Here is a 57,671-nt window from a genome sequence, read left to right as displayed (position 1 = left end):
CCTCAAATATTATAATTTCAACCATCTATAAGGGGTAATTTTACAATGAACGTTTCTTTACTATTTACAATCCGGATGTTCTTTTTCGTTAGGAGTTTAAATCGTTGCTCCAGGTTTTTCAACCCAATGCCCTCTGAATTCCCGGCTGTATTAGATCCCGATTTATTGTTTTTTACAACAAGGTAATCATCTTCCATATAAATGGATACAAATAACTTGTTCTTTCGATTTATGATATTGTGCTTTATTGCATTTTCAATGAGTATTTGGCACGACATCGAAACGATAGATTTTGATTCCGGATGGGGAACATTGATATCCAGATGGATCAGATCTTCAAATCGCAATTGATGGATTCTAAAATATTGATTTGCCAGCTCAACATCCGCTTTTAACGATATGATATCAACCTCCTTAAGCTTTAAAATGCTACGGTATAAATCTGATAGCTCTAAGAGAGATTTTGACGCTGCTGCAGTATCCTCCTCGATTATTTCAGCCAAAGAATTTAAACTGTTAAATAGAAAATGTGGATCCAGCTGTGATTTGAGCTGAATTATTTCGGCCCTCGTTCTGGCACTTCGAAGTCTTTCTTTTTCCAGAAGTCTTTTCTCACGGCGTCTAAAGCCATAGAAAACAAGTAATAAAAGCAAGGCAGATGACAACACCAAAAACCAAATGGCTTTCCAAAATGGTTTATTGATTACAAAAGAATATGCTTTAATCAAATTAGGTTCAAACCCGGCATGGGTGCCTGCCGAAACCTGAAACTGGTATTTACCCGAAGGAAGCTTGAAGTATTGAATGCTTTTTTGACCGGTGACATACCAGGTGGAATCCACTCCTAACAAACGATACTTATAATGGTTATTTTCGGGATTATAATAATTATAAAGCTGAAAATTAAATGTAAAGGTGTTCTCGTTAAATTTAAACTCGGATTGCTTGTCCTTTACCTTTTCCTCAAAAAGCAAGGGCTTATCCAGGTTAAAATGCATGTTTCCAAGTTGCGAAAGTTTTGATTTCTCTATTTTGAGAATCCCATTTTCGTAGCCCAGGTAAATTGAAGCGGAATTTTCCGTTACCGAGTTAATATTCATGCCATTCAAACCCAGACCGGGCAATGCGTAGGTGTAATTAAGAGCGTCATCCATATAGAGGTTTTCGTAATCCGTTGCTAATACAATTCCGCTTTCCAGTGGAACAATATTAAGCACCTTATTCGATGTGGAAATCTGTTGTGCCGTGTTGGTCTTTAAACGAATACAGAACACACCGTTTTTTTCTGTCCCTGCAAAAACACGGTCCCCTCTCTGCGCCAGTGTATAAATAGAATGATTATCAAGCAATGAACTTAACTTGCCATTATTGTAGTTCAGGATCCCCTTTCCTGAAGTGCCGATGAAAAAAGTGTTTCTGCTTATTGGCAAACAGTTAAACAAGTAATTGTTCCCTAGTAATTCTTTGAAATCTCTCTCGATGCTTAAATCATCAGGATTAAGTGTTAATAATCCGTTTAAATAGGCCACCCACATGAGTGAATCCCGTTCCTTTAGTTGAATTATATTGTTTTTATTAAAACTTTCTTTCTGTAAAATGTGCTGTAATTGTCTGCCCCCTTTATCAAAAACATATAAACCATCACCCAACGTTCCGGCTATAATGTTTTTATCATCAACCAGTAAGGAAGAAACAAAGACATCTCTTTGCTTTGACTGCAGCATAACCGTTTTAACAGGGATCCCGTTTTTTAAACAAACGATTCTACCCTCCTGACCTGACCATAAAATGCTATCGTTTTCGGCATACAAAGAAAAGTTAGAAAGCCCTTCCGAATGGATTTCCTGTGTAATGTCCTTTCTGCTTAGTTTATTCCCATGAACCAAAAATAGAACATTTTTATGCGTAAGGATGTGATGATACATGCCCTTTGCAACCAGTTTAAAGCTTAAATCAGAGCTCAATTTGTAATATGCCTCCGGGCTTATGCCATAGACATCGTCATTATTTGAAGAAAAGTGCATGTTTGGGTGAACCATTTCCCTGGTTTGGCCCCTATAATGGCCATCATTTTGAATCTTGTACAGTTTTCCAAACTCACCAACTCCTATCACATTATCGCTGGCCTGGAATAGCTTGCTTATTAAAGCAGATAGGTTTGATTTCTGAAACAGGGTAAGGCTGGCTTTATTTAAAAGACTGATGCCATTATCATGTGCAATCCAGATCAGCTGCTCACCTACCAGAATATCATTCACAAATCCTGCGTTCACTGCCGGGATGCTTTTTACAATTCGAGTGTTCAGGTCAAAAGAAAATAAACCTTTCCCCGCTGTCCCTAAAAGCACCGTAGCGCCATGCAATTTGACGCTTGTGATTAATTCAGGCAGTGAATCCAGATACACCTGTTGGTTATTTTCAATGTAAGTAAAGCCGTTTTCGTGCGTCACAAGTAAATTACCTTTTGAGATTGCGATGGAAAAATCGATCGTATACTCACTGGTGTATTGCAAAATTAATGGAGCTTCTCCGGAGAATTCATAGATTTCCTGCTTTGTTTGAATGTACACGATGTCGTTGCTGTCTTTTAAAAGATGATGAATGGGATCTTCTGTAATCAGAACAACCTCACTTGCAAAAACATTGCTTCCAAAGCTTATTAGAAATAGTGATATGAGCCAACCAACGTTATTCATCTGTTTCCGTAAAAACCAAGTTTACACGAACCGATATTTCAGGGGCAATTTTGGATTCCAGGATCCTGGGAACGGTTATGTCAAAATTATACAACAGCACTTTAAAATCGGCAGTAGCATTGATTATGCCATCTTTCCGTTCTATGGATACAGGTACGGTTATTACCCTTGTAATACCATGAAGCTTTAATTTTCCCTTCGCATAAATCGTTTTTTTACAAGGTTCTCCACATTCATCCATCCCGATCATCTTCCCAGAGAATTCTGTTTTGGGATACTTTTTGGTTTCAAGGTAATGTTCGTTAAAGTGCTCCTTTTGAAGCGGACTGTTGAAACCTTCAAAAGATTGAACCGATAAAACAAAAGCAAATGTTTGGTTTTCTAAGTTGAGTAAGCCTCTCAATTGATCGGAACTTGCCTTAATGGTTTCCAGGGGAGCAACCGAAAAAAAATCAACCGTTCCAGTGCCATTATATATTTGTGCTTGAGCTATTTTATGGCCAGCAAAAAAAAGAAGAATTATAACAAATACCTTATTTAAATACATGTTTAATAGATGAAATACTTAATATCAACAAAATAGAAAGTAATTAAGTTTGCTGGTTTAAGAATAAAAATTTATTGATTGTACATCTTCAGCCTAATTCAGACAAATGGGTTTAAAATTTAGTGAGATATTTATAAAATTACACACAAAAAAGTGGATAAAAACATTGATGCTATTTTATGGACTATTAAATCGAGTTATGGGATTACTATTGATGTACAGTGGAGGACTGAAATATTGAAGAAATTAAGAGAATATATGCGATCCTGCCCAGTTTGCAAGCACATTGGCAAAGCCCCACAAACCAACGCCAAGATCATAGCTTTTCCAAAGAGAGTACAAAAGCCGACCTTCTTAACACACAGGGCTTTCCTCCAATGCTCAGAAACATCAAAATAAGTTTGTGCTTCGTTGTGCGTTTGGTGCGTATTTAAGGGTGATTGATATACACGCTGAAACAAATGAACGCCGGCGTGCGATGTGTATAAATCATTTGGCGGGAAGTGCTATGTTTGAAGTCATTAAAATTAAAAAATAGTAGCTTGGGTGGGCGCTGCTTACGGCTTGACAACTTAAACTTTTTTTAACTCGACCGCTTCCGACATCTTGTGCTAACCGTTGTGCAACATTTATGAAATTTCGTAACCATTTTAAGAAAGAATTAAATTTAAGGAATCAGTTTACATCATTAACATATTGGTATAACTCCTCCTTGATCACTGACTCTATTTTTCACTAACTCTATTAGCCGATATTTGTGTTAAAATCAGGTTAAACCTATAACATTATCGTACATTAAAAATCCGTTTGATAAAAATTACTTATTTTTGGCATCGGAGTTCGTGTGCCTGAATCCTATATGTTTAAATATTAATCTGATACTCAGAGACTAAAATGAAGAATCATACATTGCTGAATAACCTGCTTGGTTGGTTATCCTTTGCCATTGCAGCTATAGTTTACACCATAACAATTGAACCTACGACCAGTTTTTGGGATTGTGGCGAATTTATCTCAACCTCCTATAAACTTTTGGTAGGCCATCCTCCGGGAGCGCCGGTATTTATGATTCTTGGTCGCTTTTTTTCACTTTTTGCGTTGGACCCGGGTTCGGTCGCCTACGCTATAAATGTGATGAGTGCCTTGGCCAGTGCGTTCACCATCCTGTTTTTATTTTGGACGATCACGCATCTTGGACGTAGAATTTATATGAACAAGAAAGGTGAAACCTGGAGATCCTGGGCAGTGCTGGGTGCCGGTTTTGTTGGCGCATTGGCTTATACATTTTCCGATACTTTCTGGTTCTCTGCGGTTGAAGGCGAGGTTTATGCCATGTCATCGTTGTTTACGGCCGTGGTTTTTTGGGCCATTTTAAAATGGGAGGACGTGGCCGACCATAAATATGCCAACCGATGGCTGGTTCTGATTGCCTATTTAATGGGGCTTTCCATAGGGGTTCACCTGTTAAACCTATTGGCTATACCTGCCATTGTAATGGTTTATTATTTCAAGAAATTCGAAGTAAACCGAAACGGCATTCTATTGTCTCTGGGAGTCTCCGCCGTACTGCTGGTTGGGATTTTATATGGTATTATCCCTTACACCGTAAAAATAGCCAGTTGGTTTGAACTTATGTTTGTGAATGGCTTTGGCGCGCCCTTCAATACGGGTATTGCTGTTTATTTTACCTTGTTAATAGGAGGATTGATTTTTGGTATCTGGTATACCCAGAAAAATCAAAAGGTGATATTGAATACCATTTTGCTGGGTGTTACCGTAATTATGATCGGATATTCTTCTTTTGCCATGATTGTTATCCGCTCGTATGCTAACCCTACCATGGATCAAAACTCGCCCGAAGATGTTTTCTCCATGATGGGTTACCTGAACCGTGAACAATACGGCGACAGGCCCTTGTTTACCGGCCAGTATTATAATTCCCCGCTCGACAGGCAAAAATCTAATGCGAAAAAGGGAGACCCTGTTCGTATTAAAAAGGACGGAGAATATAAAACAGTGGACCACAAACCCTATTATGTGTTCGATTCCAAAACAACCACCATATTTCCCCGAATGTACAGCCGAGAGGGGCGTCACATTAATCAATACAAATATTGGGCAGGGGGAGAACCCAAGGGTAGAACAGTACAAATAGAAGACCAGGAATCAGGTGAAATGAAGAGTATCACCTTACCAAGCTTTGCTCAAAACCTGAGTTTCTTCTTTAATTATCAGGTTAAGTTTATGTATTTTAGGTATTTCATGTGGAACTTTGCCGGCCGGCAGAACGACATCCAGGGGCATGGAGAAATACACAAAGGAAACTGGATTTCCGGCATTCCTTTTATCGATAACCTGCGTTTGGGCGATCAGTCAAAGCTACCCGATACCTATAAAAACAATCCGGCCCGTAACAAATATTATCTGTTACCGCTCATACTTGGATTACTGGGCTTGTTGTTCCAATACCAATCGGGCCGGCAAGGAAAAGAAGGTTTCTGGATTGTGATGTTGCTTTTCTTCTTAACGGGATTGGCTATTGTACTTTATCTGAACCAAACACCTTTACAGCCTCGCGAACGGGATTATGCTTATGCAGGTTCGTTTTATGCTTTTGCCATTTGGATTGGTTTAGGTGTGTTGGCGGTGGTTGAAGGCATCAAAAAATTCTTGCCGGGCAGCGTTTCGGCAGTACTGGCAACAACCCTTACGTTGATATTGGTGCCCGGTATAATGCTATCGGAAAACTGGGACGACCATAACCGTGCCCACCGCTATGTAGCCCGTGACCTGGCTTTCAATTATCTGGATACCTGCGACGAAAACGCCATTATTTTTACCAATGGCGATAACGATACTTTCCCGTTGTGGTATGCCCAGGAGGTTGAAGGCTATCGTACGGATGTTAGAGTATGTAACCTTAGTTACTTGCAAACCGACTGGTATATCGACCAAATGGGAAGAAAGGCTTACGATTCGGATCCGCTTCCATTTTCATTGACGCACGACCAATATGTAACGGGAACCAGAGATGTGGTACACCTGCTTCCCCGTATTCAAGGCAGGGTGGATATGAAAGAAGCTATTAAATTCCTGGCCAGCGAAAATCCAAAAACCAAGGAAATACCGGGTTATCCGGGAAGAATCGAACATTTACCCTCTAAATCGTTCAGTATTCCGGCCGACAGCCTTAAGGTTTTACAAAAAGGAATAGTAAGCCAGGACGCAGCCGGACTGATAGTGCCTGAAATTAAGATCGATTTAAATAAAGAATATATCCTGAAAAATGAATTGATGATTCTGGATATGTTGTCGAATAACGACTGGGACCGTCCTATTTATTTTGCGGTTACCGTGGGGCAGGACAACTATGCCAGCCTGGAAGATTATTTTCAGTTGGAAGGATTCGCCTACAAAGTGGTACCTATAAAAACCAAAGCCAAAGAAGGACAGTTTGGTAGGGTAGATGCCGATAAAATGTACGATAAGTTCAAGAATAAATTCCGCTGGGGAGGTTTCGACGATGCCCGTGTGTATTTAGATGAGAATCATCAGCGTATGGCCATGAATATTCGTAACAATATGTCGCGTTTGGCCAACACCTTATTGGATGAAGGAAAAGAAGAGCAAGCGGTCGAGATTTTAGATATGGCCTTAACCAAGATGCCGGTTGAAAAAGTTCCCCACAATTATTTCTCCATCTTTTTGGCCGAAGGTTATTACAAAGCCAACCAAATGGAAAAGGGTGACGGTATACTGAAGGATTTTGGGGAAAAGTCGTTCCAGGAAATCAATTTCTTTTCATCGTTGCCGCAATCCAAACAAAACAATGTGGGCGAGGACTTTCAGCGTAGCCTGGCCATTTATACCGAAATAGCAAACATGTCTATCAGATATTATCGTGACGAGGTACGCGAAGAATTAAGCAAATACATGGCAAAATTACCTTTAGGTGTGGTACCGGATAATATGCTTTCCATTTTTGCGGCGGAAGGGCTTTATTTGGATGGCAAACCGCTTGTCGGCGATCAGTTATTGGAAAATATGGCACGCATCAGCGATCAAACCATAAAATATTACATGAGTTTGCCGATGGAGCAGAAAAGCCGATTCGAATACCAATACCGCCAAAGCCTAATGTTTGATCACGAAATTGACAAGCTGTTGGCCAAATATAAGCGCGATGATTTAAGGAAGAAGCTAGGTAAGGAAGAAATGGCACCGGATACGCAAATATTAAATTTTAGTACCAATTAAAATCCAATGGTAAGGCCTCCGTTTATAGCCAAAATATTATTGCGCGGCGCCACATGGCGGCAAGAAAACGCCGGCAACGATGTGTTTGTCACATTCGACGATGGACCAATACCCGGGATCACCCCATGGGTGTTAGATGAGGCTGAGCGGTGGTATGCCAAATTGACTTTTTTTTGTGTGGGGGAAAACGTTCACAAACATGCGGATATTTTTCAGGAGATTATCGATCGGGGACATGGTGTGGGAAACCACACCTACAACCACATGCAAGCGTGGAAAGCAGATAAAAAATCATATTTCGACAATATGGACCAGGCTTCCCATCTTATCAAATCAAGGTTGTTTCGACCTCCTCACGGCCAATTGTACCCCTGGTACATGAAAGATATAAAACGGGAGTTCGACAAGGTGGTGATGTGGGATATATTATGCAAGGATTATGACGCCAAATTATCGCCAACACAGGTTTTTGATAATATAAAAAATAACATTCGTCCAGGTTCAATTATTGTATTTCATGATTCACTTAAAGCCGAAAAAAACATGAAATACGCATTTCCTAAAACTTTGGAAATGATAGCTGAAAAAGGATTAACAACACGAGTAATAAAATAACAAAACTAAAAATGAAGGTACTTTTACTAGGTTCAGGAGGTAGAGAACATGCCTTGGCTTGGAAGTTAAAGCAAAGTCCAAAACTAACCGAATTAATTATTGCTCCGGGCAATGCCGGAACCGCTGAATTGGGAACAAATGTAGCACTTGATCCCAACGATTTTGAAGCGGTAAAAAAGGTTGCGCTCGACAAGCAGGTGGATATGTTGGTGGTGGGTCCGGAAGAACCTCTGGTGCGAGGAATTAAAGATTTCTTTTTAAATGATCCTGAATTAATTCGTATACCCGTGATCGGTCCCGGCAAACGTGGTGCCCGCCTTGAAGGCAGCAAGGAGTTTTCCAAGGACTTTATGTTCCGATATGGAATTCCAACGGCGGAATATAAATCGGTAACGCAGGATAGCCTGGATGAAGGTCTTGCGTTTTTAGATAAGATAAAAGCGCCATATGTTTTAAAGGCCGATGGTTTGGCAGCCGGAAAAGGTGTGCTGATCATCGATAATTTGGAGCAGGCTAAAAATGAACTTAAAACAATGTTGGACGGCAAATTTGGTGAAGCCAGCCAAAAAGTGGTTATCGAGGAGTTTTTAGATGGCATCGAACTTTCGGTATTTGTGTTAACCGATGGTTCGGCTTATGTGGTATTGCCCGAGGCCAAAGATTATAAGCGTATCGGCGAAGCAGATACCGGTTTAAACACGGGCGGTATGGGAGCCATTAGTCCTGTTCCATTTGCCGATAAGGCCTTTATGAAAAAAGTGCACAAAAAGATTATTCAACCCACTATTGCGGGATTGCAATGCGACGAAATTCCGTACAAGGGATTTATATTTATTGGATTAATAAAAATTGGCGATAACCCGTTTGTGATTGAATATAACGTACGAATGGGCGACCCTGAAACCGAAGTGGTTATGCCGCGTATAAAAACGGACTTGTTAGAGCTGCTTGAAGCCGCAGCCGCAAAAGAATTAAAAAAATGCACCATCGAGTTCGAGGAGAACACGGTAAGCACTGTTATGATGGTTTCCGGGGGGTATCCTGAAGCCTACGAAAAAGGCAAGGAAATAGCTGGATTGGATAAGGTATCCGACGCCATCGCCTTTCATGCCGGAACAAAGTTGCAAGATGGCAAAGTGCTCACTAATGGAGGCAGGGTGATTGCCATGAGTGCGTTGGGAAAAAATATGAAGGATGCGCTTGCAAAATCCTATAAAAATGTTGAAGTTGTCAACTTCGATAAAAAGTATTTCCGCAAAGATATTGGTTTCGACCTGCAGTAAATGGCCTAAAATCTATTTTAAATGCTATTAAAACGGATACATAATAATAAGATTGGGACATATGCACTTATGTTGTTTCTTATCATTTTATGCTGGATAAAACCAATCACATTGGGGTATGCGATTAATGCAGAATCCTTTGATAATGCAATGCCGCTATGGAAACTTTTTTCGTTTCTGTCAAAATCAAAGTGGTTAGGTTTTCTTTTCAGCATGATGTCAGCCGTAATCATTACACTTAGCATCAACAGGTTGAATTCCAAACACGGGTTGCTGAGCAAGCAAAGCGCGCTGCCCGGCATTGTTTTCGTCCTTTTAGTGGGTGGTTTTACCATGGCACAGCGCTTCAACCCGATATGGCTGACCACCCTGTTTTTTATTTTGGCGTTCGAATATCTGTTCGAAGCCCATAATCACCGCAGGGTAATGAAAGAGTGTTTTCTTGCGGGTTTCTGGATATCTGCGGCAAGTCTCCTGAGCTATAAGATTGTACTCGTCTTTCCTCTCCTCATCGTAATGATGGGGAATTTGAGGTTGCTAAATTTTAAATCGTTTTTGGCGGCTATAATTGGGTTAATTCTTCCTTGGTTGTTTTTGCTGGGATACGAATTGGTTTGGGGTTCCATTCCCGAATATTTTAAATACCTTGGATTTAGCTGGAGCAAGATATTTGATTCACATTATCACACAACATTTCTATTGATTTACCTGATGGCAATGGCGTTCATTTTTTTAGTGGCATTGTTTTCAGTGATAGGGGCATACGGTACCAAAAAAATATACACCCGAAAGCAATATCAGGTATTTGTATTTTGCGGTTTGTTCTTTTCCGGAGTGATGGGAGCATCGGGGTTAAACTTAGAGTTTCTGATCATGGTAGCCTTACCTTTTTCAATAATCATTGCCCACTTAATCGATAATATACGTTCCTTGTTGTGGCAAAATATTGTGGTGGTTACGATGCTTGCCATCCCTGTTTTCGGACAAATATTTCTGTGATGGATGCCTCAAGACCCACGTTGTCAGTTTATGCCATACAAGATCGTTTAAATTCCGAAACCCCATATTTTGTGCATGACCATTCCTTTACTTTAATGGACCAAGGAAAGGTTATTAAGCATTTGACGTTGGAAAGACTGAGCCGTAAAAAGCACGACAACAAGCTGCATCAATCACTCTATGATATATTAAAAGACGGGAAATTACTGCTCGACGATTTTGACATCGTATTTCCTGATAATGTTGTGGGGCGTTGCATGATTTCTTCTTGTGGCAGGCTTCGGTTTGAGGCTCCGCTCAATAATACACTTTTCTCCCATCCCGAGAAAGGTCGTTGCTGGTGGTTAGATCACGAACGCTCTGCCTATGCCATCAATCACGAGTTAGCGCATATTGGCAGTTGTTTGCCTTTTTATGGTTCGTTTAAAGAAGACAGTTTATTAATTCATTTCGATGGGGGAGGTAGTCTTTCTAATTTTTCTGCCTGGTATTTTAAGGATGGAAGGTTGGTGAATATTGATTTTCACTGGAGGATGAAATACCTTTCTTCGTTTTTTAATGCCAATGCCCTTGTATTTGCAATTCTTGGTGCCAAGTTCGAACACCAAAACTCGGTTCCCGGTAAGATGATGGGATTGGCTTCATACGGTTCGTATTCTGCAGGGATGGAAGAATGGTTGGTTGGGAACAACTATTTTAGTGATTGCTGGGGGAAGAAAAGCGAATTTTATCGAAAAGCCAAAGATAAATTCAATTGGAGTGCCAATCAATTAACCACTGGCGATGCGTTTCTGCAAGACATAGTGGCAACTCTGCAGCATATTTTTATAAGGGATTTTCTTTATGAATTGACAAAATTACAGAAGCAAACCAACACGAAAAACCTTTATTATACCGGAGGTTCTGCTCTTAATATTGTGGCTAACAAGGCAATTGTTGATTCCGGTTTGTTCCAGGATGTATTTATACCGCCTTGTACCGAGGATAGCGGACTTTCTTTGGGAGGAGCAGCTTTTGTGGAATGGGAAAAACATGGTAAAGTGGATATTCATTCTCCATATTTAAACAATTTTAAGCTTACCAACAAGGTTGAAGTGGATCACAAAGAAGTGGGGCATGTGGCCCAACTGGTTTTCGAAGGCAAAGTGTTAGGAATTTGTAATGGCTTTGGCGAGATTGGCCCCCGGGCTCTGGGTAACAGAAGTATTATTGCAAAATCCGGGGATCAAAAAATAGCAGATAGAGTAAGTATGCAACACAAGGGGCGCGAATGGTACAGGCCCGTGGCACCTATTATGTTGGAAAAGAATGCAACGTATTTTACCGGCCTTTCCGATATTCATAGGCTTTCCGATTTTATGCTGCTCGATTTCGATATTACTGATAACCGAAAAGAAGAAATAGAAGGCGTAGTTCATGTGGATGGTACCGCGCGTATTCAAACTATTCGTGACAGATCGCAAAACCCGTTTATGCATGACCTTTTAAATGTGTTGGATCAGAAATATGATATTAAGGCCTTGATTAATACCTCCTTCAATAAAAGGGGTGAGCCTATTGTACATACCCCGGAAGATGCGGTTAGGTCTGCCAAAGGGATGCAACTGGATGGCGTGGTAACAAACGGGAAGTTGACGCTGTTTTCCTGGTAATTTTTAATGTTTTATAGGATAAACCAAATACCCATTGCGCCATAAATCATTCCCTGGTTATTTGGCGCTTTTTTCTTACAAAAAACGTCTGTTTGCTGTATATGTTGCGATTTTTTATACACGCGCTAAAAACTTCACTACTCGTCGCGCGCGCTCAATTCGCTGCTCTCCGCCGTGTACATTGCGACTGGCCTGGCATTGACCAAAGTCTGCTAACGAATGACCAATTCACCTAAGCATTACCTTCCAGCCGTGCTTCATCTGGTGCTTTATTTTGTTGTCGGGGAATATCAGTTTTAACGATAAGTTGGTAACCAGGCCAGCACCGGTCGAGTACAATAATTGTTGGGTGCTTGTTAAGTTGTCCCCATTATTTCGGATCGTATAATAAGTTCCAAGGGTTGCCCCTACGGTAAGCGCTGTTTTTAACAGCATTGAACCTGCCGATACTTTTCGGAACCCCCTTATATCTTCAATACGGATTTTTTTCTTGTTTACGGGTTCGGAGAAGAGCCTGGGTTTACCAATGGTTACCGTGCTATCATTTATATCCAGAACATAATTAGATTCCAGCTCCATTTGTTTCAGATAGCCCTGATACATTAATACAACCAATCCCCCTTTAGTAACTTGAATTGCTTCCACCTTATCCTGGTTATAAAATACCAGTACACGCTTTTGTGATTGTGCACATAGCGAGATAAATAAAATCAGAATAGTAAGACAAACCCTCATTTTCTTTTTTCGTAAAAATAGCAGAAAAATCAAAGCACCAAAACAAACGTCGTTAAGTCGGTTTCAAGAACAATCAACTTATGAACTGAGTTTTGTTAAAAACCCGCACCAACCTTTAAGGCCATGTGCTCAAAAGCCGTGTCGTAATTTATTTCATTAAAAAACATATCATAATTGGTAGCTATACTTAAATCAATGCCTATTTCGCCATCGGATGCTTCTGCAGTAAATCCCAGATCTGCGCTAGGTCCATCATATTTAATCTTCATATGAGAATAATTTAGAGTGGCAAGACTATAAAATCCAAATACGACCTCTTCCTAAAAAGTGTAATGTGCATCCGCTTTTAACTGCCAGGTCGTTAGCTTCATATCTCCTTCCGAGCTTGGGGAAAACAAAGTTAAAACCGGGAGCAACAGACCAATCTTCGTTTAACCCGCAATATGCATTAGAAATTCTATTACACATTGAGATTACTTTAAAACAAGACACTTCGTTGCATCACTTCAACTCACCAGAACGATGCTATGCCTTGTTTCAGTAATGCCTTGTTTTATTGTTCATTACGTACCTCTAATGCATAATTAAATTTTCGTTTCGGGCAAATGACAATGACGTTAGCATTGGCGACAAAAAACGGCTAATCGTATTTGTTTCATTGTTGGTTTTTTAGGTTGCCTATTTTAATAAATAGATATGGACGCACATTGGAAGAACCTATATAATAGATAGCATATGGTCCTGCAAGGGATGTAGTTGTTTTGTAATCCTCTAACTCTTCGTGTTCCTGCGCAAAAGACAATCCTATGGCAAAATTATGTACAGAAAAGTACCCTATTGTTGGACTATAGTTGAATTTTTTTTGAGACTTCATCGCCTATTTTTTACCCACAGGCAAAAACTCCAATCGATAATTTGATTTAGGATCTAAAGATGAGGGGCCAGCTACCAACATGGCTATTGAACCTTTTAACTGTCTTTCGTTTATCCAATCTCGTGCAAAATCACTCCAGTTTTCCGGGGTTTCGTTTAGGTGTACAGGATAAACCCCATATGAGAAAGCCAATCCCTGACAGACCGTTTTAGATTGACTGAGCGCTACGATCCATACTTCTGGAGAAAAGCGCGATATCATACGTGCTGTTTTGCCTGTTCTGGTGGGTATAAATACACTTACGCATGACACCGTTCGCAGGGCATTCTCAACAATCGTGGAGAGTGCTTCGGCGGCTTTAATTGGCTTATTGTCATCTCCAATTTCATAAAAACCTTTAAGGTTGTTTGGAGGTCGGTGAGCTTCCGTATGGTTGGCAATGTCGGCCAGCATGGTCACTGCTTCTTCAGGGAATTTACCCATAGCTGATTCCCCGGAAAGCATAATGCAATCTGTTCCATCAATAATCGCATTGGCTACATCAGTGGCTTCTGCTCTGGTAGGTAGTCGATTTTCAGTCATCGATTCCAGCATCTGGGTTGCGGTAATAACCGGCTTGCCAGCCATTCTGCTTTTGTAGATAAGTTGTTTTTGAAGGATTGCCATTTCATGAATCGGTACTTCTACACCAAGATCGCCACGGGCAACCATTATGCCATCAGTTACCTTCAAAATCTCATCTATGTTTATTAGCGCATCTGCCCGTTCTATTTTTGCTATAATAAAAGGTTGTTTACCCATGCCATTAGCTGCCGCTCTAACATTTATAATGTCATCAGCAGTTTCAACAAACGATTGACTGATAGCATCCACACCATTTTGCAAAGCAAATTCGAGACAGGAGCGATCATGATCGGTAAAGACATCAATCCCTAGTTTAATACCTGGTAGATTAAGTCCTTTTCTGGAGCGTAATTCACCTCCAATAGCTACTTTGCAATGTACATCAGAGTCTGTTATTTTTTCGACGATAAGCTGCACTAATCCATCGTTTAAAAAGAGTCTGTCACCTGATTTCACTACTTTACCCAGTTGTTTAAAACTCATTGACACCCGTTGTCGGTCGCCAATAATATCATCACTGGTTAATATAAAGCGGTCTCCGGTTAACAATTGAATAGGCTCTGCGGCAATTTTACCCAAACGCATTTTAGGACCCGGTAGGTCTGCCATAATAGCCACTCGCATCCCAGTTGTTTTCTCGGCAGCACGTATACGTGTAATGCGGCTGGCATGGTCAGAAAAGTCTCCATGCGAGAAATTAAGTCGTGCGATATTCATTCCGGCCCGAATAAGCCTTTCGAGCATCTCTGGGGAGTCGGAGGCCGGTCCAATGGTGGCGACTATTTTGGTTTTATGTTTTGAAAGTGTTGTATTGGCCATCATATATTTCTAAAGTATTGTGAAGGTTCTAAACCTGTTATTCCCGAATTGATTCGATTATTCAAATTTAATGGACTGCCCCGTCGAAGCTAATGTCCCATTCCAAATCATACTGTTTGGATCCATGAGTTTTTTTCGGCCGGAAAGCAGTTCAACTGGCACATGAACGAATTGATCGTGCATATAACCGATGACAACACCTGTTTTTCCAGCCATTGCGGCATGAACTGCATTTCGGGCAAAGAGATCGCATAGAATGGAATCCTCTGCATTAGCCGGGCTGCTTCGCACAATGTAACTAGGGTCCATATAACGCATCACTATTGGAATCTGCTCTTTCTTAAAATATTTTATGATGCTTTCACTGAGGTAAAGGCCTATATCTTTGGATTTGATATTTCCTGAAGCGTCTATTTCCGGGTGGGTATTTTCTATCAAATCCTGTCCTGCTCCCTCAGCGACTACGATAAGTGCATGCGCTCGATTTTGTATGCGTTTTTTTAGTGCTGCTAAAAAACCCTTCGGACCTTCCATTTTAAAGGGCACTTCGGGTACCAAGGCAAAATTAACATCCTGACTAGCCATGGTGGCGCCAGCAGTTATGAACCCGGCATGTCGACCCATGAGTTTAACAAGCGAGATTCCATTTTCTACGCTGCGTGCCTCAGTGTGGGCGCGGTCAAGTACCTTGGAAGCTTCTTCAATAGCTGTGTTGTAGCCAAATGTTTGCGAAACAAAAGGTACATCGTTATCAATTGTTTTTGGAACGCCTACAACCGATAAAGGATAGCCTCTTTTTTTGGCCTCTTTAAGTAGTTCATAGGCTCCACGCTGAGTGCCATCTCCACCCACAACAAAGAGTATGTTTATTTTTCGCTTAATCAGGTTGTTCACAGCCAGCGCTATGTCGACCGGTCCGCGCGATGTGCCTAAAAAGGTTCCTCCTTTTTTGTGAATCCCGTCTACCAGTTCGGTAGTCAGGATATAGGGTTCTTTTCCGAGTACAGGATCTAACCCTTTGTATCCGCCGCGAAAGCCAATGACATCCATCACTCCGTAGGCATGGTGTAATTCAAGAAATAAGGAACGAATCACATCGTTTAATCCAGGACATAAGCCACCACAAGTAACAATTCCGGCCTTTGTCGTTTGGGGATCAAAGTAAATTTTTTCCCTTGGACCGGCTATCTCAAAAAGCAATTCTCCTTCTAGAGGAGCATTTACTCCTCGAATAATATTTTCGGGTAAACGAAGGTCATCATTTACAAAGTGTCGAACGGGAGAATTGAAGCGTGGTTGACCTAGAAGCATTATATTCATTTACAACAATGTATTTGTATAAATTTAATTACCATTCGGTTAATAACAAAGGAATTTACCAATTGTTTTGCATGAAAAAGTATCTCATTACAATTGTAATGTACAAAAAGGATGGGATTGAGATTAAGCATTCGTTTTGCATTTTAGTAAAGCATAAACGGACAAGTTGTAGTTGATGTTTGGTTAGAACAAAAGCGGCATAAGTAATTTGGGTCGTTCCTATCTACGCTTCAGCAGCAAAATTAAAAGTATTTCCTAGTTCTACTTTCGATTTTATTCTTTCTCTTTGTTGTAATGTGCGAAATCAATATCCTTCCTACGTTTCCTATGTCGTATTAGCATTTGCATGGCTCTGCGTTTCAGTTCAACCTGTGTTGCACAGATGTTAGAAACTATTGATATTCGTGCATCTCTTAAACTTAGCAGGGGAACATCTTCTGTTTACGATCAGCTGTTCTGTAATGTGTAACAAAGCCATCATTGCAATTGTATAGTGGGTCTGCTATGATTGCCATTTCCTTATTTGATAATCAGATATCCCCAGTTCGCTCTTTGCATTATCCAAAGATCTTTCCATCCCAATATCACTGACTCACAAAATAGGCATATTCTTTATGCGTATAGGCATCAGGCTCACCGCTGCTGACACTGTATTTTATCTTTGGCTTTGCGTCTGTTGTTTTGGTAATTATCAGAATTCTTTTTTTTTTGCTTTTTCACTTTTCCCGTCCCAGCTCCAAATAGTTCTTTTGTGGAACCAAAGGCACAACTTGTCCTGAACGGTTTCTCTGATCTCTTTCTTTTGCGAAAGCTCCGGGGAAATTGATTTTGTTAGATTGTCCAACCGCACAGACTTGGTGTCCGGCTGTATTTTTGATGGCTTACGACCTTTGTTGGTTTTGGTCTCGGGTACTGAAAATGCCGGTTCCAGAAGGAACACTTTCCCGGCTTTGTGAACATCAAAACATAGAAGAGTCCCATTGCCTCCAGTCCGTTACAAAACTTTGTGTTGAGTCCGTACAGTCCATCCCCACCTATCCAGTCAAAAACAACACCCCTTTCGACATCCTGTTTTATCAAGGACAAAGCCAGTTTCGGCTTGGTTTTAAATTGACGACATCCTTCGTCCGGTATTTTTGCCTGGTTACACCTTTCTTTGTTATCCATGATTTAGGCAAGAAGATGCGTTCAATTATCAACGAGGCCGATGTCCCATTCACCGGCGAAGCATAAACTCCGACCTGACAATTGACGACTTTTCCGATCACTTCGGCATACTGTCGACCAGCACCCACAGAAAAAAAAAGGAGTGTTTCCGTTGAAACGCTCCTTTTTAAACTTAAACCCTAATCTATGAAAAAAAACTTAAACTCTTCAATTTTTATGTGGTTTAAAAAATAATCGAGACATCGAGTGATGCCTCGATTACCAAACTTAAACCCTAACCTAATCTATGAAAAACTTAATTGCTCTTCGGTAGAATAATCAACAATGTTCGTGCCATAAAATTGTTGTTTTGTCAAATTAACAGACGTTAACTTAGGTGTTAAAATCATTCAAATTGACTATAAAATACCCGTTGCACCGTATGCCCTTTTTGTATATTTTTAGGCAGTTTTAAAATTCATTAAATTACCGATTGTTAAATGTGTTTGGTATTGAGTGTGACCTGTATCTAAATGCTTTTCATTTAATTATTGGCCTGCCATCAGGCAGGTATTTGTATACATCCCGCTATGCGCGGATACACGACTGATTCTTTTTATAAATGTATAACATGATTGATAAATTAAAATCTTCCTTACCCTACGTTGGTACCGTATTGTTATTTATTGTTCTGAGCTTCGCTTACTTTAGTCCCGTGCTGAAAAATAAAACCTTAATGCAAATGGACGACAGCCATGCAATTGGTATGGCCCAGGAGCTAAGGGAGTTTGAAAAGGAAACAGGAAACAAGTCGCAATGGACCAACAGTGCCTTTAGCGGCATGCCGGCGTATCAAATTAAAGGAGACGCTTCCAAAAATATATTTTCGTATATCAACAGAACTTCAAGGATGGGTATGCCATATCATACCGTAGCCATCCTATTTTTATATTTGTTGGGATTCTATATTTTCCTACTGAGTTTAAAAATGGATTGGCGTTTTAGTCTCATAGGGGCATTGGCTTTTGGTTTTGGCTCGTACAATCTCATTATTATAGTCGCCGGCCATATAACACAAGCCTACACTGTTGCATTAATGGCTCCGGTAATTGCGGGAATTATATATACGTATAATCGTAATATGTGGGTTGGAGGATTGTTTACCACCATCGCTTTGGGGGTTCAGATAGCCTATAACCATATGCAAATAACTTATTATTTGGCTATGTTGGTTATGATATTGGTTATTTCGCGACTGGCATACGCTGTTGTTCACAAAAGCTTGAATCAATTTGCTAAGGCATCCGGGGTGTTGGTTGCGGCCGCTCTTCTGGCCGTATTGCCCAATATCACAAACTTATGGACTACCTATGAATATGGCAAATACAGTATCCGCGGTAAATCAGAATTAGCCCCGGAAGATGGGAAAAAACAGCATAGCGGTTTGGATAAGGATTATGCGCATGCCTGGAGCCTGGAGCCTCAGGGTACATGGACTTTAATAGTTCCGAATGCGGTGGGAGGGGCTTCCGAAGCGATTTCCAATAATAAGTCGGCGTTGGATAACGTCGACAGTCAGTTTAAAGAAGCGGTAGGTGGTCAAAGCCAATATTGGGGTGGGCGACCGTTTACGTCCGGGCCTGTTTACGCGGGCGCTGTGGTTTGTTTTTTGTTTATGCTGGGAATGTTCTTCTACCGGGGACCCGATAAATGGTGGCTGGTAGCAGCTACTGTTTTTTCCTTCTTTTTAGCCTGGGGACGTCACTTTCCGGCATTTACCGACTTTATGTTTTATAATTTTCCGCTATACAATAAGTTCCGTACGGTGGAGATGGCTATGGTGATTGCTTCATTTACGATTCCTGCACTTGGGTTTTTAGGGTTAAGAGAGGTTTTTAATAAGCCACAACTCATTAGGGAGACCAATTGGAAATTCTTTGCCGCATTCGGATTAACGGGTGGTATCAGTTTGCTTTTTTATCTGTTTCCCCATGCCTTTTTTAGTTTTATTAGTGATGCCGAATTAAATGCTATTGTACAGCAAAAGCAACAGGCCATGCAGCAGAATGCAGCTCAGGCAGCACAGGTTTCTGCCTATTTCGATGGGATATTGGCCAACCTTAAAATTGCCCGCGTATACTTGTTAAAATCAGATGCTTTTAGATCGTTTGCCTTTATACTGATCGCTTCTGCATCAGTTTGGTTTTTTGCCACCCAAAAATTATCGGGCAAGTATCTGATTTGGGGTCTGGGCTTATTGATCCTTATTGATCATTGGGGAGTTGACAAACGTTACTTAAATAACGATCATTTTCAGAGCAAGCGAAAAGTAGGTCAGGAATTTGCGATAAGCAAGGCCGATAAAGCCATCAACAAACAGAAAAAGGATGGAGAAAGAGTCTTTTCGATATACAGAGATCCATTTAAAGAAGTGGTTACATCATACCACCACGAGTCGATAGGAGGTTATCACGGAGCCAAGCTGCGCAGGTACCAGGATTTGATTGACAGATATTTAATGAGCGATTGGAGATCGGTGATTTCGGTATTGCAAAACCAAGGTGATGAACAAGAGATCCAGGATAAGTTAGCCGATATGCATGTGTTGAATATGCTTAATGCTAAATATATTGTGTACAGCCCTAATGCTGGTCCGATTGTAAATAATAATGCAATGGGCGATGCCTGGTTTGTTAAGGAGGTATATCCGGTTCAGGCCCCTGATGGGGCTATTGATGCTTTAAATCATGTTCCTTTAAGCGAAAAAGCGGTAGTTAATATATCGGAATTCAAAGATCTGGAATCGTATCAAGTAGATTCAGTGTCGGGTTCCTTAAGCATTCAAAAATATGAGCCAAACCATATTGTTTACGACTATTCGATCAAGCAAGAACAGTTAGCGGTATTCTCGCAGATTTACTATCCCAAAGGTTGGAATGCTTATGTGGATGGAGAGAAGATTGATATCAAAAGAGCCAACTACATATTAAGAGCGGTAATGTTGCCGGAAGGTCAACATAAACTCGAATTTAAATTTGAACCTGTATCTTTTAAATTGGGGCAGCTGATTTCGTTGATAAGCTCACTGTTAATACTCGCGTTGATATTATTTGCGATATATAAATCGGTTAAAAGACAAAACTAACGACAGTGATAAAACATAAAAAAGGAGCAGATAGCTCCTTTTTTATTTGAATTCCAGACCCGTAACGGAGATGTCGTCAAACACTGAGCCTCTTTCGAGCTGTACCTGAATCAGCTCCTTGAGGGCTTCCATATTTGTTTCAATATTGTTGCTGTCCGAAATAATATCCTCAATGGGTTTCATGCCCGATTCTATCTGATCGCCATTCTCCAATTCCACCAAACCGTCAGTAAAGGCCAAAAACTTGGAATTTCGCGGAATTCGTACACTGCCAACTTCAATAGAAGGTATCTCATCGAGCATGCCTAAACCTATACACCCTTTGTCGAGGTGAATCAGATGCTTCTTTTTTGGGTCAAACAGCATGGGCGGCAAATGGCCCGCATTGATATAGGTTAATTTTCGGGTAATGGTATTGTACTTTCCCAAAAACATGGTGATGAATTTCTCGTTGTTGGCACTCATGTTCACCTTTCTGTTCAGCCCATGGGCCAGTCTTTTTAGGTTTATGCTGGGTGTATAAAGGGTACGGAAAACTGCTTGAAAGTTCGACATCAATATGGCCGCAGAAATCCCTTTCCCGGAAACATCAGCAATACAAAAGCCAAGTACGTTTTTCGAAAGCCGGATAAAGTCGTAGTAATCCCCCCCGACTTCGAACTGGGGGTGGTAAAAGGTATGGATTGTGTATTTAGTGCTAACGGGAAGGTGGTCGTCTGCGGGAACAAGTTTCGATTGGATGCGGGAAGCCAGCTCCATCTCTTTTCGCATAGCCTCTTGCTCAAGCAATTCATTCTGCATCCGTTTGTTTTCGATAAAAACGATGATCAGATTGGAGATGATCTGAATCAGTTTTAGATGCTTGATCGTGGGGCTTATACCTGTTTGTTCTTCGTCCACATCACCAATTAACACAAAGCCAATCGATTTGTATCGGTGAAATAATGGAATTACGGCATCAAACCCTTTGAGCTGTGGAGGGTGTGATATGGTAATGTTTTCTATATTCCGATATTGTGCAAGGTCCCGTTCAACATCTATATTGGCAACTTCTTCTTTGGTGACACCGGAGTTTAACAGGTTTTCCCATTTTCCATCTCCAAAAGTAAAAACCAGTATCTTGCCCACTTCAAGTTCCTCGCGCAAAAGCACTTCAAACTCCGACAGTAAGTCGTCTATGCTGTGGTCCTCATTGATCGTTTGAGCAATGTCTAACAGAATATTCAACCTGTCTTTAAAAAGCCGGAGTCTTTTTTTTTGAAGCTGCGTTACCATAGAATTTTTTAAACCTTTTGGAATGGTAAGATATTAAATTTTTTCGACCTAAAGAAAATGTATTTTCTTGAATCCCGTAAAAAGGCCCCTGTAGTTCAGGTAATATCAAAAAGCCCTGAAATGTGCCAGGCTCGATTTTGTGGTCTGATAGAATTATTTTTTAACTCGTTCAACGTACGAACGGTCACGCGTGTCCACCTTGATCCAATCTTCCGTGTTTACAAACAATGGAACCATTATTTGGGCCCCTGTATCAATGGTAGCCGGTTTTAGTGAGTTGGTAGATGAAGTGTCCCCTCTTACGCCCGGTTCGGTGTAGGTAACCTCAAACTCAATATGCATCGGAAGATCTACTAAAAGAGGTGTCTCGGTATCGGCGTGGTAAACTACTTCACAAGTCAAGCCATCTTTCAATAAGTCGTGATTTTCAATTAGCTTTTCTTCAATTGTAACTTGCTCATAGGTTTCGTTGTTCATAAAAACGTAACCCATGTCATCTTTATATAAATACTGGTATGAACGGCGCTCAACGCGTTGCTCGTTGATTTTATGTCCGGCCGAGAAAGTATTGTCAATTACTTTTCCTGTAGAAATGTTCTTCAGTTTGGTACGTACAAAAGCCGGACCTTTACCCGGTTTTACATGCTGAAACTGCACTATTGAATACAAGTCGTTCTTGAATTCAATACACATCCCGTTTCTGATATCAGCTGTAGTTGCCATAGTGTTCTTAATTAAATCTTTGTATAAACTGTTTTTGTGCTGCAAAAATAAATCAAATACTTGGAATAGCTAATAATTATGTATATTAATTAGCAAGTGGGAGATTAATTGGCATATTCATATCTAAATATTTCCATGGTATGGAGAAAAATGTATGCCGTTGTAAAACAATAGAAAGACTCCCGGCATACTTGCCATTACAATTCAGGCTTCAGTTTTGCGGGATTGGCTTATTGCTTGCCAAGTGCATTTTTTAATCCCGTATGCTCGATAAGCTCGCAGGTGAATGATCCAACTTTTAAGTTGACCTTTGCCTTAATCGGTATTTTGTTTTTATCCCGTGTCACCCATATTTTCATATCCTCTTCCGTTTCAAACATCCTGCCAACCTCAGTCACAGGGTGGAATAGATAACATTCGCTTTTCCCGAACTTAGTTCTGACCATTTGGTTACCCACATATTTTATTTTCAAAGGGAATATCTCATCGCTGAAATAAGTCGTGAATTCCAATATATCGCCCACTTTCATTTGATCGTTAAATTTGTACCTGCGGGCAAAGTAAAACGCCGATACAATATCATGAATATGGGGGGGGACCCTCACGCTGCCGGATTTCTTGCTCTGAATGGTGATGGAATCTTCCCTTAAGGTATGGTAGTCGTAAACCACCTCGTTATAGTATTCATATCTTCCTTCCCTGATATCCCGAACAGATTTTAAGGGTTGATCCGAGGTTGGGTCAATGTAACTGGCATATTTGTCCCGTACTTTAAATAAGACATCTACCATACCCGAAGTTTTGGCAAAAAGCTCCAGTTCGTGCGTGTTGATTCCGTTCCATAGTGTATCTTTAACGGTGAACGAAATGTAACCTCCTTTTATAAAGCCGTATTTAAGACTGTATTTTAATTTTTCTCCCGGCTGATAGGTATGGTTGCCATCTGCGCCTGGATTGTTTTTAGCAGAAGCAATGTGATTGCCAAGCAGCATTATGACCAGAAAGATCGTGAGTATATGTTTATGCATAGTAATCGATTTATTTGATGCTGTCAGGGTTAAATCCTAACAAAGAAGATCATCATAGTAGTGTTTAGCTGTTTGGCTTAACCAGATGATTTTCTTTCTTCAAATTATGCATTTATATTTTTAAATGCACAATACGGGTTCAACAATTACCAGACCAAATTTATAAGACCTTCTTTTTTGGGGTGGTTGCCACAAAGTCTTTTAAATAAAACGGTTCAAAATAAGCAACGTCTTCGAAATCCGAATTTTCAAACTTTTTGTGGGCAATATTTACCATGTTTGATGCCAACGGGGATTGGCCATCCAAAAACAGGGCGTTGGAATGTACTATGGTATCCTTACATTTTTCGGCTCCATCCCCTAAAAAAACCATGGGGTGTTTATCTAAGATTTCTTTGTAACTATCCTCATCAATGATTCGGGCACTAATTTTCTCTACCAACTTCATGTCTGCATTAAATAATGCCGTATATACCTCCATCCTGCGTGCATCAATCATCGGGCAAAATAAGGTGTCTTTGCTGGTTTTACCCTTCAATGCTGAATGGTTAATAACTGCCTGTGCCAGGCACTCCAACGATGTAATTGCAATCAGGGGTTTATGAAGTGCATAGCATATTCCCTTGGCAACCGAAACGCCAATCCGTAAGCCGGTATAGGAACCCGGGCCACTGCTTACCGCTACTGCATCGATATCGTTGATGCTCAAGTCCGGTAAATCGTTAAATAAATCCTGGATAAAAACGGTAAGGTGGGTGGCATGCGAGTTTGCCTCAAAGAGTTCCTTTTTAGCAACTATGGTATGGTTGTTTGATAAACATACCGAACATACTTTTGTAGATGTTTCCAGTGAAAGAATTATAGCCATAAATACTTGTGTTATAAGATTGCAAAAATAATATTTTTTGCTCTTAACTCGCATATTCCATATCTTTTTCAGAAGACGAATGCTCAGGCAGGTTAATCCTCTGTATTCCAAGTGACTACTCTGACGTTCGGGCGAAAGTGTATCGCTTGCCGAAAGATTGTCCTTTTTCGGCGACAGTCATTGCTCGCCGGAACAATGGTGGGTTAATGGTACTTTTGGGTATGAAATAAAAAAGGTCGTTCTTTCGGAACGACCCTTTTTCACTTAACCTAAACCTTAATCTATGAAAAAAAACTTACTCTTATCTTCTGGTACGGAGAAAATCGTTTGGTGTTACAGCCATTTGACTTAAAATCCTCCTTTTGAATTGTTTTTTTATGGTTAATTTTCTTCTATGTCAATAAGCAAAGGCTGTGCCGAATATTCGCCATATTTTCGATTTAACATTAATTAACGCATTGGGCTGAAATTATTTTATTTGGTTTTCAGAAGTTTTCCTTGAACAGTATCTTCATCAGAAATCACTTTATAAAATAATATTCTTTCTTTACTATCTCCTCCTGTTATTTTAAACGTATATTTAATTTCGGATTTTAACTCCCCGTTATAAACACTCTCTACTTTATTGCCACTGATATCATACACCTCAATATTAACATTCGTGTTGCTTTCTGTCACAATTGTTAATTGAGCTATGTCTTTAAATGGGTTTGGGAAAACGGATACAGTGAGTCCGGCTTTTAAGTTTTGTTGCATTTTTATATTGACCAATTGCAGCGTATAAGCATTGGCGCTTTTGTAGGCAACGGTAATTGTTTCCGGGAAATAATCGGGTATTTCATTATTATAAAAGCATGCTTCAAATGTAATTTTAAACCGATCGTATCCATTTTGGCCAAAACCGGAAATATCGTCTATTTTAAAGCCATAAATGCCGGTTTTGGGATCGGTGGAATTCATTTCCATTTTCCAGTCTCTGGAATTTTCAAGCCAGTTAACTGTAGCATTATCCAAACCTACGGATAGGTGCGAAAGCTCATGCTCGCAATGGCCATTGGTATAAACCATCATCTCAAATTGATAACAGTTATCTCCAATTGGAGTAATTTTGCTGATCTCTGAAAAGAAGCAATCGTCGGCAAAAACGATATTAGGAATTGAATCGCCTGGGTTGTTTCCTCCTGAACCATCATCTTCGTTTGTGCAATTTAGTTGAATTGTATCCGAAGCAAAACATCCTTCGGCGTTTAAAACGGAATAGGTAACAGTAACCGCTCCGATTCCTGCATGATAAACCAATTCGTTTTTCGAACTTGTTTCGATATACCAGGTGTCGTTACCAATAAACTCCCAGGTATAAGTATCCGCACCGGATGAATTGGAATATAACATGTTGTTATCCGATTCGCACTTGACCAAAGTAGGTGGTATGATAGAAGCCGAAACATTGGAAACGCTATCAATGACTGCTTCGGTTGTGGCTGAACATCCGTCGGAATCAACAGCTTCGATTTGGTAAATGCCTGGCTGAATATTGTTCCTTTCTTTTCCGGTATAACCGTCGGACCAACTAAAAACATATGGTGCTGTTCCTCCACTTGTTATCAATTGGGCATTCCCGGTTAAATTGCCTCCACAAGCTGGGTGATCAATATCTGCACTAACACTAAAATCGCTATTTACTGAATTAATGGAGATTTCCTGGCTCGCTTCGCACCCAAAGGCATCAATTACAGTATATGAAGATGTTCCTTCTGACCATAAGGTAACAGGAATAGAAACTTCAGTTTCATCTTTGTAATAAATAAAGTTTGGGGTTCCTCCTGTGGCTGAGAGATAGAGTTCAACTTCAGTACTGTCGGATGAGCAGTCCGATCTCGAAATAGAATAACTCAATTCGAGTTGTCTCCGGTCGGCCAGATTTATAGTTCGGTTTATTGTGCACCCATATGCGTCAGTTACCGTAACCTGGTACCTTCCGCTGCTAATATCGTTAAGTGACGAAGAGGTATCTCCGGTATTCCACAAATAATTATAAGGTTCGTTTCCGTAGCGTACATCGGTAATGCTAATTTTTCCGTCATCGTATCCAAAACAACTTGGGTTTGTTACCGCTGTGCTTAACGACATTTTTTTGATACCAACATATGTTGTACTGGTGGCCGTGCAACCATTGGAATCGGTAACCGTTAAGGAATAGCTGCCAGAATTAACCTGACTCAAATTTTCCGAGGTTTCGTCGTTGGACCATAAGTACGCATAAGGCTGCTGACCGCCGGCTACCTTGCTTTCAACGGTGCCTTCACCTTCCTGGAAACACTCCAGGTAGTTAGGTTTTAAACTGATTGCTATATCTGTTTCCGCACTTAACGCTATCGTTTCATATTTGCTGCAGCCCATACTATCCGTCACTTGAATTGTAAATGTTCCGTCATTTAAATTTACGAGAGAATCGCTGGATGACCCATCGTTCCAAGAGTAGATATATGGTTCTGTTCCTCCTGACACAGATAGTTTTATGGCTCCATCGTTTTGACCACATGAAGGAAATGAAATATCCTTGGTAATATTAATCGGAAATTCAGGTTGTAAAATAGTAGTTGAGAGCTCAATGGTAGCACCTGTACTATCAGTTACCGATACAAAATATTCGCCACTATGTAAGCCATCAATGCTTTGCGAAGTACTTTCCGTATTCCACAAAAAGGTAAAAGGTGCCACGCCTTCTACAATTTCAATACTTGCAAATCCATTATTGCCTTCGTAACAAGTAACATCGCCTTTGGATATGATGGCAGAAAGTTGATTTGCAATTTTTATTTCTTCATAAAAAATACAATTGCCGGCTTTGTATGCTAACTTTATTCCTTCTTTTATTTTTGTAATGCATTGGGCATCATACAAACACACGGTATAACCTATGTTAAAGGTGCCGGCATTATTATCTTCTCCAAATCCATGGATGTTATCTATTTTAAAACCGGTTATTCCTGTTGTTGGATCATTGCTTGGATTTTCTATTTCCCAATCCCCCGAGTTTGTAACATTGGAAATGCTCCCGCAAGGCACTTCGATAGTTAAATGCGACAATGCGGAACTGCAAATTGCAGATGCGTTTATTTCAAGTTCTACGGTTACGCAATTAGAATCCTCTTCGAAAGTTACTAATTCGGCAGAAAAGCAGTTTTCACATTCTTTTGTAAGGTCATTTATTGCAGCATTTGCATTGGTGAAAATGGATGCGAAAACAATTAATGTCGCGACTAATTTAGAACTCTTTTTATAGAGCCCCTTAGAGTGTAAATTGTGTTTCATTTTGTGTGTTGTGTGTGGGTGTTCGGATTTTTTACGTTAAAAAAAATCAAAAGGTTCGTTTTACCTAAAAATACATATCTATATTCAGCGTGTTTTAATTTATTAACTGATGTTTTCGGCTAACATATTTTGTTATTTTTGTGCATCGATTTTTTATTGAGCAAGAATTTATAAATGAACGAAAAAGATTTGCCAACGAAAGAGAAACAACTTCTGTTGGATAAAAGATATTTGAGAATGGCTCATGTGTGGGCCGAGAATTCGTATTGCAACAGAAGGCAGGTTGGTGCATTACTGGTAAAGGGAAAGATGATTATTAGCGACGGTTACAATGGCACACCATCCGGATTTGAGAATAACTGTGAGGACGGGAACAATATTACCAAACCCTATGTTTTACATGCGGAGGCCAATGCTATTACTAAAGTGGCACGTTCCAATAATAGTTCAGAGGGTGCTACGTTATATGTAACTTGTTCTCCTTGTATCGAATGTGCCAAACTCATCATTCAGGCAGGAATTGTAAGGGTAGTTTACAATCAGAGATATCGGGTGGAAGACGGAATAATCTTGTTAAACCGGGCTAATATTGAAACCATGCATATCGAGATGTAAGGTATACTGGAAAAGAAAATTGAAAATTTATGAGTTACAATAATTCTAAAAGACAAATATTTCAGCCTGTTTTGCTGGCTTTGATTTTAATAGCCGGTATTTTTATTGGCTATGTAATTTTGCCGGGGAAAATGGGCAAAAAGAATCCGTTGGTCATTTATCCCCAGACCAATAAAATGGAGGCAATTCTAAATCTGATTGAAGAGGAATATGTGGATACCGTCAACACCGACAAGCTGCAAGAGGAAATGATACCGGAGTTGTTGAAGAAATTGGATCCTCATACAGTTTATATTCCAGCCAAGGATCTGAAAAATGTGAACGAAGAGCTTTCGAGCGGCTTTGGAGGTATTGGCGTACAGTTTAATATCCATAAAGACACGGTTATGGTGGTTGCCGTAGTGTCGGGTGGCCCTTCCGAAAAAGTGGGTATCTTGCCCGGAGACAGAATAGTAACGGTAAACGATTCATTGATAGCGGGCAACGGGATTAATAACTCAGTGGTGTTAAACCTTCTTCGTGGCGAAATGGGCACCCAAGTAAAGGTAGGTATTATCCGTAGAAACCTGAAAAAACCGATTCGGTTCGACATTACACGGGGTAAGATTCCGATGTACAGTGTGGATGTTTCGTACATGGTAACGGATGAGATAGGTTATATTAAGGTAAGCAGGTTTGCAGCTAATACGTACAGTGAATTCTTAACGGCGCTTGCCAAGCTGAAGGCCAACAGCTGTAAAAAAGTCATTATCGATTTCCGCGGAAATTCAGGGGGGTACCTCGAAGTAGCAAACAACCTTTGTAATGAGTTCTTGGCGAGAGGGGATATGATCGTTTATACCGAAGGTAAATCAAACCCCAGATATGAGTTCCGCGCTAACGGGAAAGGTACCTGTCAGGAAATAGAGGTTGCCGTCCTGGTGGATGAGTTTTCTGCTTCGGCCAGCGAGATATTTGCAGGAGCCATCCAGGACAATGACAGGGGTATCGTTGTAGGGCGCAGAACTTTTGGGAAAGGTTTGGTTCAAAGCCAAATTCCCTTGCCGGATGGATCAGCTTTGCGCTTGACTATTTCGAGATATTATACCCCTGCAGGAAGGTGTATCCAGAAACCTTACGAAAATGGAAACGAAGAGTATTACAAAGATATTCTAGCCCGTTTTGAACATGGAGAATTTTTTAACCAGGACAGCATCAATGTTAATGATTCATTAGCATATAAAACAAAAAAAGGCCGTACCGTATATGGAGGGGGTGGGATAATGCCCGACTACTTTGTGCCACGTGACACTACAAAACTGACCGAATATTTTTACAAGGTTAGAGAGAATGGTTTGATCTATCGCTTTGCACTGGAATATACCGATATTAATCGTTCTAAAATAGACCAGTTTACTAAGGTTGAAGAGGTGAAAGCTTACTTGGATAAGCAACCTATTATCAATGAATTCAAGTCCTTCGCATCAAAAGAAGGGGTGAAAATGAACCGAAAACAATTTAAAGTTTCGGAACATTTGATCGATACGGAAATTAAAGCATATATCGCCAGAAACATTATAGATAATGATGGGTTCTATCCGATTTTAGGCGAGATTGATGAGGTTCTCCAAAATGCGGTCTCAAGGCTGGAATAAACTAAATTTTAAAATCATATTTAGCAGAAAGTCTATTGAAAAATAGGCTTTCTTTGGTTATAGCTATATATTCGAATCAAGGCTGTATGCTTGCATAAACATACAGCTCTTGATTCGCATTATATATAAAATTGTATCTGCCGTAAGATTCAAGTTAATTGAGATGACAATTTGGCACTGCTTTCAATTGGCACAATAACTGTAACCTGGTTATGCGCACAGGACATCATGTCGATGGAAAATATTATCTTTACAGAAAGAATTAAGTTATGGGATTACTGAGGACGATAGTAATATTGGTCGTTTTTTATTATTTGTTTCGTTTTATTGGAAGGGTAATTATGCCTTTTTTGTTAGCAAAGGGTGTAAACAAGATGAATAACCAATATCAAAAACAGCAGAATTTTAAAGAACAAAAAAAACGTGAAGAGGGAAAAGTAACCATCCAGAAAAACCAGAAGAATAATAAGATTGCCGATCCTGATTTGGGTGAGTATACTGACTTTGAAGAAGTAAAATAGTTGTTACTTTCTAATTTAAATGATTTTGCATGGCTCTACTTCATAACTATGGCACAACTCATTAAGTACAACTCAAACTTCAATCCGGATATTAGACTTCCAAAGTCATGTACTAAACATACAGGGAAGAGTTTATGTACGGTTTATCGTGAATAAAGATGGAAAGGTTGAAAATATTTCAATAGGCAGAGGTGTTGACCCTCATTTGGATAGTATAGCTAGGTGGGTTGTTCCGGGAAAGCCAGGTTGGATTACAGGAGAAAGCCAGGGAAAGAAAGTAAATGCTTCATAAGCTGTTCCCATTCACCTTGCTTGGCAATTAAGTCTTTCATTTTTCAAACAAATTAGTTCAATTGTTGTTGGTTGTTATCGGTTAAATGATTATATTTTGCTTTGATTTGCTAACAACCCACAAGTATGGACTTTCCTTTATTTCACCTCGACTTCATGGGTAATCGCATGTTGGTTGCTGTGATTGCCATTATTCATGTTCTGATTAACCACGCCATCGCAGTTGGTTTTATCCCTCTGGTTACTCTGATGGAGTATTTGGGTTACAAATCAGAAACAACAGATCCCGATAAAAGTGCCTATTGGGATAAATTCTCCTATAAACTTCTGTTTGTGTCGTTTGTAATAACCACTACGGTTGGCGCACTCACAGGTGTTGGCATTTGGTTTGCGGCAGCTTTGGTTAACCCCGCATCCATTGCCAGTTTAATCCGTGTTTTCTACATGGCCTGGTTTACTGAATGGATCGTGTTTGTGACCGAGGTTGGCATGATCATGCTGTACTTCCTTACCTGGAAGCGCGCAAGCAAAAGCCGGAAGGCCAAAAAGCAACATATTATTTTTGGTGCATCCTTAGCCATATTTTCGTGGTTAACCATGGCCATAATCGTTGCCATACTTGGCTTTATGATGGATCCGGGCAATTGGAACACCGAAAATACGTTCTGGTCTGGAGTGCTTAATCCACTGTACATGCCCCAACTGGTCTTCCGTACTGGATTAGCCATGATGATGGGAGGTGTGTTCGCCTTATTTCTATCTTCATTTTTTATAAAAAAGAATGATCCCATAAAAATTCCTGCCACCAGAACCATGAGTCTTTGGACACTTTTCTGGACACCCATTGCATTACTAGGCGCCTTTATTTATTATATTAAGATACCCACATTTATGGTCGGTAACCTTCCTGTTGCCCTGGGAACTCAGGAATACCAAGACTGGTACGGATCGCTCAAATATATAATCGTTGGCGGAGTAGGGTTGGCAGTAGTGGTAAGCCTGCTGTTACTTTGGAAACCCAGCAAGTTCCCCAAAGGTTGGCTCTGGGTGCCTCTGGTTATGTTGTTTGCGTTTTTGGGAACCTTTGAAAGACTGCGCGAATTTATTCGTAAGCCTTATGTAATAGCTGATTACATGTATGCCAATGGTTTGTTAAAACAAGACTATCCGCTATATAAACGCGACGGTGTATTAGCGCACTCATCTTTTACAAGTACACCAAAAGTGACAGAACGTAACACGTTAGAGGCCGGTCAGAATGTATTTCTCATAGCTTGTACCAGATGTCACACTACCCATGGCATAAACTCCATCGTTACTAACTTCGAAAAAATGTACGGCACCGACAAACCTCTGGATGTAGTTGCCATGAAAGCATACATCGAGGGCATGCACAATGTAAAAACATATATGCCTCCATTCCCCGGGAATACGGCCGAACTGGATGCGCTGGCGGCTTATATTAAGTCACAGCAGGAGTATCCAAGTAAGTTGGAGGGTGCTCAGATAAAAGGTACAGCTACCAATCCCTATAATTTAAGCCCGATGAATAAATAGTTTCCAACTTGCCTTTGCTTTTAAACTTGTTCTAACCTAATAAAAAATAGTTTCGCATATGTTTGCTCAATTACAACTTGTACCTAAGGATATTCCACTCCCATTACCGTTACCCGAAGGTGTATTGATTACCTTATTGGTTTTTTCGTTTCTTCTGCATATTTTATTTGTGAATTTAATGGTAGGCGGTTCCGTTCTTACACTTTGGTTCGAGGTAAAAGGATTGAAAAATAAAAAGTATGATGCATTGGCTTATCAGATTGCACAGACCATCACCGTCAATAAGAGTTTGGCTGTGGTGTTAGGTGTGGCGCCTTTACTTTCCATCAACGTGCTATATACCATTTACTTTTATTCGGCCAATGCGCTAACCGGTAAGTATTGGATTATGCTTGTTCCGCTGGTGGCTTTTGTGTTTTTGTTGTTATACGCACATAAATATAGCTGGAAAATATTGGCTAACAATAAACCTTTGCACATTTCAATATTGGTTTTAGCGGTGGCTTGTTTTCTTTTTATCCCATTTGTATTTTTGGCCAATATAAACCTGATGCTTTTTCCGGAAAAGTGGAGTGAAGTTAAGGGATTCTTCTCCTCCTTGGCATTGCCAAATGTGTTGCCACGATACTTTCATTTTCTGATGGCCTCAATGGCAATTACCGGCTTGTTTTTGTTTTATTATTTCAGCCGCAAGGGCTTTGAATTTAAAGAGAGTCTTGGAGAATTTACCAAATATGATTTGCAAAAAAAATTTTACTCATTGGCCTTTGGTGCAACTACTTCGCAATTTTTATTTGGATCGTTAGTGTTCTTAACCCTGCCATCTAAAGGAGTCGATTGGAACCTGTTTTGGGTGATTTTACTGGGCGTCTGTTTTGGGATAGCCGCCATGATACTGATGTGGTTTGAGATTACCGGGCCGCAGGAAAAAATAGGACGACATTTTGTTAGGGTAGTATCCTTGATAACCATTACTGTTGTTTTTATGGGTACCGGACGCCATATTTACAGAGCAAATGCTTTGGAGCCACATCAAAGACTAATGGCCCAACGTTCGGCCCAACATGCTGAAATGGTACAGCAGGCAACCTGGGAGGCACAACAGGGTATGAGTGCCCAAGCTGATTTGCCTCCGGGCGAAGCTTTGTTTAAACAATATTGCACCGTTTGCCATAAAATTACCGAACGCCTCGTTGGGCCGCCGGTAATCGAAATGATTGAGGTATATGCCAATGATTTTTCAGGATTTAAAAAGTGGGTGCGCACTCCGGGCCGCAAACGAATGGATTATCCTGCCATGACAGGTTTCCCGCAAATGACTGACCAGGAACTATCGGATTTGGGTGATTATATTTTTGAGCAATAGCATGACTTGGATTTTAAGCTGCCATAATTGCTTATGTAAGCTTTGGGTGAAATGGATAAAATATGACAATACATAAAAATATTATTGTTTGTTTGGCTATTTTTGGTTTGCAGATATGCTACAGTCAATCCCCACTTCAATCTGGGCCTATGCTTGGGTATACCGATATGAAAGAGACTGCCATCTGGATTCAAACCAGGCAGGAGGCTGAGGTTTCTATCCGGTATTGGATCAAAGGAAACAAGGGAGAATTCTATACTACATCGAAAGTTCAAACATTGCAAAATACTGCCTGCACGGCAACATTAATTGCCAATAAAGTTGAACCCGGAAACGTGTATCAATATCAAGTGGTTGTAGATGGTACGGAGGTTGATATAAAATATCCAACTGAATTCCGGACGCAACCCATTTGGAAATGGAGAACAGAACCGCCAAATTTCACCTTTGCGACGGGGAGTTGTGCCTATGTCAACGAAGAAAGCCACGACAGGCCGGGAGCTCCATATGGCGAAGGCTATGAAATATTCGAAGCCATTTATAAATCAAAGCCTGACCTAATGGTTTGGTTGGGAGATAACACCTACCTGCGCGAACCCGACTGGCACACGTGGACAGGTATTCTTCATCGATGGACACATACACGCTCCCTTCCCGAACTTCAACCGATGCTGGCATCAGTTCATCATTATGCCATATGGGACGATCACGATTACGGCCCCGATAATAGCGACCGTGGGTGGTGGAACAAGAATAAGACTTTTGAAGCATTCAAATTGTTTTGGGCCAATCCTTCATACGGTGTAGGCGATACTAAAGGAGTATTCACCCATTTTCAATGGAATGATGTTGACTTTTTTCTTTTGGATAATCGATTTTATCGTTCTCCAAATAATTTAATTGCGGACAACAAGTCCATCTTAGGAGAAGAACAAAAGCAGTGGTTAAAAGATGCGTTGGTTTACAGCGAGGCCAACTTTAAAGTAGTGGCCATTGGAGGACAATTCTTAAACACGGCTGCTAAATTCGAGACGTATGCAAATTATGGCTTTGGTAAAGAACGTCAGGAAATAATAGATTTTATTGATAAACAAAAAATAAAAAACGTGGTATTTGTTACCGGCGATAGACACCATAGTGAATTAAGTGTGTTTAAAGAAGATAACAAGCCGAGAATAATAGATGTTACGGTATCACCTTTTACATCTGGGTTAGGAAAAGCCAAAGATGAAGGGAACACACTTCGTGTAGAAGGAACCTATGTTGAAGTGCGCAATTATGCGCTAATCAGCTTTTCCGGAACAAGCAAAAAACGCATGATGAATATCCAAATTCGCGATCAAAAAGGAAAAATGATTTGGGAAAAGAAGTTTGAGAAGGAATAGTAATTCAAAAACGAATGTTATTGGGGTTAGGGTACAAGTGACAGTTTATTGGGAGACACAAAAATAACTATGTATTGACATGTTAAGGTAATAAATGTATCGGGGCATTGGTATTTTTTGAACTCCAAAACGTACATTCATCCACAAATATTTTGTTAATTTAATTGGCGATGTTCCCAACATTTTTGTAGCTTGTGAGGATTAAAGAAACGTATAACCTTCACAAGCATTCCCCTATGCAAACCAAAAACATACTAAGCCTAATCGTCCTGATTATTTCTCTGATTTTAGCAGGATGCAAACAGAAACCCAAAGAAGTCCAACAACTTTCCGAAGTTAAATACAACAAAAGAGTATCTGCCTTTACTTCAGGTATGGTATCTAACCAAACCGAGATTATGGTGCGGTTCTCTAAAAATGTACCCGGAGCTGAACCGGGTAGTCCGGCTTCATCGAGCATCTTGGAAATGACACCTGACGTCAAAGGTGAATTCTATTGGCTCGATAACCAGTCGTTAGCATTTAAGGCAGCCGATAAAATGGAATCGGCCACCGTTTACAAGGTGAAGGTAAAACTAGGGCAGGTATTTAAAGATGCCAAAGAAGATTTTGAATTTTCGTTTCAAACCATCACCCAAAATTTTAGGGTTGAGATGGGCGAAGTTTCGCCTTACGAAAAAACCAACCTATCGGATAATAAACTCAGTGGGAAACTGATTTTATCAGACTTTGCCGAATTGGACAAGGTGCACCAAATGGTTGTTGCCGACCAAAAGGGAGATCCATTGGAAATTGAATGGCTATCCTCTGCAACAGAAAATCATTATCCTTTTTTGATTCACCATATCAGCAGGGGCACCTCATCAGATAATATCAAGATTAGAATTAAAGGTAGGCCCATAGGTGTTGACAAAGAAGACAGTAAGAAAATTGAGATCCCTTCCGTTGATGATTTTGAGTTGATTAGTTGTAAGGCGGTTTTTCTGCCACGTCAGGCTATCGAAATTTCTTTTACCGATCCTTTAAATCCCGGACAAGAGTTGGCAGGATTGATAGAGCTGGAAAACAAAACAGCCTTCTCCACCGAAATTGAAGACAATATCATTAAGATACTTCCAGGCAATTCGTTAAGTGGAAGCATTAGAGTGACTGTTCATCCTGGAATAGAAAACATATTAGGCGCGATAAGTGATGAAAAGGAATCTTATCATGTCACTTTTACCAGCTCAAAACCCCAGGTGGAATTTATTGGGAAAGGTACCATTTTACCCGAGTCATCAGGCTTGACCCTTCCTTTTAAGGCGGTGAGTTTGAAAGAGGTCCAGGTGCGAGTGATCAAGATATTTGAGAATAACATCGCCTCATTTTTACAGGTTAACCGACTGGACGGAAACTACCAACTGAAACGGGCTGGCCGGCTGGTTCTTAAGAAAACTATTCCGCTGAATACAGATAGAACACTGGACTTAAATAAGTGGAATACTTTTTCCATCGATTTGGACCAATTGGTTACGGTGGACCGGGGAGCGATTTACAGGGTTGAACTGCGGTTTGACCGAAGAAATGCCATCTATCCTTGTGCCAGTGAAGACGAAAGTTCACATGCTAACCAGGAATCTGACCCGGATGAAATTACCGAACGTGAAATAGCTTATTACGACACGCCCGAAGGAGGTTACAGCTATTACGATAACGATTATTATTACGGCAGTTGGCGCGACAGGGATGATCCATGTAAACGAGCCTATTATCACAGCAATCGTTTTGCCAGCAGAAATATTCTGGCTTCAAATATTGGAATTATTGCAAAAAAAGGAGCCGACAAGGAGATGGTGGTAGCGGTTACCGACTTGCGAACTACCGAACCATTGGCGAATGTGGACGTCGAAATTTATAATTATCAGAATCAGCAGATTGCTTCATCAAAAAGTAATGGAAATGGGTTGGTTAGGGTTGATGTTACTAAAAGACCGTTCCTGTTGGTGGCCAAACAGGAGAACCAACGTGGTTATCTGCGATTGGATGCAGGTTCTTCACTCTCCTTAAGTCGCTTTGATGTAGCCGGACAAACCATCAATAATGGACTAAAAGGATATATTTATGGCGAACGTGGTGTATGGCGACCGGGAGATACCCTGTTCGTTTCGTTTATTTTAGAGGATAGAGATAAAAGTCTGCCCGAGGAACACCCTGTGGTTTTTGAGTTGAGCAATCCTCATGGTCAGTTGGTAAAAAGAATAGCCAGTACCGATGGAGTTAACAACATGTATTTGTTTAAGGTGGATACGGATGAAGATGCACCAACCGGTAACTGGCAGGCTCGTATTCATGTAGGGGGTACCTCCTTTAATAAAACACTAAAAGTAGAAACGGTTAAGCCGAACCGCCTGAAAATAAAAATGGATTTTGGGGTAGATATGATATCGGTTGCCAAGCCATATATCAGTGTCGATATGGAAGTGAAATGGCTTCATGGCGCTGTGGCGAAAAACCTGAAAGCCGACGTAACCGCTACTTTAACCTCCAGCCCAACTAAATTTAAAAGGTTCAATGATTTTACTTTCGATGATCCCTCGCGTTCCTTTACCAGCGAAGAAGTCACCTTTTTTGAAGGAAAAACCAATGCCGAAGGAGTAGCCAATATGCAAGGTAATTTAGAGGTGAGCGACCAAGCACCCGGAATGCTGAAGGCTTCTTTCCGCACACGTGTTTTCGAGGAAAGTGGTGATTTTAGTATTGATAGGTTCTCCATTCCTTACAGTCCTTACAAATCGTACGTGGGCGTTAAAACCCCTACAGGCGATAAACGTGGAATGTTACTGACCGATAAAGACCATACTATTGAAGTAGCCACTGTAGATAGCGAGGGAAACCCGATCTCGAAAAATCGATTGAAATATGTTGTGTACAAAGTAAATTGGCGTTGGTGGTGGGAGAGTGGCGCCGATAACCTGGCTCGTTACGTTTCTTCGTCCTCGCAAGATATCGTCCAGAAAGGTTATCTGAACACTGAAAATGGAACTGGCTCATTTGACTTTAAGATAAAATACCCGGCCTGGGGACGTTATTTGGTGCGGGTGTTCGACCCAGTTAGTGGTCACGTTTGCGGAAAAACGGTTTATGTGGATTGGCCGGGATATGCAGCCAAACCTATGAGCGACAATCCCGAGGCTGCTTCTATGCTAACTTTATCAACCGAGGAAGATAAATATAACGTAGGACAAAAAGCCCAGGTAAACTTTGCCTCATCGGAAGGTGGCAGGGCGCTGGTAACCATCGAAAACGGAACCCGCATCATCCGCGAATATTGGGTTCGTACGCAAAAAGAATTTACCTCGTTTAACTTTGAGGTCACCAAAGAGATGACACCCAATATTTATGTTCATGTTACTTTGTTGCAACCACATGCCCAAACTGCGAACAATCTCCCTATTCGTATGTATGGTGTAACCCCGTTATTGGTTGAGGATGCCGAAACGCATTTGACACCGGTGATTGATATGCCGGAATCTTTGATGCCGGAACAAATGGTAAAAATTAAGGTAAGTGAAGAGAATGGCAAACCCATGACCTATACCTTGGCTATGGTTGAGGAAGGATTATTGGATTTAACACGATTCAAAACACCTAAACCCTGGAATCATTTTTATGCCCGTGAAGCATTAGGCGTGCGTACCTGGGATATATACAACCAGGTGATTGGTGCCTATGGCGGACAAATTGAAAAAGTATTTAGCATAGGTGGTGACGGCGATTTGGCCAAAGTGCAAAAAGATCCGAATGCCAACCGTTTTAAACCCGTGGTAAAAGTTTTTGGCCCGTTTGAATTGAAACCAGGCAAAAGAAAAACGCACGAGTTTAAGATGCCGCAATATATTGGTTCGGTACGCACTATGGTAGTGGCCTGTAACGAGCGCATGTACGGAAACACAGAAAAAACAACTCCGGTTAAAAAACCATTGATGGTGCTGGCTACCCTGCCTCGGGTATTGGGACCGGGCGAAGCAGTGATATTACCAGTCACAGTGTTTGCCATGCGCAACGATATAAATAAAGTGGATTTGACGGTGGAGACCAACGACCTGTTCAACGTGGTGGAGGGAAATAAACGTACCATCACATTTGATAAGGAAGGTGACCAGGTAGTCCCTTTCTCATTGGATATTCCCGAGAAGTTAGGTGTAGGTAAGGTAAAAATTATTGCCCAATCGGGATCAGAAAAAGCTGAGCACGAAATTGAAATTCAAGTTCGTAATCCCAATCCGCCCAGGGTTACCTCGGTGAGTAAAATATTGCAAGGCAAGGAAAGTGCCGGTATTCCTTACGAACTGTTTGGTATGGAAGGAACTAACAATGCCACCATAGAGGTGTCATCCATTCCTCCGGTCGATTTTGGTCGCAGGTTAAAGTATTTGCTTTGTTACCCGCATGGCTGTGTGGAACAAACCGTAAGTTCCGTGTTCCCACAATTGTTTCTGGAAAATGTGATGGAGGTGGACGGCAATACCAAAGCATCCATCGAAAAGAATATAAAAGTGGCTATCAGCAGGCTTTCTGCCTTTATAAATTCGGATGGTGGTTTTAGCTATTGGTCGGGACAAAGCAAAGCCAACGATTGGGGAACCTCCTATGCAGGTCATTTCCTTCTCGAAGCCGAAAAGAAAGGTTATAGCCTGCCACTGAACTTTAAAAGCAAATGGATTAACTATCAGAAAAAGCAGTCCAGCTCATGGTCGAACACGGCTGAATACAAATACCGACAGTTAAACCAGGCTTACCGACTATATACCTTGGCGTTAGCCGGGAAACCGGATAAAAGTGCCATGAACCGCATGCGCAATTCAAACTCGCTAAGTCGTGTAGCTAAGTTCCGATTGGCAGCGGCTTATGCGTTGATAGGACAAAAGGATGTGGCGAAAAAATTGATTGAAAACCAAAGTACGTCAATTGAGAACAGCAACCATTATTACTATTATTCTTACGGTTCGGTGCTGCGAGACCAGGCCATGATGTTGGAAACACTGGCCCTGCTTGGGGACTTGGACACCGCTGCCCCATTGATGAAGGAAATAGCCGATCAGCTGAGTTCGCAGCGATGGTTGAGCACACAAACCACAGCGTACTCGTTGATCGCATTAAGCCAGTTGGCCGGAAACTCCAATGGTTCACGGGTTGCTTATGCTTACAGCGGAACAGGCATTAAAAAGGAAAAAGTATCGTCGGACAAGCCAGTGAATCAGGTTCAATTGCCTACCGATATTCCAACTAAAGGTGAAGTGAAGTTCGAAAACCATGCCGATGGCGTTATGTTTGCACGTCTGATTTTGGAAGGAACTCCGATTACCGGTGATTCGGTGAGTGAAAGCTCCAATCTGAAAATGAAGGTGGAATATACAACGTTGTCCGGGAAGCCCATTAGCGTGCAGAAGTTGCTACAGGGAACCGACTTTAAAGCTACAGTTACCCTCACTCATCCAGGACAGTTATCGCGTTATACCGATATGGCGCTAACACAAATATTCCCATCGGGCTGGGAAATCAGAAACACCCGTATGGAAGACGTGAAGTCGGTTTATGAGGCCAGCATCCCGGATTACCGCGATATCCGCGACGACCGCGTGTATACCTACTTTGATTTGGAACGCAGAAAATCGCAAAAGTTTGTGGTGCTGCTAAATGCTACCTACCAAGGAAGGTATTACCTGCCATCGGTATCGTGCGAGGCCATGTACAACAACCAGATTAGCGCACGGAAAGCAGGCCAGTGGGTTGATGTTGTTGGGGAGGAGTAGGTACAAATATAAAATTAGAGTATACAATATTAAATAACCTCAATAAATAATCAGATATGCCAAAAGCTTTTTTATCACATAGTTCAAAAGACAAGGGATATGTTCAAGTAATTGCCAATAGACTTGGTAAAGAAAAAGTTATATATGATGCAATGACTTTTGAGGAAGGAAATAGATCAATTGAGGAAATTATTTCGGGATTAAAATAATCTGATATTTTTGTTTTCTTCATTTCAAAAACGGCATTAGAAAGTAAATGGGTTAAAGAAGAAGTACTTCATGCTCATAATCTCTTTAACAATGGAAGTATAAAGAAAATCTACCCAATAATTATCGATTAAGATATTACATACGACCATAAAGATATTCCAGATTGGCTTAAGGAATATAATCTTAGATATGTAAGTAAGCCCTCAAAAGTTGCACAAAGAATTTTACAAAAACTCAAAATAGTCACATGGGAATTGTTTCCAGTAAATAAAGAAAAAGAACAATTATTTATTGGCCGGCATAATTTAAAGAAAGAATACCATGAAAGGTTGTTTAACTTTGAGCTTCCATCTCCAATTGTAAATATTGCATCTGGTTTTGAGGGGGTTGGTCGTAGGAAATTTCTCTTAAGTGCATTAAAAGACGCAAATAACATCAAAGATTACTATAAACCCCTATATATGTTATTGCACAGTAGGAGTAGTATTGAGGATTTTATTTTAGGTTTATTTGATTTAGGGCTTACGGATTCAATTTCAAGAGAAGGTCTTATTGATTTTTTGAAGATTCCACTTGAAGAGAAGATTGAACTGGCTAAAATTCTATTACTTGATATTTTTGAAAGTGAAAATAAGATTTTTATTATAGACAATTATGCAATTGTTAATTCTGATGGAACTATAGTTGACTGGTTTGTTTCATTAATTAGAGAGTTACGTTGTATTCCAAGTACTTTTTTGTTTTTAATTTCACTTTCAAAAGTCAGATTCAATGAAATTAAAAACAACGATTACATTTATGCTTTATCAATACCTGAATTGGATAAACCTGAAAGAAACAATTTGTTCCAAGCGTTATTAGGTATTGAGAAGCAGTAAGTTGTGTTTGATGATAAGAAAAAAATCTCTGATTTGTTTACAGGTTTTCCTGCACAAATAAAGTTTGCAGTAGATTACATAAAAAATGAAAATACAAAATTACTCTTAGAAAGAGTAAATGAACTTGTTGATTATAATTCAGAAATTATAGCTAAGGTAATACAAAAGTTTGAGGGTAACGAAGAAGCCTTATCGCTATTAAAACTACTTTCTGATTATGAATATTTGAGCGTTAATTTTTTAGATAAAATATATTCTGGACTACCTGATAAGGAAAAAAATCTTTTGCACGATTTTTCTTGTAGCCTAATAATTGATCATTTCGGTGCTAGTGGTGAGTATATAAAACTTAATGATGGTATACGTGATTATATAAGAAGATCAGGTATAAAGCTACCTGAAAAATTATATTTTAGACTTAGAAAGATAACAGAAGAAGGATTACAAAACTATACAGATATTGAGGACGACTTATCTGAATTCAATATTACAATACAAGAAGCATTTGTTAATGAAATTGAAATTCCTGAATCCTTTTTGATACCATCTCATTTCCTTCTTGCAATGAGAGAGTTATATGATAATCGTAAAAATTATGAACAAGTTATTGAATTAGCAGATAGAGCATTAAATAGTTATTCACATTTGGATAATAAAATTGAAATTGAAATTAAAAAATGGTTGTGTTTAGCTCTTTGTAGAAAAAGAAATCCTAGATTATTAAAAGAAGTTCAAGAAATAAAAGGTCCCGATCACAACTTTATTATTGGTTTTTATTATCGACTGAATAAAAAGTATGATAAAGCACTGGAACGACTACTTGATTTAAGAGATAAATATCCAAATTATTATAAAGCCAAACGAGAATTGGTGCAAGTTTACGTAAGTACAGAGGATTTTGAAGCAGCATATTCATTGGCAAAAGAAAATTATGAGAATGATAAAAACAATCCATATCATATTCAGAGTTACTTAAGGTGCGTTTACCGAAAAAAAGAAGATATAGAAAATGCTGACCAAATCATCCAGAGGCTATTACAACAACTAAAAGAAAGTTCTCATGAAAAAGCAGCTGAAATGTACTATACTTCTAAAGCTCAATTTGAAACATTCATTTTAGAAGATAGGAATATTGCTTTAGGGACTGTCAATGAGGCAATTCAGTTCTTTCCGTCCAATATCTACCCTTTACTTATTAAGTTGGATATATCTAGAAAGTTCTTCGATGTTTTTAGTTTAGCTTCAACACTCAAAACACTTGAAGCTAAATTTAAAAATCATGATTTATACTATAGATTAAGCTTTTTGTGTGCCAAAAGATTATTTTTCGCTCTAAATGGTCAACTTTAACAAGCCAATCAGTTTATTGATAATAAAATTGTTCCTTTTTACCCTCCAAGTACAGCAAAAAGATTGAGAGAAGAAATTCTACAGGTAAATACTGGACAAAATATTTTGTATAAGTAATTGATGTAAGAAGCTAAACATAAAAGATTGTAATCCGTTCAAAATCCATTAGGATTTGACAGGAATGCGATCTCCGTTACAGTAAGTGTCCTTATATACTGTATAATATTCAAACAAAAACGAATGAACTTATGCCTCAGCGAAGGATGAACCAATATCAATAGATTAAGCTTATATCATTCCAGTACAAACCATCCCAATGCAACAAATAATCGAAAAAATATCTGAAGAAAAAGGTGTTCCATTCTCAATGGAAGAATCACCTATGTTTAATGGTAAAATGAATGTTCCGATTAAGGTATACAAACTAAATTATCCTTCAAAAACAGGTCACATTCATCTAATCGGTGAGTACCGTAGAAATACCTGGCAAAAACCAAGTATGTTAAAGCACATCCATAATACTGATATTTATTTGTGGGAAATCAAATTAATAGTAGATTCGAAATTGCCCAAGTTTAAAATAGAAAAAAACTCCTGGTTAAAGACTGCATTTCTGCACCAACATGTTTTGAGCATAAAATGCAAAGACGAAAGGCTATATAGGTCTCTTTATTATTCAGAAAAGTTAGCAGACTTGTTAGCCGGGAATAATGGCAAATTATCGGGAACGATTATATCTGATGGTCATACAATGTACACTAACTTCAATACCATGTTGAATCATGAACAGTTAATAACAAGAGCATTGGAAACCTTTGAAACAATTGAAAATATAATATGAGCGAATACCAATTTTACGAATTTAAATCAGTAGACAAAGCTCTTACCCCTAAACAAAAAGAAGTCGTTTCGAGTTGGTCGAGCAGAACGGTGGCCACAAACACAGGCGCAGTGTTTACATATAGCTATTCCGACTTCCCTAAGGATGAACGCAAAGTGGTGGAGAAATATTTTGATGCCATGTTTTACGTTTCCAATTGGGGTAGCCAAAGGTTGATATTTAAAATCCCTAACGAATTCGTTGACAAAAAAAAGATTAAGCAGTATTGTACCGAAGGATTAGAGGTTTACGAATATGACAACTTTGTTTTGATAGATATTTGGAGTGAAGATGAAGATGGTAGAGATGGTTGGGTTGAAGGAGAAGGAATGTTAACATCGCTTATTTCGCTGAGGGAAGATATTATTGCTGGCGATTATAGGAGCCTTTACCTGGTTTGGTTAAAAGATAGCGTTGATGATGTTATTTATGAATACGGAAACGTTGATGAAGAAAGCAAAGAAGCTGATGTTCCGGCTGGTCTGAACGAACTTAATGCTTCTCTGAAAGAGTTTATCGATGTTTTTCAAATTGATCAAGATATTATATCAGCAGCATCAACAGTTAGTGCACCTTTAAAGTCCTCTACCAATATTGACTATTCTAACATGGTAGAAAAACTAACGGAAAAAGAAAAAAATGAATGGCTAATACGGCTTATAACCAACGAGCCTTTGCTGTCGGAAAAGTTTAAGCGCCACTTTGCCAAAAGTAACCTCAACAATGATAATAAAAGGATTCCACGTAGAACAATCTCAGAAATCGTTGAAAGAATATTATCAATAAGGGAAGAGCGCAAAGCCAAAGAAAAAAGAATTAAGGAAGAAAAGAAACTCGCCAAACTTAAAAATATTGAAAGCAATGAACATAGGCTTTGGGATGACATCGACAATTTTATCAAACAAAAAAAGCCTAAATCTTACGACGAAGCCGTTAAAAATTTAAAGTTGTTAAAGGAATTGGCTATCCATAAATATAAATATGACGAATTTGAAAAGAAGGTTGAATTATTAAAACAACAATACAGCAGGTTGAGAAGTTTGCACGAAAGGATATACAATGCAAAGCTATAACTAAACCAAAACAAGATTTATTGCTCATGTTCAGGTTTTGATTAGTTACTACTTCATGCGGTTCAATAAAGTATCTATAACATTGTTTATTCAATTATTAGATTAAAAACCGTAAGAATGTTAACTAAAAGAAGCTTTTTGAAACACCAGACTGCCCTAATATTATTCATTTCACTATTTCTGTGCTTAATAAGTTGCGGCAGCAACTCAGAATCGGAAAAAGAAGCTACTCCCGCAAATGATAATCCTACGGGGGTGGATGATAACCTTACTGTTGACGAGAACAGTAGTGCGGGAACCGCCAACCAGATAAACGTTTCGGCAAACGATAAAATAGGTGATGATGGTGGTGACGGAGACGATTACAGCCTATTGGCCAATCCCGGCAACGGTACGGTAAGCGAAATCAAGGACGGCGTGTTTGAATATGTTCCCAGTACGGATTTCTATGGTTCTGACAGCTTTACTTACACCATTACCGATAAAGATGGCGATGATGATATGGCCACAGTAAATGTTACGGTAAACGAGGTTGAGGATGTACCTACTGCCGAGGATTTCGAAAATATAGACCCCAACTTACCATCTTTTGTATCCATTGACGATACAACTCCCGAAGGTAAAAGATGGGTTAAGTTGGAGAGCATGTCGGATGAGTTTGATACATGGGACGGTAACAAATGGTTTAAGTCCACATGGAATTATGGCGTACCTGTTTTTATGTCAAAATCGGATAACAATTCAGGAGTAGCAGACGGAAACCTTTGGATCAGGGCTACCCTAAACGAAAGCAATCCCGAAGGCAGGTGGTTTCAAACAGCCAGGATTCATTCAAAAGCAGAAACCAGTTACCCTATGTACACCGAAGCCAGCATTAAAGCGGCATATATCTCGGCTTTTAATACCTATTGGTTAAATAATGGTAACTCCGAAAACAGAGATGAGATTGATATTATCGAAAACAACCCCAAACCTTCTTGTGGGTGCCAGCCAGAGTTTCCCACAAGAATGAACTCCCAGTATTTTCATGCCAACTCGGATGAGACACCTGGAGAGATAAGGGATGAGGATAATTTCTTAAGTACCAACTTATCCGATGCCAATCCGGGCAAAGGGGTAAAATGGAACGAGGCATACCATACCTTCGGTGTTTGGTGGAAGGATTCTAAAAACATTCAGTTTTATTTGGATGGCGAACCGGCAGGCAGCGTTGTGGTTGGTCACGATAGGTCGGGCACAACATACGAACATCGGGAATTTACAAGGGAGCTTGAAATTATATTTGACTTATGGACCTACGATGCCAACTGGATAGGCGGACTAGCGATTAAAAGTGATTTAAGTGATAACAACATCAATACCATGAAAGTAGATTGGGTACGAACCTGGAAACTTGAAGACGAATAATACGATATTGCATCATTCATAAAAAGGTCCAATGCTAAATAATAGCATTGGACCTTTTTTTATCCACCTGCTTTTTTGTATTTTTCAATAGTGAAAAAACGATCTAGGATTAAAATGAAAGCAATCTCCAACAATACATTAGCAATCCTTATTCTATTGGTCTTTATTTATTCTTGCTCAAGTGCCCCAAAGAATAAAATAGAAAGTCAGGATTTATATCCCTGGTGCATTGTTGCATATGATTCATTGGAGCGGTCTCCTTCAGAACGTATCAACATGTTAAAACAGCTGGGTTTTGAGAAATATGCATACGATTGGCGTGATAAACACCTCGATAATACTTTAACGGAGCTTAATTTAGCAACCGAAAACGATATTGAAATTATTTCCGTTTGGCTTTGGCTTAACGCAAAAAGAGATAGCCTGGGCAAACTAAGTCTTGCGAACGAAAGGTTTTTTGATATTATTAAGCAAGCAAAGCTCAAAACCACCATATGGGTTAGCCTGAGTGAAAATTTTTTTAAGGATCTTGATCAGGAAAAATCGCTCGAAAGAGCCACTGATGTTATTCGGTTTATTGCAGAAAAAGCAGAAGGAATAGATTGTAAAGTAGCGCTTTATAATCACACTGGATGGTTTGGTAACCCATTTAACCAACTAGAAATCATTAAAAATTTACCTCAATATGAGCTAAGCATGGTTTATAATTTTCACCATGGACATAATTCTATGGATGAATTTCACATACTAATTAAAGCTATAAAACCATATTTATCGGCTGTTAACTTAAATGGTATGGAAAAAGATGGCCATAAAATCCTTGCCATTGGTAAAGGTAATTATGAGAAAGAAATGATACAAATATTAAAAGAAGCCGGATTTAAAGGACCATGGGGAATACTAGGGCACGTAAAAGGAGTGGATGTAGAGAAAATATTAAAACAAAATATTGAGGGGCTAAAAGCAATAGAAGGCGAATAAGCATTTCGCAAAAAGATAAACAGCATACCGCAATCCAAAATAAAATCATACAATAATGCAGTCAAGAAGAAAGTTTATTAAACAAACAACTATAGCAGGAACAGCTGCATTACTGGGGTCCAATACCGTTGCTGCCAATTTGGGATTCAATAATAACTCAGGGAATAACGATCTTAGTGTACATATTTTTTCAAAACACCTTCAGTTTCTCGATTATAAAAACATGAGTGAGGCTGCCAAAGAAATGGGTTTTGATGGAATAGATATTACGGTAAGGCCAAATGGACATGTTTTGCCGGAAAGGGTAAAGGAAGACCTTCCCAAAGCTACAGAGGTCATGAAATCTTTCGAACTTAAGCCGCAAATGCTTTCAACCCATGTAAGCGATGCCAATAATCCCATTCATAAAAATATTGTGGAAACTGCGAGTCGTTTAGGTTACCAATATTACCGTTCAGATTGGTTTAGATACGGTAAGGAGCAGACTATATTTGAAAGCCTTGATTATGCAAAAAATAAACTGAAGGAACTTGAACAGTTAAATAAAAAAAATAATATAAGTGCAACATACCATAATCATTCAGGCCATTTTTTTGGGGCCGCTATTTGGGATTTGTATCAAGTATTTGAACTGCAATCACCTAAATATATTGGGAGTCAGTACGACATTATGCACGCCATTGTTGAAGGGGGCAAGAATTGGGAAATTGGATTTAAACTAATACGTCCGTTTATTAATACTTTGGTAGTGAAAGATTTTATTTGGGGTAAAAAAGATGGTAAGTGGGCTCCGGTTTTTACACCCATTGGTGAAGGAATGGTTGATTTCAGAAAATATTTCACCATGCTAAAACAATACCAAATTAACGTTCCAATGTCTATCCATGTTGAATATGATTTAGGAGGTGCAGAGCATGGCGAAAAGCCAACCATAAGTAAAAAGGAAGTATTAAAACGAATAAAAGGGGATTTAGATTTTATAAGAAAAACCTGGAAAGAAGTTCAATGATATTTCTATATGCATATACCCCATAGCGGAAAAATGGAGCCATGGATAACCTCCATAACCTACTCAACCCAAAGGAGATGTGATTAAAAAAAACTATTTTAAAAAGATTTCCTGATTTTAAACAAGGAGATGACAACCCGTTAAACCCGCAATATGCATTAGAAATTCTATAACACATTAAAATTACTTTAAAACAAGACACTTCGTTGCATCACTTCAACTCACCAGAACGATGCTCCCGAAAGTAATCGGGACAAGTGATGCCTCGTTTCAGTAATGCCTTGTTTTATTGTACTTGCAATGCTCATGACGAACCTCCAGTACATAATCCGGGTTAAATAAAAATGGCAAGTATGTAAATTCGAACATATACGATGCTGATTTTTGTGATGGAGGTGGATCGGATTGGTAATACTTAGTATGAAAAATGCTGTATGTCAATTTTTCTAAGGAGGTTGAGCTTTAAAATATGTGACAGCAAAGACGATTGGTAATAATCTGAAAAATAAATTAACGTTATTATGCAAACTAACCTAACATGGAAAAAAGGATTGTTCTCCAGCAATTACAGCATTTACTCCAATGGAACCCTAATTGGGGAATTAAGAGATAAAAGCTTTTCGCAATCTGCTTATGGAGAAATGGATGGTAAGAAATATGTGTTTAAAACAAAAGGTTTCTTTAAACAACATACTGATATTATTGATGCTTCGAACGGAAGAATTATAGGACAAATAAGCTATAACAATTGGATGACAAAAGCCACCATATCATTAAACCATAAAACCGTGTTTTGGAAATACGATAATATATGGAATTCGAAATGGAGTATTTTTGATTCGGAGGGAACGGATGTCAGGTACTTTAGTTCTTCAAACAAAGGTAGCATAGAATCAAACTCGGAAGATCCGCTTTTAATATTGAGCGGACTATTTGTAACCAACTATTATGTGCAGATGACTATTGCTGTTATGGTTGGGGTATTTGTACCCATAATTACAACACTGTCAAATTAATTGTGAATCGGATGTGATGGGCAATAAAATAGCAAGTTAAGCCAATTACATTGCTGCTATAATTTAAACCTTGATTTGGACTAAAACATAGAATCAGGAAGCCAGTCAAACCAAAGAAAAACGAACCATTGATATTGCACGAGCCAATATTTTCGGGTTTATTATGCTTGTTCCCATCCTTGTGGTCTTTGCATTTCCTTATTATCAAATTTAGGGCATATTTGCAGCATCCAAGAATTTTCGGATAACCTGGCCGGATGTGTTTTTTTCTGGAGCTAATTGCCTTTATTGCAATAGTGCTAGTGGGTGTAGAGGCGCACGAACCTATTCATAAAATAACATGGACCCTCTATGCTAACAAAGGTTTTAGGTCGATAAAGTTTGGGTTAAGGTGGAAAATGATTATGCCTTATTGTTATTGTAAGAACCCCCTAAAGTAAAGCATTATATCGTAGGAGCTAATAAGCCCGCATTGCTTTTAGGCATTATTCCGTGCTATGTTGCTATGGCAATAGACCACTCAGGATTGTTATTTTTTGGTGTTTTTTTTACCATGGAAGCTACTGGCGATTTTATAATCATTCATCTTGTCCGTAATAAAAAAACAGAAGTTTATTTTTGGATCACCCTTCAGGAGTAGGATGTTTTGCGGATCGAACACCGGAGTAAATTGTTTGAAATTACGTTCAATTAAAATTTATATATTATATTAACAAAGCAGTTTGCAATATTTGGTAACAAAAAGAAATAAACAGATGAAAAACACCTTAATACAATTCACACAAAATGGTATGGGTAGCGGCAGTGAGGAACTCGCTGTTTCCCTAGTGGCCATTTATTTAAAACTAATTAACGAAGAAAATAACTTACCTCAATTTATTACCTTTTACAACGGAGGTGTAAAGCTCATTTGCGAGGGATCCACCGTGTTGGAAATATTAAAAATTATCGAAGGGAAAGGTGTAAAGTTGGTGGCCTGTAAAACTTGTCTGAGTTATTTTAATTTGCTGGATAAAAGGGAAGTTGGCGTGGAAGCAACTATGCTCGATATTATTAACCTTCAAAAAATGGCGGACAAGGTAATTAATGTATAAAGTTGCAAGCCAAACCTGGTTTATTAAAAATATAACAATATGGCGTATGATGAATTTTTGGCGGACCGTATCCGTGGTGTGTTAAATACCAGGGGTATCTCTTTTGAAGAGAAAAAAATGATGGGTGGATTGTGCATTATGGTTGATGATAAAATGTGCGTGGGCGTTATCAAAAATAATCTGATGGCACGAATTGGTCCCGACAATTACAAAGAAGCTCTTGCAAAAGAAGGATGCAAGGAAATGGATTTTACCAAGAGACCGATGAAGGGCTATGTGTATGTTGAACCCGATGGCGTAGATATGGACAGCGACCTGGAATACTGGGTTCAGCAATGTCTGGATTTTAACCCTAAAGCTAAATCAAGTAAAAAAAACAAATGAAATGGCGTGGTCACCTATGGCCACAGGCAAGAAACAATTCATTGAACACATGAGCATGTAGCCTGTTCCGAACTTAATTGTGAATATTTTAAATTACAGAGAATTTGAGTGTTTTGTTAGGTTTTAAGGCAAAAAGTTGATCTGTAGAAAAAAATATGTTATGATCTGTGATGTAGTATAAAGGTAAATGCAATGGTAATTATTGGTTAAATGATTGAATATTCAAACGAATTGTATTTAAAATCTAAAAAAATACAAAAATGATTTTAGGGATAACAAAATGGTTCTTGTTGCGTAACCTCCAACATGATAGAGAGAATTAAGTCATATGTTTCGGTGGGACAATATAGTTCTGCCGATGGATTAGACTATTGGAGAGAGAGAATCTTTAAGAGCATCTTACTTGTTATTATCATTTTTGGGATTTTTCCTTACGGTTTTGGGATGTATATGGCGTTCAGTCAAGAAATATATCCGGTTGCTGTTGTAGATACATTGGTTTATGGCGCCATTATTTATTCTATATTTACCAAAGGTATTTCGTTAATTAAGCGCATATATTTTATTGTTGGCCTAATATTTTTTATCGGAATAGCTTTAACAATACTGGTGGGTAAAGATGGGGCAGGCTTTAACTTTGTGATTGGCTCCATTGTGCTGTCCTCTTTGCTTCTTGGTCTGAGGGGAGCAATTATAAGTCTAGTGGCCACATTAATAACCGTATTGCTTATTGCATTAGGTATCTATCTGGATGTATTTGGTAACCTAAGGGTTACGCAGTACACCCCTATCGAATGGATTGCGGTCTCCATCAATATCATTGCCGTAGGTGCTATGACCGCTATTCCGCTGGCCATCTTGTTAAAAGGCTTAGAAAGTACTATTGATGGACAAAGAAACCTGCAGCAACAATTAACTAATAAGGTATCCCAATTACAAAAAGCCAAACAGAAAGCGGAGCAAGCGGATTCATTAAAAACAAATTTCCTCGCTAACATGAGCCATGAAGTCCGAACACCTCTCAATTCTATTATGGGATTTTCGGAACTGGTTTTAAACGGGATGTATAGTGACGAGGACGAGAGAAATAAGTATATGATGACTATTAATCAAAGTGGCAGTTATCTTCTCAATATTATTGAAAATATTATGGATTTTTCGATGATTGAATCTAACCAATTAAAATATACACTACAATCGTGCAACCTAAATGTAGTGCTCGACGAATTAAAGAATATATACAGACACCCCAACACAACATCTTCAGACGTTAATGTTTCATTTAAAAAACTCAACGGCAGTGATACATTCGTGATCACCGATGCCCATCGATTAAAGCAGGTGTTTATTAACCTGATAAATAATGCCCTCAAGTTTACCGAGAAAGGAGAAATATCGGTTGGGTTCAGCAATGACGAGCAAGGTATGACCCGGTGTTTTGTTAAAGATACCGGAGTTGGAATTACTCCAGATGCCCAATTAGCCATCTTCGATCGTTTTGTAAAGATTGAAGGGTTAAACCAGGTTAAGGATGGCACAGGACTGGGGCTGCCAATTTCTAAAGGCATTATCGAAGTAATGGGAGGTACGATGTGGGTCGAGTCAGAAGTCAACAAAGGCTCAACATTTTATTTTACCATTCTTAATGAGTAAATTATTCTTCAATTTAAAACCATTTGGTTAAAAACCCTTAAATACACCTGTTTATATTTCTCTTTTAATATTCGTATCCTATAAAACCAGAAATAAACCTTACCTTTGCACCCTCATTTTTTACGATGTTATGCAGGATATAAGAAATATTGCAATTATAGCACACGTTGACCACGGTAAAACTACCTTGGTAGACAAGATGATAATGGCTGGTAAGCTGTTTAAAGATCATCAGGAAGTTGGCGAGTTAATCATGGACAGCAACGATTTGGAGAGAGAGCGGGGCATCACCATTCTTTCAAAGAACGTTTCGGTCATGTACAAGAACACGAAGATTAACATAATCGATACCCCGGGTCACTCCGATTTTGGTGGAGAGGTAGAGCGTGTATTAAATATGGCTGACGGAGTTCTGCTTTTGGTAGATGCCTTTGAAGGGCCAATGCCACAGACCCGCTTTGTATTGCAGAAGGCTCTTGGTTTAGGTTTAAAACCTATTGTCGTTATTAATAAAGTTGATAAGCCTAACTGTCGACCCGAAGAAGTGCACGAAGCAGTATTCGACCTAATGTTTAACCTGGACGCTACCGAAGACCAACTGGATTTTGTTACCGTTTATGGTTCAGCAAAAAATGGATGGATGAGCACCGACTGGAAGGTTCAAACAAATGATATATCTGCTGTTTTTGAGGCTGTATTAGAAAATATTCCTGCACCAGAATATAACAAAGGAACGCCACAGATGTTAATTACATCGCTGGATCACTCTCCTTACACCGGACGAATTGCCATTGGTCGTGTTCAGCGAGGTGAGTTAAAAACTAACCAGCAGGTTTCATTGGTAAGTAGAGATGGTTCTATCACCAAAACCAAAATTAAAGAAATCAACGTTTTTGACGGATTAGGTCGCACAAAAGTTGATGAAGTTAAATGTGGTGAACTTTGTGCGTTGATTGGATTAGAAAGTTTTGACATTGGGGATACTGTAGCCGACATCGAAAACCCGGAAGCCTTAGATCCTATTTCGATTGACGAACCAACCATGAGCATGTTGTTTACCATTAACAATTCACCTTTCTTTGGACAAGATGGTAAATTCGTGACATCTCGACATATTAAAGACAGACTAGACGCTGAACTGGAGAAAAACCTGGCGCTTAGAGTTGAAGATACCAATTCGGCGGATGCCTGGAATGTATATGGCCGTGGCGTTCTTCACTTGTCTGTATTGATTGAAACCATGCGTCGTGAGGGCTATGAGCTTCAGGTTGGTCAGCCCCGTGTAATCATTAAAGATATTGGGGCAATCAAACACGAGCCAGTTGAGGAATTAACTATCGATTTACCAGATGTGCATTCGGGTAAAGCAATTGAAATGGTGAGCCAACGTAAAGGTGATATGTTGAGCATGGAACGCAAGGGCGACCGCGTGGTTATTGAATTCCACATTCCTTCAAGAGGAATCATCGGATTACGTAACGCCATGTTAACAGCAACCGCAGGAGAGGCCATTATGGCACATCGCTTTGTTGAGTTTCAGCCGTACAAAGGCGAAATTAATAAGCGCTTAAATGGTTCTTTAATTTCCATGGAAGATGGAGCAGCGATTCCTTACGCGTTGGACAAGCTTCAGGACAGAGGGAAATTCTTTGTTTCCCCACAGGAAAAAATATATAAGGGTCAGGTAATTGGCGAAAACAATCGCGATGGGGACCTGACCATCAACATCACCAAAACCAAAAAACTAACCAACATGCGTACCCAAAGTACCGATGACAAGGTTAGATTGGCACCTCCGATCATATTCTCGCTAGAGGAAGCATTAGAGTATATACAAGGAGACGAGTATGTGGAAGTAACACCGGAAGCGATCCGTATCCGTAAAATATATCTTGAAGAACACGAACGTAAGCGTTTAGCGAAGCAATAAATAATAACGTAAGAAGTTATTTATTGATTTGCTGTTTTTCGAGTTAGCAGCGAGCCGCATCTGTTTCAGGTGCGGCTTTTTGCATTGCGAATGCAGCGAATAGTTTTATTTTTACGATTCACATAAGAAATTTAACTACTGTGCAGAATATATTATTGTACAGTGAGTTATATTGAGTATCATAATACAAACCACCATGATAAACGCCTTTAAAATTATTAGCATATACATTATGCTATACATGGCCAATGCACTCTGGAAAGTTTTTTACAATATATATTTGGCTGAAATAGGTTTAACAGGTGCCGAAATTGGCACACTCAATTCAATTATTCAGGCAACTATTTTTGTCGCTGTAGTTTTGTGGGGCCGATACGCAGATAAAAAAGGAATTCGCCCAACATTGCGCGTGGGCATGGTAGCCACTTCAATATTGATGTGTTCATTAGCTTATATGAACGGTTTCTGGATTTTGGTTTTCTTTCTTCCTGTTCTTACTTTTTTTTATCACCCATTAGGCGCGTTAACAGATGCAATGGCTATGCAATATGCCGCGATTGAAAAAAAACATTCGTACGGCAGTTTCAGGTTATGGGGATCGTTAGGCTGGGCGCTTGCAGCTATTGCCGGTGGATATTTGTTTACATCGGTATCGTTAAAATACACCTTTTTTATTGCCGCAATTCTTTATTTAATCAACATACCATTTCTATCTACCCGCAAAAAAGTACGTACCTATAAAGCCAATTTTAAACTGGTGGGCCTTAAGGATGTGATTGACAACAAACCTTTGCTTTTTTTTATAATTATTTTGACTTTCTACGGGATTGTGTGTTCCCCCATGTTTTATTATCTGAACTTATATTTTACGGAGCTCAAAGCCTCTAACACCGTTGTAGGATTGGCGTATGCAATTATGGCCATTAGCGAAATCCCCTTGTTTTTGCTTGGCAACAAACTATTAAAGAAATTCGGTATAAAATCTATCATGATCTTAGCAATGTCTTCCATTGTTGTCAGGTATTTTGTTTTAGGCTATTTGCCCAATGTACAATTGGCCCTGGCAATTGGTTTGTTGCAGGGTGTTTCTTTTGCTTTTTTTCTGGTTGCTGCGGTCAGGATTATTGAAAAACTAATGCCAGAAGGACAACATGCCACAGCCCAATCCATCATCTGGGGGACATATATTGGCATAGGGCAAACGATTGGAAACCTTGCCATTGGTTTTTTACTCGATTCAACGGGAATGATTGGGGTAATGAAAATCTCTGTTTACGCGAGCCTTGGCTGCGTATTGGCTGCAATCGTTTATTTTAGGAAGTTCGATTGGGAAAATGGGCACCAATAAATTACCGGGGTTTGAAAAATTTAAAAAAACAGGTATGATTTAAAATAAGCAAAGAAACCTAAATATTGCTATTTGTCAGTATTTACAAGAGGAACGGTAAACTTAAAATTAGAACCTTTATTCAATTCCGACTCCACCCATATCTTTCCATTAAACAAACCTATCATTTCTTTGCATATGGATAGTCCCAGACCTGTACCTCCAATGCAGTTTTTAATCGTAGATTCGGCCTGGCTAAATCGCTCAAAAACAGATTCGTGCAAATTGGCCTCCAAACCCACTCCTGTATCCTTTACATAAAACTGGAGTTCATCAACGCTTTTCGAACAACCCAACTCAATACTGCCGGAGTGGGTGAATTTAATGGCGTTACTTAACAAATTGCTAACCACCCTGCGCAATTTATCCTCGTCACAAACAAAATAAAAGTCATCATCTATTGTATCCATCGATGCAATCATGGTCACCTTAGGATTCATTAAAGGGGCAAATGTGTAGAAAAAACTATCTAAAAACCCGCGCAACCTAATTTTAGTTAAATTAACCTTCATCACCCCGGTTTCTAACAGGGAGGTATCCAACACATCATTGATCACAATTAAGAGCTGTTTGGAACTATCTAAAATAACGTCCAGATAAGAATTGACCATCTCATTTTCCGTTGACTCAAATTGTGCCAATTCCGAAAAACCGATAATTGAATTCATTGGGGTACGGAGTTCATGGGATATATTTTGAACAAATGCAGTCTTGAGTCTGTCATTTTGCTTTGCCAATGCTTCCGCCCTTCTTATTCTAGTCAAATGTTTTTTGGTCAATAAAAACAATAGAATAGCTGTTGCCAGAACATAAAACCAACCTTTGTAATGCTGAATTTCTGTCATCAATAATGGATCATCCGTAAAGCTGGAAACCAAACGGTCAGAATACAAAATCCAGCCGAACCCCAACAATAAATAGATGATAGCTAACTTATATTCAAACTTGATCTTATCGCCCAAAAACAAATTATTCATAACACCATAATATAATGATTTTACAAAAAATCGTATAGGTTATATTACAGCCACCTAACGATGTTTGGTTAAACATATGGATTTTCTAATTATAAACAGATTATTTTATTTACAATCTAATTTTAGGGCACAAAAAAAGCCACCCGAAACAGATCGGATGGCTTTTAGCTCCCCCTTCAGGACTTGAACCTGAGACCCTCTGATTAACAGTCAGATGCTCTAACCAACTGAGCTAAGGAGGAATAAACCCTGGTAAACCAAGGTGGAAATATATATGTTTGTTTTTAGCTCCCCCTTCAGGACTTGAACCTGAGACCCTCTGATTAACAGTCAGATGCTCTAACCAACTGAGCTAAGGAG

Annotated in this window: 43 protein-coding genes, 2 tRNA genes and 2 pseudogenes (1 of these 47 running past the window's edge); 29 read left to right on the top strand and 18 right to left on the bottom strand. The window is 39.4% G+C overall.

Annotated features, from left to right (window positions below):
- The 3 genes in view from ACRD64_RS12010 to ACRD64_RS12000 are tightly spaced (each overlapping or abutting the next) and all read right to left on the bottom strand, a layout consistent with a single transcriptional unit that may run on beyond the window.
- Nucleotides 1-25, bottom strand: partial view of a LytR/AlgR family response regulator transcription factor gene (locus ACRD64_RS12010; protein WP_430933605.1) — the start only. The gene continues 722 nt to the left of window position 1, outside the view; 25 of the gene's 747 nt are visible here — the first part of the coding sequence; it begins with the start codon at nt 23-25; its stop codon lies off the left edge, out of view.
- Nucleotides 18-2,696, bottom strand: coding sequence for a sensor histidine kinase (locus ACRD64_RS12005; RefSeq protein ID WP_430933603.1), 2,679 nt, complete (start codon nt 2,694-2,696; stop codon nt 18-20). Before ACRD64_RS12005 ends, ACRD64_RS12010 begins: the two co-directional genes overlap by 8 nt.
- Nucleotides 2,689-3,243 (bottom strand): YceI family protein, encoded by a 555-nt coding sequence (locus tag ACRD64_RS12000; protein WP_430933602.1) that lies wholly within the window; start codon nt 3,241-3,243, stop codon nt 2,689-2,691. Before ACRD64_RS12000 ends, ACRD64_RS12005 begins: the two co-directional genes overlap by 8 nt.
- An 894-nt stretch (nt 3,244-4,137) precedes the next feature.
- On the opposite strand from ACRD64_RS12000, the gene ACRD64_RS11995 reads away from it, so the two are divergent.
- Genes ACRD64_RS11995 through ACRD64_RS11975 form a run of 5 tightly spaced genes read left to right on the top strand, consistent with a single transcriptional unit; the run spans nt 4,138 to nt 12,049 of the window.
- Nucleotides 4,138-7,500, top strand: a complete 3,363-nt coding sequence (locus tag ACRD64_RS11995) for a glycosyltransferase family 117 protein (protein ID WP_430933601.1) — start codon at nt 4,138-4,140, stop codon at nt 7,498-7,500.
- A 6-nt stretch (nt 7,501-7,506) separates the two neighbouring features.
- The gene (locus ACRD64_RS11990) at nt 7,507-8,115 is read left to right on the top strand and encodes a polysaccharide deacetylase family protein (RefSeq protein ID WP_430933600.1); all 609 of its coding nucleotides are present in this window, start codon (nt 7,507-7,509) and stop codon (nt 8,113-8,115) included.
- An 11-nt stretch (nt 8,116-8,126) separates the two neighbouring features.
- Nucleotides 8,127-9,398, top strand: a complete 1,272-nt coding sequence (purD, locus tag ACRD64_RS11985) for a phosphoribosylamine--glycine ligase (RefSeq protein WP_430933599.1) — start codon at nt 8,127-8,129, stop codon at nt 9,396-9,398.
- Between the two features lie 21 nt (nt 9,399-9,419).
- The gene (locus tag ACRD64_RS11980; protein ID WP_430933598.1) at nt 9,420-10,397 is read left to right on the top strand and encodes a hypothetical protein; all 978 of its coding nucleotides are present in this window, start codon (nt 9,420-9,422) and stop codon (nt 10,395-10,397) included.
- Nucleotides 10,397-12,049 (top strand): carbamoyltransferase C-terminal domain-containing protein, encoded by a 1,653-nt coding sequence (locus tag ACRD64_RS11975; RefSeq protein ID WP_430933597.1) that lies wholly within the window; start codon nt 10,397-10,399, stop codon nt 12,047-12,049. The genes ACRD64_RS11980 and ACRD64_RS11975 overlap by 1 nt, the downstream gene beginning before the upstream one ends.
- 228 nt (nt 12,050-12,277) lie before the next feature.
- On the opposite strand, the gene ACRD64_RS11970 is transcribed toward ACRD64_RS11975, so the two are convergent.
- The 7 genes and pseudogenes from ACRD64_RS11970 to ACRD64_RS11940 form a co-directional block, all read right to left on the bottom strand.
- Entirely contained in the window at nt 12,278-12,694 is a 417-nt protein-coding gene (locus ACRD64_RS11970) for a hypothetical protein (RefSeq protein ID WP_430933595.1), read from the bottom strand.
- 185 nt (nt 12,695-12,879) lie between these two features.
- Nucleotides 12,880-13,053 carry a hypothetical protein gene (locus tag ACRD64_RS11965; protein ID WP_430933594.1) on the bottom strand — a complete coding sequence of 58 codons (174 nt, stop codon included), beginning with the start codon at nt 13,051-13,053 and terminating at the stop codon, nt 12,880-12,882.
- Between the two features lie 25 nt (nt 13,054-13,078).
- The gene (locus ACRD64_RS11960; RefSeq protein ID WP_430933593.1) at nt 13,079-13,252 is read right to left on the bottom strand and encodes a hypothetical protein; all 174 of its coding nucleotides are present in this window, start codon (nt 13,250-13,252) and stop codon (nt 13,079-13,081) included.
- 187 nt (nt 13,253-13,439) lie between these two features.
- Nucleotides 13,440-13,658 carry a hypothetical protein gene (locus tag ACRD64_RS11955; RefSeq protein WP_430933592.1) on the bottom strand — a complete coding sequence of 73 codons (219 nt, stop codon included), beginning with the start codon at nt 13,656-13,658 and terminating at the stop codon, nt 13,440-13,442.
- 3 nt (nt 13,659-13,661) lie between these two features.
- Complete coding sequence (gene pyk / locus ACRD64_RS11950) at nt 13,662-15,104, bottom strand: pyruvate kinase (protein ID WP_430933591.1); 1,443 nt, start codon at nt 15,102-15,104, stop codon at nt 13,662-13,664.
- A 54-nt stretch (nt 15,105-15,158) separates the two neighbouring features.
- Complete coding sequence (locus tag ACRD64_RS11945) at nt 15,159-16,421, bottom strand: ATP-dependent 6-phosphofructokinase (protein ID WP_430933590.1); 1,263 nt, start codon at nt 16,419-16,421, stop codon at nt 15,159-15,161.
- Between the two features lie 831 nt (nt 16,422-17,252).
- Nucleotides 17,253-17,689, bottom strand: a pseudogene (locus ACRD64_RS11940) (transposase).
- Between the two features lie 509 nt (nt 17,690-18,198).
- Here ACRD64_RS11940 and ACRD64_RS11935 point away from each other — a divergent pair.
- A complete protein-coding gene (locus ACRD64_RS11935; protein WP_430933589.1) occupies nt 18,199-20,712 on the top strand; it encodes a YfhO family protein in 2,514 nt (837 codons plus the stop codon).
- Between the two features lie 42 nt (nt 20,713-20,754).
- Here the strand turns inward: ACRD64_RS11935 and ACRD64_RS11930 are convergent, their stop codons facing one another.
- The 5 genes from ACRD64_RS11930 to ACRD64_RS11910 form a co-directional block, all read right to left on the bottom strand.
- Nucleotides 20,755-21,987 (bottom strand): PP2C family protein-serine/threonine phosphatase, encoded by a 1,233-nt coding sequence (locus ACRD64_RS11930; protein WP_430933588.1) that lies wholly within the window; start codon nt 21,985-21,987, stop codon nt 20,755-20,757.
- A gap of 153 nt (nt 21,988-22,140) precedes the next feature.
- A complete protein-coding gene (gene efp / locus ACRD64_RS11925) occupies nt 22,141-22,710 on the bottom strand; it encodes an elongation factor P (protein WP_430933587.1) in 570 nt (189 codons plus the stop codon).
- 230 nt (nt 22,711-22,940) lie between these two features.
- The gene (locus tag ACRD64_RS11920; RefSeq protein WP_430933586.1) at nt 22,941-23,738 is read right to left on the bottom strand and encodes a DUF3108 domain-containing protein; all 798 of its coding nucleotides are present in this window, start codon (nt 23,736-23,738) and stop codon (nt 22,941-22,943) included.
- 160 nt (nt 23,739-23,898) lie between these two features.
- Nucleotides 23,899-24,606, bottom strand: coding sequence for a tRNA (adenosine(37)-N6)-threonylcarbamoyltransferase complex dimerization subunit type 1 TsaB (tsaB, locus tag ACRD64_RS11915; protein WP_430933585.1), 708 nt, complete (start codon nt 24,604-24,606; stop codon nt 23,899-23,901).
- Between the two features lie 474 nt (nt 24,607-25,080).
- Nucleotides 25,081-27,921: a hypothetical protein gene (locus ACRD64_RS11910; RefSeq protein WP_430933584.1), complete on the bottom strand. Its 2,841-nt coding sequence runs from the start codon at nt 27,919-27,921 to the stop codon at nt 25,081-25,083.
- Between the two features lie 174 nt (nt 27,922-28,095).
- On the opposite strand from ACRD64_RS11910, the gene ACRD64_RS11905 reads away from it, so the two are divergent.
- From ACRD64_RS11905 to ACRD64_RS11795, 23 genes and pseudogenes are all read left to right on the top strand, one after another.
- Entirely contained in the window at nt 28,096-28,536 is a 441-nt protein-coding gene (locus tag ACRD64_RS11905; protein ID WP_430933583.1) for a dCMP deaminase family protein, read from the top strand.
- 29 nt (nt 28,537-28,565) lie between these two features.
- The gene (locus ACRD64_RS11900; protein ID WP_430933582.1) at nt 28,566-30,170 is read left to right on the top strand and encodes a S41 family peptidase; all 1,605 of its coding nucleotides are present in this window, start codon (nt 28,566-28,568) and stop codon (nt 30,168-30,170) included.
- Between the two features lie 374 nt (nt 30,171-30,544).
- Nucleotides 30,545-30,691 (top strand): hypothetical protein, encoded by a 147-nt coding sequence (locus ACRD64_RS11895; protein WP_430933580.1) that lies wholly within the window; start codon nt 30,545-30,547, stop codon nt 30,689-30,691.
- 82 nt (nt 30,692-30,773) lie between these two features.
- A complete protein-coding gene (locus ACRD64_RS11890; RefSeq protein ID WP_430933618.1) occupies nt 30,774-30,983 on the top strand; it encodes an energy transducer TonB in 210 nt (69 codons plus the stop codon).
- Nucleotides 30,984-31,108: 125 nt separating this feature from the next.
- Complete coding sequence (locus ACRD64_RS11885; RefSeq protein ID WP_430933579.1) at nt 31,109-32,539, top strand: c-type cytochrome; 1,431 nt, start codon at nt 31,109-31,111, stop codon at nt 32,537-32,539.
- A 58-nt stretch (nt 32,540-32,597) separates the two neighbouring features.
- Nucleotides 32,598-33,905 carry a c-type cytochrome gene (locus ACRD64_RS11880; RefSeq protein WP_430933578.1) on the top strand — a complete coding sequence of 436 codons (1,308 nt, stop codon included), beginning with the start codon at nt 32,598-32,600 and terminating at the stop codon, nt 33,903-33,905.
- A 62-nt stretch (nt 33,906-33,967) separates the two neighbouring features.
- Nucleotides 33,968-35,290, top strand: a complete 1,323-nt coding sequence (locus ACRD64_RS11875) for an alkaline phosphatase D family protein (protein WP_430933577.1) — start codon at nt 33,968-33,970, stop codon at nt 35,288-35,290.
- Between the two features lie 236 nt (nt 35,291-35,526).
- Nucleotides 35,527-41,082 carry an alpha-2-macroglobulin family protein gene (locus ACRD64_RS11870; protein ID WP_430933576.1) on the top strand — a complete coding sequence of 1,852 codons (5,556 nt, stop codon included), beginning with the start codon at nt 35,527-35,529 and terminating at the stop codon, nt 41,080-41,082.
- A 56-nt stretch (nt 41,083-41,138) separates the two neighbouring features.
- Entirely contained in the window at nt 41,139-41,291 is a 153-nt protein-coding gene (locus ACRD64_RS11865; RefSeq protein ID WP_430933575.1) for a hypothetical protein, read from the top strand.
- A gap of 255 nt (nt 41,292-41,546) precedes the next feature.
- Nucleotides 41,547-42,170, top strand: coding sequence for a hypothetical protein (locus tag ACRD64_RS11860; protein ID WP_430933574.1), 624 nt, complete (start codon nt 41,547-41,549; stop codon nt 42,168-42,170).
- 3 nt (nt 42,171-42,173) lie between these two features.
- The gene (locus ACRD64_RS11855; RefSeq protein WP_430933573.1) at nt 42,174-43,520 is read left to right on the top strand and encodes a tetratricopeptide repeat protein; all 1,347 of its coding nucleotides are present in this window, start codon (nt 42,174-42,176) and stop codon (nt 43,518-43,520) included.
- Between the two features lie 316 nt (nt 43,521-43,836).
- Nucleotides 43,837-44,361 (top strand): hypothetical protein, encoded by a 525-nt coding sequence (locus ACRD64_RS11850; RefSeq protein WP_430933572.1) that lies wholly within the window; start codon nt 43,837-43,839, stop codon nt 44,359-44,361.
- Nucleotides 44,358-45,473: a hypothetical protein gene (locus ACRD64_RS11845; protein ID WP_430933571.1), complete on the top strand. Its 1,116-nt coding sequence runs from the start codon at nt 44,358-44,360 to the stop codon at nt 45,471-45,473. The genes ACRD64_RS11850 and ACRD64_RS11845 overlap by 4 nt, the downstream gene beginning before the upstream one ends.
- A gap of 117 nt (nt 45,474-45,590) precedes the next feature.
- Entirely contained in the window at nt 45,591-46,880 is a 1,290-nt protein-coding gene (locus ACRD64_RS11840; protein ID WP_430933570.1) for an Ig-like domain-containing protein, read from the top strand.
- Nucleotides 46,881-46,994: 114 nt separating this feature from the next.
- Complete coding sequence (locus ACRD64_RS11835) at nt 46,995-47,861, top strand: sugar phosphate isomerase/epimerase family protein (protein ID WP_430933569.1); 867 nt, start codon at nt 46,995-46,997, stop codon at nt 47,859-47,861.
- 55 nt (nt 47,862-47,916) lie between these two features.
- Entirely contained in the window at nt 47,917-48,870 is a 954-nt protein-coding gene (locus ACRD64_RS11830) for a sugar phosphate isomerase/epimerase family protein (protein WP_430933568.1), read from the top strand.
- A 521-nt stretch (nt 48,871-49,391) separates the two neighbouring features.
- Nucleotides 49,392-49,886: a hypothetical protein gene (locus ACRD64_RS11825; RefSeq protein ID WP_430933567.1), complete on the top strand. Its 495-nt coding sequence runs from the start codon at nt 49,392-49,394 to the stop codon at nt 49,884-49,886.
- A 445-nt stretch (nt 49,887-50,331) separates the two neighbouring features.
- Nucleotides 50,332-50,526 (top strand): annotated as a pseudogene (locus ACRD64_RS11820) (hypothetical protein); the annotation flags it as partial.
- 115 nt (nt 50,527-50,641) lie between these two features.
- On the top strand, nt 50,642-50,980 hold the full coding sequence (locus ACRD64_RS11815) for a DsrE family protein (RefSeq protein WP_430933566.1): 339 nt from the start codon (nt 50,642-50,644) through the stop codon (nt 50,978-50,980).
- 39 nt (nt 50,981-51,019) lie between these two features.
- Nucleotides 51,020-51,364 (top strand): TfoX/Sxy family protein, encoded by a 345-nt coding sequence (locus ACRD64_RS11810; protein ID WP_430933565.1) that lies wholly within the window; start codon nt 51,020-51,022, stop codon nt 51,362-51,364.
- A gap of 306 nt (nt 51,365-51,670) precedes the next feature.
- Complete coding sequence (locus ACRD64_RS11805) at nt 51,671-53,017, top strand: sensor histidine kinase (RefSeq protein WP_430933563.1); 1,347 nt, start codon at nt 51,671-51,673, stop codon at nt 53,015-53,017.
- A gap of 130 nt (nt 53,018-53,147) precedes the next feature.
- Entirely contained in the window at nt 53,148-54,947 is a 1,800-nt protein-coding gene (typA, locus tag ACRD64_RS11800) for a translational GTPase TypA (RefSeq protein WP_430933562.1), read from the top strand.
- Between the two features lie 196 nt (nt 54,948-55,143).
- Complete coding sequence (locus tag ACRD64_RS11795; RefSeq protein ID WP_430933561.1) at nt 55,144-56,295, top strand: MFS transporter; 1,152 nt, start codon at nt 55,144-55,146, stop codon at nt 56,293-56,295.
- A gap of 68 nt (nt 56,296-56,363) precedes the next feature.
- Here the strand turns inward: ACRD64_RS11795 and ACRD64_RS11790 are convergent, their stop codons facing one another.
- The 3 genes from ACRD64_RS11790 to ACRD64_RS11780 form a co-directional block, all read right to left on the bottom strand.
- Nucleotides 56,364-57,311 (bottom strand): sensor histidine kinase, encoded by a 948-nt coding sequence (locus ACRD64_RS11790; RefSeq protein ID WP_430933560.1) that lies wholly within the window; start codon nt 57,309-57,311, stop codon nt 56,364-56,366.
- A 168-nt stretch (nt 57,312-57,479) separates the two neighbouring features.
- Nucleotides 57,480-57,553 (bottom strand) — tRNA-Asn (locus ACRD64_RS11785).
- Nucleotides 57,554-57,599: 46 nt separating this feature from the next.
- Nucleotides 57,600-57,670: transfer RNA gene (locus ACRD64_RS11780), tRNA-Asn, on the bottom strand.
- Between the last annotated feature and the right edge of the window lies 1 nt (nt 57,671).

Origin of the sequence: Saccharicrinis sp. 156 (assembly GCF_050589685.1) — a bacterium.
In the GTDB taxonomy this organism is placed as follows: Bacteria; Bacteroidota; Bacteroidia; order Bacteroidales; family Marinilabiliaceae; genus Saccharicrinis.
This window is presented reverse-complemented; position numbering and strand designations above follow the sequence as displayed.

Coding starts and splice junctions, on each gene's coding strand:
- ACRD64_RS12005 (WP_430933603.1), bottom strand. CDS start 2,696: ATGAATAACGTTGGTTGGCTCATATCACTATTTCTAATAAGCTTTGGA.
- ACRD64_RS12000 (WP_430933602.1), bottom strand. CDS start 3,243: ATGTATTTAAATAAGGTATTTGTTATAATTCTTCTTTTTTTTGCTGGC.
- ACRD64_RS11995 (WP_430933601.1), top strand. CDS start 4,138: ATGAAGAATCATACATTGCTGAATAACCTGCTTGGTTGGTTATCCTTT.
- ACRD64_RS11990 (WP_430933600.1), top strand. CDS start 7,507: ATGGTAAGGCCTCCGTTTATAGCCAAAATATTATTGCGCGGCGCCACA.
- purD (WP_430933599.1), top strand. CDS start 8,127: ATGAAGGTACTTTTACTAGGTTCAGGAGGTAGAGAACATGCCTTGGCT.
- ACRD64_RS11980 (WP_430933598.1), top strand. CDS start 9,420: ATGCTATTAAAACGGATACATAATAATAAGATTGGGACATATGCACTT.
- ACRD64_RS11975 (WP_430933597.1), top strand. CDS start 10,397: ATGGATGCCTCAAGACCCACGTTGTCAGTTTATGCCATACAAGATCGT.
- ACRD64_RS11965 (WP_430933594.1), bottom strand. CDS start 13,053: ATGAAGATTAAATATGATGGACCTAGCGCAGATCTGGGATTTACTGCA.
- ACRD64_RS11960 (WP_430933593.1), bottom strand. CDS start 13,252: ATGTGTAATAGAATTTCTAATGCATATTGCGGGTTAAACGAAGATTGG.
- ACRD64_RS11955 (WP_430933592.1), bottom strand. CDS start 13,658: ATGAAGTCTCAAAAAAAATTCAACTATAGTCCAACAATAGGGTACTTT.
- pyk (WP_430933591.1), bottom strand. CDS start 15,104: ATGATGGCCAATACAACACTTTCAAAACATAAAACCAAAATAGTCGCC.
- ACRD64_RS11945 (WP_430933590.1), bottom strand. CDS start 16,421: ATGAATATAATGCTTCTAGGTCAACCACGCTTCAATTCTCCCGTTCGA.
- ACRD64_RS11935 (WP_430933589.1), top strand. CDS start 18,199: ATGATTGATAAATTAAAATCTTCCTTACCCTACGTTGGTACCGTATTG.
- ACRD64_RS11930 (WP_430933588.1), bottom strand. CDS start 21,987: ATGGTAACGCAGCTTCAAAAAAAAAGACTCCGGCTTTTTAAAGACAGG.
- efp (WP_430933587.1), bottom strand. CDS start 22,710: ATGGCAACTACAGCTGATATCAGAAACGGGATGTGTATTGAATTCAAG.
- ACRD64_RS11920 (WP_430933586.1), bottom strand. CDS start 23,738: ATGCATAAACATATACTCACGATCTTTCTGGTCATAATGCTGCTTGGC.
- tsaB (WP_430933585.1), bottom strand. CDS start 24,606: ATGGCTATAATTCTTTCACTGGAAACATCTACAAAAGTATGTTCGGTA.
- ACRD64_RS11910 (WP_430933584.1), bottom strand. CDS start 27,921: ATGAAACACAATTTACACTCTAAGGGGCTCTATAAAAAGAGTTCTAAA.
- ACRD64_RS11905 (WP_430933583.1), top strand. CDS start 28,096: ATGAACGAAAAAGATTTGCCAACGAAAGAGAAACAACTTCTGTTGGAT.
- ACRD64_RS11900 (WP_430933582.1), top strand. CDS start 28,566: ATGAGTTACAATAATTCTAAAAGACAAATATTTCAGCCTGTTTTGCTG.
- ACRD64_RS11895 (WP_430933580.1), top strand. CDS start 30,545: ATGAATAACCAATATCAAAAACAGCAGAATTTTAAAGAACAAAAAAAA.
- ACRD64_RS11885 (WP_430933579.1), top strand. CDS start 31,109: ATGGACTTTCCTTTATTTCACCTCGACTTCATGGGTAATCGCATGTTG.
- ACRD64_RS11880 (WP_430933578.1), top strand. CDS start 32,598: ATGTTTGCTCAATTACAACTTGTACCTAAGGATATTCCACTCCCATTA.
- ACRD64_RS11875 (WP_430933577.1), top strand. CDS start 33,968: ATGACAATACATAAAAATATTATTGTTTGTTTGGCTATTTTTGGTTTG.
- ACRD64_RS11870 (WP_430933576.1), top strand. CDS start 35,527: ATGCAAACCAAAAACATACTAAGCCTAATCGTCCTGATTATTTCTCTG.
- ACRD64_RS11865 (WP_430933575.1), top strand. CDS start 41,139: ATGCCAAAAGCTTTTTTATCACATAGTTCAAAAGACAAGGGATATGTT.
- ACRD64_RS11850 (WP_430933572.1), top strand. CDS start 43,837: ATGCAACAAATAATCGAAAAAATATCTGAAGAAAAAGGTGTTCCATTC.
- ACRD64_RS11845 (WP_430933571.1), top strand. CDS start 44,358: ATGAGCGAATACCAATTTTACGAATTTAAATCAGTAGACAAAGCTCTT.
- ACRD64_RS11840 (WP_430933570.1), top strand. CDS start 45,591: ATGTTAACTAAAAGAAGCTTTTTGAAACACCAGACTGCCCTAATATTA.
- ACRD64_RS11835 (WP_430933569.1), top strand. CDS start 46,995: ATGAAAGCAATCTCCAACAATACATTAGCAATCCTTATTCTATTGGTC.
- ACRD64_RS11830 (WP_430933568.1), top strand. CDS start 47,917: ATGCAGTCAAGAAGAAAGTTTATTAAACAAACAACTATAGCAGGAACA.
- ACRD64_RS11825 (WP_430933567.1), top strand. CDS start 49,392: ATGCAAACTAACCTAACATGGAAAAAAGGATTGTTCTCCAGCAATTAC.
- ACRD64_RS11815 (WP_430933566.1), top strand. CDS start 50,642: ATGAAAAACACCTTAATACAATTCACACAAAATGGTATGGGTAGCGGC.
- ACRD64_RS11810 (WP_430933565.1), top strand. CDS start 51,020: ATGGCGTATGATGAATTTTTGGCGGACCGTATCCGTGGTGTGTTAAAT.
- ACRD64_RS11805 (WP_430933563.1), top strand. CDS start 51,671: ATGATAGAGAGAATTAAGTCATATGTTTCGGTGGGACAATATAGTTCT.
- typA (WP_430933562.1), top strand. CDS start 53,148: ATGCAGGATATAAGAAATATTGCAATTATAGCACACGTTGACCACGGT.
- ACRD64_RS11795 (WP_430933561.1), top strand. CDS start 55,144: ATGATAAACGCCTTTAAAATTATTAGCATATACATTATGCTATACATG.
- ACRD64_RS11790 (WP_430933560.1), bottom strand. CDS start 57,311: ATGAATAATTTGTTTTTGGGCGATAAGATCAAGTTTGAATATAAGTTA.